Below are 57,671 nucleotides of genomic sequence, written 5' to 3'. Positions count from 1 at the left end.
GACGATCCGGAGTTCCTTCGACTCTCGGCGCTGCTGGTAGCCGGCCTCATGCAGCATCTCCGCCGCAGGGCCTGACAGGGAACCCTTGTTGGGGACGGCGATGCGCAGCATGAGGTCGGCTTCCTTCGTTCGTTCGTACGGTGCTGGGGTGCGAGGTGCGGCTCAGAGGTGGGCGTAGACGTCGTCCAGGGAGATCCCGCGGGCGACCATCATCACCTGGACGTGGTAGAGCAGCTGCGAGATCTCCTCGGCGGCCGCCTCCTTGCCCTCGTACTCGGCGGCCATCCAGACCTCGGCGGCCTCCTCGACGACCTTCTTGCCGATGGCATGGACGCCCTTGCCGACCAGCTCTGCGGTGCGGGAGGTGGCGGGATCGCCGTGGGCGGCCTTGTGCTGGAGCTCGGTGAAGAGCTCCTCGAACGTCTTCTTGGACATGGTGGTGCCCACCCTAGCCGTTGTGCCGCCCCGCCTAGTGCCACGGTTCAGATACTGAGCGGAGGGTGGCCGCGGTGGCCACCGCCGCCGTCACCGCCTCGTGTCCCTTGTCCTCGTTGGAGCCCTCCAGACCCGCGCGGTCCAGGGCCTGCTCCTCGGTGTCGCAGGTCAGCACGCCGAAGCCGACGGGGACGCCGGTCTCGACGGAGACCTGGGTGAGGCCCTGGGTGACGCCCTGGCACACGTAGTCGAAGTGGGGGGTGCCGCCGCGGATCACGACGCCGAGGGCGACGACCGCGTCGTACCCGCGGCCCGCGAGGACCTTGGCGGCCACCGGGAGCTCCCAGCTGCCGGGGACCCTGAGCAGGGTCGGCTCGTCGATACCGAGCTCGTGCAGGGCGCGCAGGGCGCCGTTCACCAGTCCGTCCATCACCGTCTCGTGCCACTGTGCCGCGATGACGGCGACCCGCAGGTCCCCGACATTGCGTACGGACAGTTCCGGTGCACCCTTGCCGCTCACGTCTCTCCTCGTTGTTCTCTTACTGGTTGCCGCAGGTGGACGCGGGGGCCGCGTCCAGCCAGGGCAGGTCGTGCCCCATCCGGTCCCGCTTGGTGCGCAGGTAGCGGAGGTTGTGCTCGCCCACGGTCACGGGCATCGGCTCGCGTCCGTTGACCTTGAGGCCGTGGCGCAGCAGCGCGTCGGTCTTCTCGGGGTTGTTCGTCATCAGACGCAGGCTGCGGACGCCGAGGTCCGCCAGGATCTGCGCGCCGGCGCCGTAGTCCCGGGCGTCGGCGGGCAGGCCGAGCTCCAGGTTGGCGTCGAGGGTGTCGCGGCCGCGCTCCTGGAGCTCGTACGCGCGCAGCTTGGACATCAGCCCGATGCCGCGTCCCTCGTGGCCGCGCAGATAGACGACCGCTCCCCGGCCCTCGGCCTGGATGCGGGCCAGGGAGGCGTCCAGCTGGGGTCCGCAGTCGCAGCGCAGGGAGCTGAAGACGTCACCGGTGAGGCATTCGGAGTGGACGCGCACGAGGACGTCCTCGCCGTCGCCGATCTCGCCGTGCACCAGGGCGACGTGCTCGACCCCGTCGACGGTGGAGCGGTAGCCGTACGCCGTGAACGCGCCGTGGGCGGTGGGCAGCCGCACCTCGGCCTCGCGGCGGACGGTGGGCTCGGCGGCCCGGCGGTAGGTGATCAGGTCCTCGATGGAGATGATCGTCAGGCCGTGCTTGCGGGCGAACGGGATCAGCTCGGGCAGGCGCAGCATCCGGCCGTCCTCGCCGGCGATCTCCACGATCGCGCCGGCCGGGCGCAGTCCGGCGAGGCGGGCGAGGTCGACGGCGGCCTCGGTGTGGCCGTTGCGGACGAGCACCCCGCCCGGCCTGGCGCGCAGCGGGAAGATGTGGCCGGGGCGGACGAAGTCGTCGGCCCCTGCGGTGCCGTCGGCGAGCAGCTGAAGCGTGGTGGCGCGGTCGGAGGCGGAGATCCCGGTGGTCACCCCGTGCGCGGCGGAGGCGTCCACGGTGACGGTGAACGCGGTCTTCATCGACTCGGTGTTGTCCTCGACCATCTGCGGGAGCTCGAGCCGGTCCAGCTCGTCGCCCTCCATGGGGGCGCAGATCAGTCCCCTGCACTCGCTCATCATGAAGGCGACGATCTCGGGGGTGGCCTTCTCGGCGGCGATGACGAGGTCGCCCTCGTTCTCCCGGTCCTCGTCGTCGACGACCACGACGGGGCGGCCGGCCGCGATGTCGGCGATGGCCTGCTCGACGGGGTCGAGGGACCAGTCCTCGATGTCGGTGCTGTAGAGGATGGGGGCCGTTGTCATGCGGGCACTCCTTCCAGGACGGGCCGCGAGTCCCTGCGGGAGCGCAGCCACCAGTCGCGCATGCCCCACAGGACGAGTGCGCCGTAGATGATGTAGACGAAGCCGGAGAAGGCGAAGCCGTTGGCGAAGTTGAGGGGCACGCCGACCAGGTCGACGAGCAGCCAGGCGAACCAGAACTCGACCATGCCGCGCGCCTGGGCGTACATGGCGACGATCGTGCCGACGAAGATGTAGGCGTCCGGCCAGGGGTCCCAGGACAGCGACGGGTACGCCTTGAAGAGCAGCGCCACGGCGACCGTGCCGAATGCGGCGGCACCGGCCAGGGCCGTGCGCTCGCGCCAGGTGGCGAACCGGACGGCGACGCCGCCGTCCTGCGCCTGGCCCTTGCCGCGGTTCCACTGCCACCAGCCGTACACCGCGACCGCCATCACGACGATCTGCTTGCCGGCGCTGCCGGAGAGGTGCGCGGTGGCGAAGGCCGCGAAGAGGACGACTCCCGAGACGAACTGGGCGGGCCAACTCCAGATGGAACGCCGCCAGCCGAGCGCGAGGGCGATCAGGCCGATCACGTTGCCGATCGTGTCCGACCACTTGATGTGCTGGTCGAACAGCGTGAACGCCTCGGAGTTGAGCCAGTTCACCGGGTGGCCCCCTGACTGCCCAGCAGCCGCTCGACGTACTTGGCGATGACGTCGACCTCGAGGTTGACGGGGTCGCCGGGCTGCTTGTGGCCGAGGGTGGTCAGCGCGAGGGTGGTGGGGATGAGGCTGACGGTGAAGTGGTCGGGGCCGGCGTCGACGACGGTGAGGCTGATGCCGTCGACGGTGATGGAGCCCTTCTCGACCACGTAGCGCGTGAGGTCCGCGGGGAGCGAGATCTTCACGATCTCCCAGTTGTCGGACGGCGTGCGCTCCAGGACCGTGCCGGTGCCGTCGACATGGCCCTGGACGATGTGCCCGCCGAGGCGCGCGCCCACGGCCATGGGGCGTTCGAGGTTGACGCGGGAGCCGACGGTGAGGGCGCCGAGGCTGGAGCGCTTGAGGGTCTCCGCCATGACGTCGGCGGTGAATTCGTCGCCCTCGTGCTCCACGATGGTGAGACAGACGCCGTTGACGGCGATCGAGTCGCCGTGCCGCGCGCCCTGGGTGACGACCGGTCCACGCAGACGGAAGCGGGAGGCGTCGTCGAGGATCTCGACGGCGGTGACTTCACCCAGCTCTTCGACGATTCCGGTGAACACTTCCCGGGTCCTCCTGCCTCATGGGGGCACGGACTCCGGGGCTGTCGATGACGACACAATGAACGAGCAGGGACACCGGGGGCGACGCCGGACGGAGCTCGCCTGATGGCGAACCGATACGGCGGCGCGCACGAATGCCCGCCCGCCGCGCACTGCCTCCCATCCGGACTTTAACCGTCGGTCCAGGAATTTCACCTGGTCAACCGGCCGCTGGAGGCGACCGGGTCGCGGACTGTAACCGCCGGTTCGGACTTTCACCGACCCCGGAGTGCGCTGCTTCTGGTACAGAGCCAGTGTGCCACGCCCGGTCGGCGTCCATACGGGCGAACCGTGTGGGGTCGATCACAAGGTTCGCGACTGGACTTCTCGGACGGGCCGGGCGACCCAACTCGCTCACGGGCGGGGCGGCTTGAGATTGGTCCATACCTATTGACCCGTATGGTCTAGTCCTTTTAGGGTCTGCCCGGGTGAGGGGCTTCCGCCCTCCCCGCGCCGACCGGCCCGGCGGCGGTGACGACGGCCCTTGCCCGTCGCCGGGTCACTCATCACCCCGCTCCCCCGCTCTGGCAGGGTGAACGCATGACGAGCGCGATCGCCGACGAGTTCGAACGCCACCGCCCCCGGCTGTTCGGCCTGGCCTACCGGATGACGGGCTCCGCCGACGAGGCCGAGGACACGGTCCAGGACGCGTATCTGCGGTTCAGCGGGGCCGACCGTGCGGCCATCGAGCACCCCGCGGCCTGGCTCGCGAAGGTCGTCACCAACCTCTGCCTCACCCGGCTGACCTCGGCCAGGGCCCGGCGCGAGCGGTATGTGGGGACCTGGCTGCCGGAGCCCGTGGTCACCTCGGACGGCACGCTCGGCCCCCTGGAGTCCGCCGAGCAGCGGGACGCCGTGTCCCTGGCGATGCTGATCCTGCTGGAACGGCTCACACCGACCGAACGGGCCGTGTACGTGCTGCGGGAGGCGTTCGGGTACGGGCACCGGGAGATCGCCGACGCGCTGGACCTGACCGAGGCCAACTCCCGCCAGCTGTACCGGCGGGCCGTCCATCGCATCGGTGAGCCGCGGTCCCGTTTCGAGCCCGCGTCGCCCGAGCGCCAGGAGGAACTGGTCACCACCTTTCTCACGGCGGCCCGCGAGGGCGATCTGGCCGGGCTGGAGAAGCTGCTCGCGGACGACGTCACCTGGTGGAGCGACGGCGGCGGCAAGGTCTCCGCCGCGCTGCGGCCGATCGAGGGGCGGGAGAAGGTCGTCCGGTTCCTGGTCGGCATCGCACAGAAGTTCACGGCGGACCTGCACTTCACGGTGGCCGAGGTCAACGGCATGAGCGGACTGGCCGCATGGGCCGGCGACTCGCTCGTCGGCGTCCTCGGATTCGAGCGGCGCGACGGGCTGATCGTGCGGGTGCGGGCCATAGTGAATCCGGACAAGCTGGAATACGCCGCCCGTCAGCTCACGCGCCCGTAGAAAGAAGCCCCGGGAGGTTGTCACATTTCCCGGCGGCTGTCCGGTCCCAGCTGACGAAGGGCACTCCACCCGGGGCGCCCGTGTCCGAAAGGGCGGAAACAACATGAGCACGATCCTGGTGACCGGCGGTACCGGAACCCTCGGCCGGCACGTCACCGAGCGACTGCGGGCGCAGGGGCACGAGGTGAGGGTGCTCAGCCGGCACACACCGCCGTACGCCGTCGATCTGCGCGAGGGCGGCAGCGGTCTGGACGCGGCCGTCGAGGGCGTGGACACGATCGTGCACTGCGCCACAACGCAGCGCGGCGGGGACGAGCAGTCGGCCGCGCACCTCATCGCGGCGGCGCGGCGGGCCGGGGTCGCCCATCTGGTGTACATCTCCATCGTCGGCGTCGACCGGGTGCCGTTGGGCTACTACAGGACGAAGCTGGCCGTGGAGAAGCTGATCGAGGAGTCGGGGCTCGGCTGGACCGTGCTGCGCACCACCCAGTTCCACGATCTGCTGGTCCGGCTGTTCCAGCAGATGGCCAAGGTGCCGGTCGTGCTGGTGCCGGCCGGGGTGCGCGACCAGCCGGTCGAGGTGACGGAAGTCGCGGACCGGCTGGCCGAGTTGGCGAGGGTGGGGCCGGCGGGCCGGGTCGACGACATGGGCGGGCCCGCGGTACGGACACTCCCGTCGCTGGCCCGTGCATATCTGAAGGCGACGGGGCGCCGGCGTGCGGTGCTGAGCGTCCCGCTGTGGGGCGCGGCGTACCGGGGGTTCCGCGAGGGCGGCCACCTCGCACCCGAACAGGCCGTCGGCAAGGGCACGTTCGAGGACCACCTGGCCACGCGCTTCGGGGTCGGCCGACGCCGCTGACCGAAGGGCGGGCGGACAGGGCCTGTTGGGGCATTAGGCCCTGTCGTCAAATGCCCGTCGTCCGCCCGGCAGGCAGGCGGGCATTTGACGACAGGCCCTAGCTCTGGGGAGGTGCGAACAGTTCCTCCTGGGCCCGGTCCCGTGCCCTCAGCAGCGCTCCCCGCAGGACCGCGCCGCCGCCCAGGCTCGTGGGGCGTACCTCCGTGTGCAGGGGCGACATCCGGGCGAGGCGGTGCTGGACCCGGGCGGCGAGGGAGTCGCCGCCCGCGCGGCCGATCTCGCCGGCCAGCACCAGGCAGCCCGGGTCCAGGACGGAGATCACGGCGGCGGCGCCGAGGGCCACGCGGTCGGCGAGGGCGTCGAGGAAACCGTCGGCGGCCGGGGCGGCGCCGACCCGGGCCACGGCCTCCCGGACGAACGCCGCCGCAAGCGGTTCGTGCGCGGCGGGCGACGCCGTCACGCCATACCGTGCCGCGAGGTCCGCGACCGCCGCCGCACCGGTCAGTGAGTGGAAGCCGCCGTCGCAGTCGGTGGCGGAGGGCAGGCCCTCGGTCCCCGGCAGCGGCATGAAGCCGATCTCGCCCGCGCCGCCGGAGGCTCCCCGGCGCACCGCCCCGTCGAGGACGACCGCGGCGCCGACCCCCATGCCGAGCCACAGCAGCACGAAAGTGTCCCGGTCCCGGGCGGCCCCGTCGCGCTGTTCGGCGACGGCAGCGAGGTTGGTCTCGTTCTCGACGCTGACGCGGGCGCCCGGGAAGCGCTCCCGCAGGGCGGTCATCAGCCGCCGGTGCCACTCCGGCAGGCCGCTGGAGTCACGGAGTTCGCCGCTCGCCGGGTCGATCAGGCCGGGCGCCCCGATCCCGACGGTGTGGAGCCGGTCGGCGCCGGCCTCCTTCGCCACACGTTCGACCAGCGTGACCGCCTGCTCCACGGCGGGGCCCGTGCCCGTGTCCCCGCCGATCGGCACGGACGCCTCGGCGAGCACGTGTCCGAGCAGGTCGGAGACGACCACGGCGACGCCCTCGGTGCGCACATCCAGGGCTGCGAGGTGGGCGCGGCCGGCGACGATCCCGTACAGCTTCGCGTTCGGGCCGCGCCGCTGCTCCCCCGACTCCCCGACCACCTCGATCAGTCCGGAGACCGTGAGGCGTTCGACGAGGTCGGCGACGGTCGGCCGGGACAGGCCGGTCAGCTGCTTCAGCTGCCCTGCCGTCAGCGGGCCCTCCTGCTGGAGCAGACGCAGGGCGAGCCGGTCGTTGATGGCCCGGGCGGTGCTCGGTGATGCGGGCATGCCGGGATCCTTCCAGATCGGCGGGGCGCCGGAGTCGGGCGACTGTCCCCTTTTTATCAGGCAGGGTTCCTGATAGTTTTCGCCGACGCAACGAAGGGGCCGGAAAGCCAAGGAGGGGCCGCACAATGAGTGCAGTGGTTCACGAGCAGCACGAGGTGAAGCGGGCACGGTACGCCGTGGCCGCCGTGTTCGCCGTGCACGGCGCCGTGACCGGCTCGTTCGCAACGCGGGTGCCGTGGATCCAGGACCATGCGTCGGTCAGCGCCGGACAGTTGGGGCTCGCCCTCGCCTTCCCCGCGCTCGGCGCGTCGCTGGCGATGCCGCTCGCGGGCGGCGTCAGCCACCGCTTCGGCGCCCGGAACGCGCTGCGCGGTCTGATCACCCTCTGGACGCTGTCGCTGATCCTGCCGTCCCTCGCGCCGAACCTGCTCACGCTCTGTCTGGCCCTGTTCACCTACGGCGCCACCGCGGGCATGGCGGACGTGGCGATGAACGCGCTCGGCGTCGAGGTGGAGAACCGTCTCGGGCGCTCGATCATGTCCGGCCTGCACGGCATGTGGAGCGCGGGCGCCCTGATCGGCTCGGCGGCCGGCACCCTCGCCGCGCATCTGGGCTCGGACGCCCGTCTGCACCACTTCCTGGCGGCCGCGGTCCTGACCGTGCTCGGAGTGACCGCGTGCAACTGGGTGCTCGATCTCCAGCCCGCCGAGGACGAGGAACCCCCGCCCCGGTTCGCGCTGCCGCCCAGGTCGGCTCTGCTGATCGGCGCGGTCGGATTCTGCGCGGTGTTCGCGGAGGGGGCGAGCCTGGACTGGTCGGCGGTCTATCTGCGCGACCAGCTCGGAACCTCCGCGGGTCTCGCGGCCGCGTGCACGACCGGCTTCATGCTGACCATGGCGCTGGCGCGGCTGGTGGGCGACGCGGTCGTGAACCGCTTCGGCCCGGTCCGCACCGTCCGGGTCGGCGGCGTGCTCGCCGCGGCCGGTGGTCTGCTCATCGTCGTCGCGGGTCATCCGGCCGTGGCGATGACCGGATTCGCGCTCATGGGCCTGGGCATAGCCGTGGTCGTCCCGCTCTGCTTCGCGGCGGCGGGCCGCAGCGGCCCCAACCCGAGCCAGGCCATCGCGGGCGTCGCGACCATCACGTACACCTCGGGCCTGGTCGCGCCGAGCGCCATCGGCGGAATCGCCGAGGCAACCAGCCTGACGGTGTCGTTCGGACTGGTGACCGTGCTGGCGTGCGGGCTCGTGGTCTTCGCGGGGGTGCTGCGCGCGGGCACCCGCGACCGGGCGAAGGTGGATCTGCGGGCCGCGGCGGTTCCCGACCCGCGGCCGTGAACCGGTCGCCCCGCGGCCCGGTGACCTCCAGGTCCGCGTTCCCCCGTTCCGGGGAAGCGCCGGGCCCGCTGGTACCCGGGCCGGCGTGCAGCTGGGACTCTGCCCCCATGGTGCGATGCCGGCAAGTCACCGCTCCCCTGGACGGGGTCGTCTCCCGGATGCGTGCGCTGGACACCGCCCTGCCGGAGCGGGACGGGGTCGCGGTCTTCAACCGCGTGTACCTCGCCGTCACCGAGGCGGTCGGCCGGTGCATCGACACGGGTCGGCTCGGGGACGCGCGGGCCGCGGTCACGCTGGACGTACGGTTCGCCGAGCGCTACCTGGCCGTCGTGGAGACGGCGGCCGACGACCGGCGCCCGCCCGCCTGTTGGCGGCCGCTGTTGCAGTTCCGCCGTCATCCCGGCGTACGACCGCTGCAGTTCGCGCTCGCGGGCATCAACGCGCACATCGGTCACGACCTGGTGCTCGCCGTGGTGGACACCAGTCGTGCGCTCGGCTGCGAACCCACGGATCTGGAGGACGAGTTCGACCGCGTGGGCGATCTCCTCGGCTCGCTGGAGGAACGCGTCCGCGAGGATCTGATGCCGGGACCCGACCTCCTCCAGGTCGCCGATCCGCTCACCCATCTCCTCGGCTCATGGAGCCTGGAGCGGGCCCGCGACGCCTCCTGGTCGGCGGCCCGCGCGCTGTGGGCGCTGCGCCGGCTGCCCGACCTCGCCGGGGAGTTCGCCGACCGCCTGGACGCGGCGGTCGGCCTGGCGGGCCGCATGCTGCTCACCCCGCTGCCGGGGTGAGCAGACTCAGTCCTCCGGAAGCTCCACCGGCGCGATCTCGTCGTAGACGTCCCCCGGGCCGGGGTTGGTCGCGTCGGTCTGCCCGCCGAGCTGGTGCATGACGCCCCAGACCGCGTTCAGCGCCGTCTGGACCGCGCCCTCGGCCCAGCCGGCCGTCCAGGAGATGTCGTCGCCGGCGAGGAAGACGCCCCGCTTGTCCTCGGGCAGCCGGTCCTGCATGAAGTGCGTGAACAGGCGCCGCTGGTAGCGGTAGTGGCCGGGCAGGTTGGCCTTGAACGCGCCCATGAAGTAGGGCTCGTTCTCCCAGGAGACGGTCACCGGGTTGCCGATGATGTGCTTCCGGATGTCGACGTTCGGGTAGATCTCGCCGAGCGACTTCAGCATGACCTCCATCCGCTCGTTCGCGGACAGCGGCAGCCACTTCAGGCTGTCGTCGCACCAGGTGTAGGAGAGGCAGATGACCGCGGGCTTGTCCGGACCGTCGTCCAGCAGGTAAGTACCGCGCGTCATACGGTCGGTGAGCGTCATCGACATGACGTCCCGGCCCGTCGGATTTCCCCTGTCGTCGACGGCCTTGTCCAGCCAGAAGGGCCGGTCGACCGGGACGAAGAGCTTCGAACTCTCCATGTAGTGGGTGCGCTCGATCGCCGTCCAGTGGTCGATCGGGAACAGCGAGTCGTCGCAGGCGATCTTAGACAGCAGCATCCAGGACTGGGCGGTGAAGATCGCCGCCTTGTAGGTGCGGATGTCGCCGTTCGCGTCCGTCACCGTGATCTGGTTGCCGGCGGTGCGGTGCAGCCGGGTCACGGCCGGGCGCGGCTCACCGTCGCTGTGCAGGGACCTCAGCGAGGTGCCGTACGGCCAGTGCACGATCTTCTCCGGCGTACGCTCCCACAGGCGGAGCGGCAGCTGCTGGGAGCCGCCGACGATGCCGCGGTGGTGGTCGTCGGCCTCGGTGTAGACGACGCGCAGGATCTCCAGGATGGAGTTGGGGAAGTCCGTGTCCCAGCCGCCGGTGCCGAAGCCGACCTGGCCGAAGATCTCGCGGTGGCGGAAGGACTTGAAGGCCTCGGAGTCGCAGAGGAAGCCGTAGAAGGTCTGGTTGTCGAGCTTCTCGACGAGCCGCGACCAGATCTCGCGGATGCGCGGGACGTCGCGCGCGCGCATGGCCCGGTTCATGTCGGAGAAGTCGGCGCCCTCTTCGAGGCACCTGTTCCAGGCGTCGGCGACGTCCCGGTAGACCTGCGGCAGGTCGTCGATCGTCTCGGCGTAGTGGGACTCGCCCTTGAGGTCGACGACCGTCGAGGGCGTGGCCTCCGCGAGGGGGTTGGGGAAGGGACTGGTCTCGAGCCCGACCAGGTCGATGTAGTGCTGGAGTGCCGTGGAGGACGGCGGGAAGCGCATCGCGCCCAGCTCGCAGGCCAGCGACTCCTCGCAGCCCTCGAAGCCGACGGTGCGCAGGCGGCCGCCGATCTGGTCGGCCTCGTAGACGACGGGCTTGAGGCCCATCTTCATCAGCTCGTAGGCGGCGACGATGCCGGACAGGCCGCCGCCGATCACCGCGATCTCGGTGCCGTGCTCGGTCGCGGGTACCTGGCCGAGGCCCGCGGGGTGGGCCAGGAAGTCGTCGTACGCGTACGGGAAGTCCGGGCCGAACATGGTGATCGGCAGTCGCTGCTCGTCAGCGTGCTCGACGGCGTTGGGCACGGTGGACGTCATGGGGTACGGACTCCTTGCGCGAAAAGAGCTGGGGGCTGGGCTGAGGGCGGGCTTGGCGGGTTTCAGACGAGGGACCCGTAGAGGCCGGGGCGGCGGTCCTTGAGATACGGGTTCGCCTCACGGGAGGCGGCGAGCAGGACGGGGTCCGCATCGGCGACGACCAGTTCCTCGTCGCGGCCTGCGCGGGTGCGGGCGACCCCGTCGGGGGCGGCGAGCGCGGAGAGCCCGACGAACTCGAACTCGCCCTCCTGGCCGACCCGGTTGACGTACGCGACGTACATCTGGTTCTCGAAGGCGCGCACCGGGACCAGGGACTCGGCGACGAACTGGAACGGGTGCATCTGCGCGGTCGGCACCAGCAGGAGGTCGGTGCCGGCGAGGGCGTGGGCGCGGACGTTCTCCGGGAACTCGACGTCGTAGCAGATCATCAGGCCGACGCGGAGACCGTTCAGCTCGGCCTGGACGACCGGCGTGTCGCCCGGGGTGAAGTGATCGTGCTCGAAGCAGCCGAAGAGGTGGGTCTTGCGGTAGTTCGCGAGCCGGGTGCCGTCGGCGGCGATCAGCTGGGCGGAGTTGAAGACACGGCCGGACGCTCGCTCCGGGTAGCCGTAGGCGATCGCGAGGCCGTGCCGGCCCGCGATCTCGGCGACCGCGTCGGCGGAGTCGCCGTCGGCGGGCTCGGCGAGACGGGCGATGTCGTCGCCGATCGCGTACCCCGTCAGGAACATCTCCGGCGCGACGATCAGCCCTGCGCCCGCGGCGGCGGCGCGGCCCGCGGCCTCGTCGAGAACCTTGAGGTTCGCGGCGACGGATCCGGGTCGGCCGGAGCTCTGGAGCAGGGCGGTGCGCATGCGGGTTCCTCACCGGTACGGACGGGTTTGGGGGGTCCTTTAGACGGTACGGTCGGCGGGCTCGGCCGGACAAGGAGGAGCCGTTGCGCGCTCGTGAGCGGATCGTTGCGCGCATCGGGGGTGGGGCGGCGATTCGTTGCGCGGCTTCCCGGCCACCGGCGGCCCCCCGGCCGGGCCTGCGAGGCGGTCGTACAGAGCCCCGATGCCGATCGCCCCGGCGGACTGCCCGAAGACCCACCTCCCGGGCACCGACGGCCCCCGACCGCCGCTCCGCAGCCCGGCGCGGCTCTCTGCCCCCCGGCGCGCCGCTCCCCAGCCCCGGCGCGGCTCCCTCCCCCCAGCGCACCGCTCCCTAGATCCGGCGCAGCAGCTCCACGATCTCCCGCAGCAGCTCCGGGTCGGCCACGGGCCACCCCTTCCCGCGGGCCGCGGCTCGCCGATGCACACCACGCCCGCGCCACCGACGCCCCCCCCCGCCGCACCGCACCCCCAGCCCCGCGCGGCTCCCTCCCCCCGACACGCACCGCTCCCTAGATCCGGCGCAGCAGCTCCACGATCTCCCTCAGCAGTTCCGGGTCGGCTGCCGGGCCGCCCGGTGTCGCGGGCCGCGGCTCGTCGATGCGGACCAGGCCCGCTTCGGCGAGGTCGCCCAGCAGGACGCGTACGACGGTCAGGGGCAGGTCGGCGTCCGCGGCGAGCTCGACGAGCGTGCGGGGGCCGCGGCGTACCAGGGCTAGCAGGGACGTCCGGGCGTGGTCGACGCCGACGGGCTGCTGATCCGTGTCCAGGGCCGTGACCCGGGACATCAGATCGAGGGTGTGCCCGGCGGCGGGCCGGGTGCGGCCCCGGGTCACGGTGTAGGGACGCACCATCGGCCCGGTCTCGTCCTCGTACCAGTGCTCGTCGGTCACAGGCGGTTCAGGAACCGTTCGGGTGGCTGTCCGACCGCGCGGTGGCGTCCAGGTGGCGGCCGACCCGGCGGACGAGCAGCGCCATCTCGTGGGCCAGCTGACCGACGTCGGTCTGCGCCTCGCTCAGCACGGCGAGGCGGCTGCCGGCGCCCGCCGGAGTGATGAACAGATACGCGTCGTCGAGCATCACCATGGTCTGCCGCACCTCGCCGACCTCGAACCGCTCCCCCGCGGACCGGGCCAGGGCGTGGAAGCCGGAGCAGACGGCGGCGAGGTGCTCGATGTCCTGGGTCCGCATCCCGTCCGAGGCGCTCAGCGGGAGGCCGTCCCCGGTCAGCAGGACGGCCTGGCGGACGTGCCCGGTCCTTGCCACGAGATCGTCGAGCAGCCAGCCGAGGTCCGTCCCGGGGTGCTCGGGGGCCCCTGCCTCCCGGCTCCCGTCGTCACTGCGCATCGTCGGCGTCCGTCCGTTCCTCGGTGTCGGTCGGCTGTGCGGGCCCGGTGCGCGCCGGCAGTCCCTTGCGCCCACGGTCGAGCCCCCGCTGAAAGGCCCCGAAGACGGCACGCATCTCGTCGGGGGTGATCTCACGCTCCGCTTGTTCAGCGGCGACCGGTGCATCGGCGCGCAGGGCGGGGGCGATCGAGGCCTGGCGGACGCGCGTGGGAAGGGCGGGGGCGACGTGCTCCGACGTGCGGTCCTCCGGGGCGATCACCGTGGTCGCCCTGGTCGCCCCGGTCGCCCCGGTCACGCCGGTCACTCCGCTCGCCCCGCTCACCGTGTGCCGCCCCAGGGCCTCCGGGGCCTCGTCCTCGGCCCCCGGCTCCGCCAGCACCCCCTCCGGCAGCAGCACCGTCGCCGTCGTTCCGCCGTACGGCGAATCGTGCAGGCTGACCGAGATGCCGTGGCGGGCGGCAAGGCGGCCCACGACATAGAGGCCGAGGCGGTCGTGGCGGGTCGGGTCGAAGTCGTCGGGGGCGGTGAGGGTGCGGTGGGCCTCCGCCCGGCGGTCGCCGTCGAGGCCGAGACCTCGGTCGTCGATCTCCACGACGAAGCCGCCGCGGTCCCGCCCGGTGCGCAGGGTGACCCTGGTGTGGGGCGGGGAGAACGAGGTGGCGTTCTCCAGGAGTTCCGCGATCAGATGGACGACGTCCGCGACCGCGTCCGCCGCGACACCCACCCGCTCCATCGGCGGCACTTCCACGCGCGCGTAGTCCTCGATCTCGCCCACCGCCGAGGAGACGACGTCGGCGATCGGCACCGGCCGCCGCCATCGGCGCCCGGGTGCCGCGCCGGAGAGGATGATCAGGCTCTCCGCGTGGCGTCGCATCCGGGTGGTGAGGTGGTCGATGCGGAACAGCTGGTGCAGCACGTCGGGGTCGTCCGTCTGCCGCTCCAGCCGGTCGACGAGCTTCAGCTGACGGTGCACCAGCGCCTGGTTGCGCCGGGCGATGTTGAGGAGGACCGCGAACAGCCCGCGGCGCAGGGTGGCCTGCTTGACGGCGGCCTCGACGGCCGCGAGCCGCGCGGTGTTGAAGGACCGGCCGACGTCCCCGATCTCGTCCGCGCCCGCCTCCCCGTCGGCCAGCGGCGGCGCCTCGGTGACGGCGTCCACCTCTTCGCCCGCGCTCAATCTCGCCATGACGTCCGGGAGTTGGCGGGTGCTGAGCAGATCCGCGGCGTCCCGCAGCGTCTCCAGACGGCGCGAGATACGACGGGCGCCGCGCACCGCGAACCACAGGGACACCCCCACGGCGAGGAGTCCGAGCACCCCCACGACGGCGGCCTTGGCCAGCTCCCGGTAGGCGAACTCCCGCCCGCGCTCGGCGGAGTTCATCGCCGAGCGTGTGCACAGCAGCATGTACCGCTTGACGGCCCGGTCGGTCGTGGCGCGCCAGATGTCCGCCGCGACCGCCTCGCCCGCCCGGCCGGCCCCCGCCCGCAGCAGGGCGTCCTCACCGCGCTGCAGCTCCCGGTGGAGCGGCCCGCGCCGGAACTCCTCGAAGAGAGACCGCGAGTCGGCGGGGAGGTCGGGAACGTAGGTCCGCTCGAAGACCCGACGGTCCTCGATGGTGGCGGTGAGCGTGTCGTACTGGCGGTCGGTGAGCGTACCGGCGGCCCGCGCCCCGGCGACGAGCGCGTCCTCGCGCGACACGAACTCCCGTACCCGCACCAGTTCGATGACGACCTGGGCCTCGCGCGCCAGCTGACCCGCCTGCAGTGCGGTGAGCGTCGACTGGACGTCGAAGCCCGGCTCGACGAGGGCGCCGTACTCGGTCACCGCCCGGTCCCAGGACAGGTCCCGGGACAGCACGCGCCGGCGCAGCCCCTCCAGCCCGTCGACCGTGTCGAGCATGGCGTCGAGGGCCTGTCGCTGCCGGTCCGAGAGCCGGTCACGGTCCCCGCCGCGGATCGCTTCGCGCAGGGCGTGCACGGCACGGTCGGTGCGGCGCTGCTGCTCCATCAGATCCGCGGCGCCCGCCGTGCCGTGTCCCGCCCCCAGGTACGCTGCGGCGAGCCGCCGTTCGATCTGGATCTGCCCGATCGCCGTGTCGACGGGGGTGCCGAAGTCCTCGTACACCCCCTGGAGCCGTACCAGCGCGCGCAGTTCGCCGGTGACGGACACCATGGCGAAGCTCCACAGCGCCATCAGGGCGATCGCCGGTGCGAGTGCGAGCGCCACGATCCGAGCGCGGACCGTGGTCGGACGGCCGATGGGCCAGGGCATGCTCTCCCCAGGGCGACGGGACGATCGGGCGTGGCGGGAATCCAGTCACCCCTCGGTGTTACCCGCCGGTAGAGATCGCCGCACAACCTACGGGATGCCCCACCGGGACCGCAATGGCCGTCCGGCCGCGAGCAGCAGCGCTGTCAGCAGATAGGGCACCGCGAACACCGCGAAGGCGGTGCCGTGCCCGGTTGTCGTGCCGATCGCCGCGTACCCGGTGTACACGAGGACCGTGGCCAGTTCTGTGCCCAGGCCGGCCACCGAGGTCAGGGTCGCCCGGCCCGTGGTGTCGATCCGCTGCTGGAGCCTGGCGTCGGCCAGCACCTCCGCGAGCTGGAAGCCGCCGAAGGCGACGGCCACCAGGGCGATGCCCGGCACGCTCCCGGCCGCGGCTCCTGTGGCCAGGGCGAGCGCGGCGACCGTGAGCAGCCCGGCGAGTCCGGCCGTGCCCAGGCGTTCGGCCGGACCGGCCAGCAGACTTCCCGCCGTGGCACCGACCCAGATCACCAGGAGCAGATAGGGAACCGTCTCGTCGGCCACGCCGGTGCCGCGCACCAGCAGCGGTGTGTACTCGTCGAGCGCGCCCCACACGGCGGCGACGGCCGGGACCAGCAGGAGCGCACCGCGAACGGACCGGTCACCGCGGGCATCGGCAAGTCCGGCCCGCAGCGTCGATGCCCATCCGTCGCTGCCCGCCGTCGGGGTCCGGTGCTCGGGGAACGCGGTCGCGGTCGCCGCCGCCAGCACACAGGCGAGCACACTCGCCGCGCCCACGGCCGGGTAGCCGCCCCAGGCGAACACCGGTCCGGCCAGCCCCGTCGCCGCCATCACGGCGACCAGTCCCGCGGCCCGTGCCCGGCCCATGATGCGCGCGTACCGGCCCGCCGCACCGAGCCGGTCCAGCTCGTCGTAGACCAGGGCCTCCAGTGCCCCGGAGCCGAGCGCTCCCCTGGCTCCCCACAGCACGAAGCCGAGCGCGAAGGCCCAGTACGACGGGACGAGTATCCACAGGGCGAAGCCGACGGCGGTGAGCAGGGGGCCGAGCCACAGCAGCAGTCGACGGGAGACGGCGTCGGCCCAGGCGCCGGAGGGGACCTCCAGGAGGACGCCGGTGATCGACCAGAGGGCGAAGAGGGTGGAGATCTGCCAGACGGACAGACCGGTGTCGCTGAAGAGGAGCGCGTACACCGGGTAGAGCAGGACGAAGTCGTCCAGGAACGCGTAACCGTACAGCGTGGCCGTCAGGCGCCGGACGCCGGTGGTGGGCACACGCGCAGGTGAGAGTGTCATGAGGCCTTCCCGCAGGGACGGATCGGATGCCGGGGATACGGCGTCCGAGGCGGCCCTCGGGAGGCACGGCTGGTGGATCAATGTCGCCAGGTCATGTGACCGATGGTAGGCGCAACCCGGCGCGCGGGGCAGTGGATTATGCGGGCGGACCACCCGGACCGCGACCGCGCTGCGCCCGGGCGCCGGCTGCGCTATGTGGGCGACCCCGACGAGAAGCGGCGCAGCAGCGGTGACAGCACCAGCACGGACTTGGTCCGCTCCACGAACGGCTCCCCCGCGATCCGCTCCAGGACCCGCTCGAAGTGCCGCATGTCGGAGGCGAAGACCTGGACGATCGCGTCCGCGTCACCGGTCACGGTGGAGGCGGCCACGACCTCCTGGTAGCGCTCCAGGCCCCGCTGGATGGTCTCCGGTGTGGTGTGCCGCCGGCAGTAGATCTCGACGAACCCCTCGGTCTCCCAGCCGAGCGCCGCCGGGTCGACCCGGACGGTGAAGCCGGTGATGGCGCCGGTGGCACGCAGCCGGTCCACGCGCCGCTTGACGGCGGGCGCGGACAGACCGACCAACTGCCCGATGTCCGCGTAGGAGCGGCGGGCGTCCTCGGCGAGGGCGTGCACGATGCGTTCGTCGAGATCGTTCAGCACTGCGGGTCGTTCACTTCATTTCGGACGGTGCGAGACGGGAACGGCGGTAGCCGTACACGAAGTAGAACACGAGCCCCACGGCCATCCAGACACCGAACACCACCCAGGTGACGGTGGACAGGCTCCCCATCATCCACACGCAGAAGGCGAGACCGAGGATGGGCAGGACCGGCGACAGCGGCACCCGGAAGGTGCGGGGCATGTCGGGACGGGTCCGGCGCAGCACCACCACGGCTATGTTGACCAGCCCGAAGGCGAAGAGCGTGCCGATGCTGGTGGCGTCGGCCAGTTGGCCCAGCGGGACGGCCGCGGCCAGCACACCGCAGAACAGCGAGACGATCAGGGTGTTGGCGCGGGGGGTGCCGGTCTTCGGGTCGACCTTGGCGAAGACCTTGGGCACGAGTCCGTCGCGGGACATCGCGAAGAGGATGCGGGTCTGGCCGTACAGCACGGTCAGCACGACGCTGGCGATGGCGACCACGGCGCAGGCGGCCAGCAGGGTGCCCCAGAAGGTCTGCCCGGTGACCTCGCGCATGATCTGGGCGAGCGCGGCCTCCGAGTCGCCGAACCTCTTCCAGGGCTTGGCGCCGACGGCGACGGCCGCGACCAGGACGTACAGCGCCGTCACGATGACCAGCGAGAGCATGATCGCCCGGGGCAGGTCGCGCTGTGCGTTCCTGGCCTCCTCGCCGGCGGTGGAGGCGGCGTCGAAGCCGATGTACGAGAAGAAGAGCGTCGCACCGGCCGCGCTGACGCCGGCCATGCCGAGCGGCATGAAGTGCTCGTAGTTGCCGGAGCGGAAGCCCTGGATGCCGATCGCGCAGAACAGGACGAGCGCGGCGATCTTCACGACCACCATGATCGTGTTGGCGCGGGCGGACTCGCGCGCCCCGCCGAGCAGGAAGGCCATCGCCAGGAGGACGACGATCAGCGCGGGGAGGTTGAAGACACCGCCGTCTCCCGGCGGGGCGGACAACGCGTCCGGGATGGTGACGCCGATGGTCCCGTCCAGCAGCTCGTTGAGGTATTCGCCCCAGCCGACGGCCACGGCGGCGACCGAGACGCCGTACTCCAGGACCAGACACCAGCCGCAGATCCAGGCGATGAGTTCGCCCATCGTCGCGTACGCATACGAGTACGAGGACCCGGCGACCGGAATGGTGCCCGCCAGCTCGGCGTAGGACAGGGCCGAGAAGAGCGCCGTCAGACCGGCGATCACGAAGGAGAGGGTGACGGCCGGGCCGGCCTTGGGGACGGCCTCGCCGAGGACCACGAAGATGCCGGTGCCGAGGGTGGCACCGATGCTGATCATGGTCAGCTGCCACAGGCCGAGGGAGCGGCGCAGGCTCCCTCCCTCGCCCTGGCCACCCTCGGCGACCAGGTGTTCCACGGGCTTGCGCCGCATGAGACGCGCACCCGGCCCCGGGGACGGTGGGGCTGTCTGGGTGCGGTGGTGCGGGGGTGCGCCTTGATCGAGCACGCGCTGACTCCTTCGTCGCTGCCTCTCGGGGCGGCGGGGAACGGCGGCACCCCTGTGCGAGCAGGGCCCCACCGAGCGGGGTCCCCGCCACGCCATGTACAGCGCATGACCCTATGAGCCGGGGCATCACGGTCGTAATGCAGCAACCTTGCGCGTCTCCGCAAGATCCTTGCGTTCATCGCATAGGGGGCGTGCGTTCGTTGCACAGGAGCTGCGGACCGTTGTGCACGCCCCCGTTCAGCCCTCTCGGGCTCCCCGGTTCAGCCTTCTCGGGCTCCCTCGCGACGGCCCTCGCCCCGGCCGCGTCCCGCGCGTCGTATCCCCTGTGGCCGGGTCAGCCGTGGCCGCGCAGGCAAAAGCCCCCATGGTCCCTGGCCGAGGGACAACGGGGGCCGTTCGCAAGGGAGTCGGGTCAGCTCCAGCTGGCGTGCAGCGGCTTGCCCTCCGCGTAGCCGGCGGCGCTCTGGATGCCGACGACGGCCTTCTGAGCGAACTCCTCCAGGGATCCGGCGCCCGCGTAGGTGCAGGAGGAGCGGACGCCCGCGATGATCGAGTCGATCAGGTCCTCGACACCCGGACGGTCCGGGTCGAGGAACATGCGGGAGGTCGAGATGCCCTCCTCGAACAGCGCCTTGCGGGCACGGTCGTACGCCGACTCCTCCGACGTACGGTTGCGCACGGCACGCGCGGACGCCATGCCGAACGACTCCTTGTAGGGCCGGCCGCTCGCGTCGTGCTGAAGGTCGCCAGGGGACTCGTAGGTCCCCGCGAACCACGACCCGACCATCACATTGGACGCACCGGCCGCCAGCGCCATGGCGACATCACGCGGATGGCGGACGCCCCCGTCGGCCCACACGTGCTTGCCGTACTTCCTCGCCTCGGCGGCACACTCCAGGACGGCGGAGAACTGCGGCCGGCCGACGCCGGTCATCATGCGGGTGGTGCACATGGCACCCGGTCCGACACCGACCTTGATGATGTCGGCTCCGGCCTCGACCAGGTCCCTGACCCCCTGCGCGGCGACGATGTTGCCCGCGACGAGCGGCACCTGCGGATCCAGCGCCCGCACCACCTTGACGGCGCTGATCATCGACTCCTGGTGGCCGTGGGCCGTGTCGATGACCAGCACGTCCACGCCCGCGTCGAGCAGCTGCTTGGCCTTGCCCGCGACATCGCCGTTGATGCCGACGGCGGCGGCGATGCGCAGCCCGCCCCGCGCGTCGGTGGCCGGCGTGTACAGGGTGGCGCGCAGGGCGCCCTTGCGGGTGAGGATGCCGGCGAGACGGCCGTCCCGGTCGACGGCGGGCGCGTAACGGCGGTTGGCCGCGTCGAGCCGGTTGAAGGCCTCGCGCGGGTCGATGTCCGCATCGAGCAGCAACAGGTCCTTGGACATGACCACTTCGAGCTGGGTGAAGCGGTCGACCCCGGTCAGGTCCCGGTCGGTGACGACGCCGACGGGCCGCTGCTCCTCGTCGACGACCACGCCGGCGTTGTGCGCGCGCTTGGGCAGCAGGGCCAGCGCGTCGGCGACGGTCTGGTGGGGGGCCAGCACGATCGGGGTGTCCAGCACATGGTGGCGGCTCTTGACCCAGGAGACGACCTCGGTGACGACGTCGATCGGGATGTCCTGCGGGATGACCGCGAGGCCGCCGCGCCGGGCCACGGTCTCGGCCATGCGGCGGCCGGCGATGGCGGTCATGTTGGCGACGACCAGCGGGATCGTGGTGCCCGAGCCGTCCCGGGAGCTGAGGTCCACGCCCTGACGGGAGCCGACCGCGGACCGGCTCGGCACCATGAACACGTCGTCGTACGTCAGGTCGTACGGGGGCTGGATGTCATTGAGGAAACGCACGTGCTGCACATCCCAGTCGATCAGAGGTGGCCCCCGGACAGGTCAGCCAGGGGGAAGGAGCACGTACTTCATTGTCCCATGACACCCCCCGTGCCCTGCCCCGACAGAACATCCAGGCTGGTCAGACGGGCTTAGGAGGAACCTCCAAGGGCCGCCTTGTCCGTGATCTGCCGAGGTCGGGCACCACGACTTGCCGGCCGGTCGGCTCGTCGCTCACCTCAGGGCCCGTCCGGGTCCGCCCGGTTGAGCGCGGGCTTCGGTGCCGAGCCGGCCGTCATCAGGTAGTCCGCGGCCGCCGTGTCCGTCACCAGGCTGGTGACGAGCCCGGACCGCAGCACCGCGTCGATCGCGGTCGCCTTGCGCTGCCCGCCCGCGATCGCGACGACCTCGGGGATACGGCGCAGTTGGTCGGCCTTGACGGTGATGCACCGCTCGCCCAGGTCCCGTCCGACCCGGCGTCCCTCGGCATCGAAGAGGTGCGCGGACATCTCGGCGGCGACACCCAGCGAGGCGTAGTGCGCCCGCTCCTCGTCGCTGAGCATGTCGTGCACCGTCGAGATGCCCGGCTCCCAGGACCCGATGGAGACACAGGCCACGGTGACCTTGTCGAAGTACTCGAAGGCCCGGGCGATCCCGGTCTGGTTGCGCAGCGCCGCCGCGGTGGCCGCGTCCGGCAGCAGCATCGGCGCGTAGATGGGGTGGGCGTCGCCGCCCGACACCTGCGCGGCGCGCCGCACCGCCTCCACGGAGCCGCGCTCGGCGGTTCCGGCGTCGTACACACCCGTCAACTGCACCACCGTGCACGGCGGCAGCCGGTCGAGGGCGGCCGCCATGTGGATGGTGGACCGGCCCCAGGCCAGACCGAGGATGTCGCCCTCGTTCACCAGCTCGCCGAGCAGGTCCGCGGCGACCTCCCCGAGGTTCTCGGGATCGGGCGACTCCTCGGCCTCGGCCGGGGACTCGACCACGACGGCGTGCCTGAGGCCGTACCGGGCGCGGAGCGCGTCCGAGCGCTCGGCGTCCAGTTCGGCAGGCACGCGGATCTCGATGCGTACGAGATCCCGTTCGAGGGCGGTCTCCAGGACCCGGGCCACCTTGAAGCGGCTGACGCCGAACTCCTCGGCGATCTGGATCTTGGACTTGCCCTCGAGGTAGAAGCGGCGGGCCATGGCCGCCGCCTGCACCAGCTCAGCGGGTCCCATCCGCATGGCTGACCGGCCCGCCGACATACCCGACACGGCCATCTCCTCACTGCTGTTCACATTCTGGATTCGCCGTTCATCCTTGCAGATCCGGCGGAGTCGATCAGACCTGACGAGAGCCGTTCATGTTCCTGTGGCTCAGTGGTCGCATGCCCAGGACGCTTTCGCGGTGGTCGCCTCGGCCTGGGTGCGCAGTGCACGTACCGCATCGGACGGGTCGGACGCGCCGTAGACCGCCGAACCCGCGACGAAGACGTCGGCTCCCGCTTCCGCGCAGCGCTCGATGGTCGCGGCCGAGACCCCGCCGTCGACCTGGAGCCACAGTTCGAGGCCGTGCTTGCTGATCAACTCGCGGGTGCGGCGAATCTTCGGGAGCATGATGTCGAGGAACGCCTGTCCCCCGAAACCCGGCTCGACGGTCATGATCAGCAGCATGTCGAGCTCGGGGAGCAGATCCTCGTACGGCTCGATGGGCGTCGCGGGCTTCAGTGCCATGGAGGCACGGGCACCCTTGGCCCGGATCTCCCGGGCGAGCCGCACGGGAGCGGCGGCCGCCTCGACGTGGAAGGTGACGGAACCGGCCCCCGCCTCGACGTACTGGGGCGCCCACCGATCGGGGGCCTCGATCATCAGATGGCAGTCCAGCGGGGTGTCCGTCGCACGGGCCAGGGACTCTACGACCGGCACACCGAGCGTGAGGTTCGGGACGAAATGGTTGTCCATCACGTCGACATGGAGCCAGTCGGCTCCTTCGACCGCCTTCGCCTCGTCCGCGAGGCGGGCGAAGTCGGCGGACAGGATGCTGGGGTTGATCTGCACGGCCATGACCCAAGCCTCCCATGCCCGCGCGCGTTTGTTCGCGCCGGTCCAGACCTAGGACGTCCGCCGGATGTGGCGACCGGGCCCGGCATGTCATGCTGGGCCGCCGACCGGCTCCAGATACGGCTGCAGGGGTGGCCATGACGGACGGAATCGACCACGGGCGCCATGTGCGCCAGGGACTCATCGGATTCATCACCGGGCACCGCAGCAAATGGCTGATCGTCGCCCTCTGGCTGATCGTGCTCGTGGTCGCCGCACCGCTGGCGCAGAAGCTCACCGACGCCCAGGACAACGACGCGGCCTCCTGGCTGCCGGGCTCCGCTGAGTCCACCCAGGTCCTCAACACCGCGAACAACTTCAGGCCGGAGCAGATCCCGGCCGTCGTCGTCTATGCGCGCGACGGCGGACTCACCGTCCAGGACAGGCGGGAGATCGCCGAGGACGTCGACCAGATCAGACAGCTCACCGACCACGGCATCCGCGGCGCCGAGACCCGCGGCCCCGTCTACAACGCCACGACGTCGCCCGAGGCCGCCCAGATCTACGTGCCGATCACGATGGACGAGAAGGGCTGGGAGCGGATCGCGCCCGCCGTCGACTCGATCCGTGACCAGACGGGAGAAGGCCGGGACGGGCTCGCCGTCCACATCACCGGGCCCGGCGGCACGTCGGCCGACTTCTCCAAGGCGTTCGAGGGCATCGACTCGACGCTGCTGTTCTCGGCGATGGCCGTCGTGATCGTGATGCTGCTGATCACCTACCGCAGTCCGACGCTGCTGCTCGTGCCGCTGTTCGGCGTGGTCGTCGCGCTGTTCACCGCTCAGGCGCTGATCTATCTGCTCGCCGAGCACGCGGGCCTGACGGTCAACGGCCAGAGCGCGGGCATCCTCACCGTCCTCGTCTTCGGCGCGGGGACCGACTATGCCCTTTTGCTGGTCGCCCGCTACCGCGAGGAACTGCGGCGTCACGAGGACCGCCACGAGGCGATGGCGCTCGCCCTGCACCGCGCGGGCCCGGCCGTCCTGGCCTCCGGGGCGACGGTCGTGCTGAGCATGCTGGTACTGCTGGCCGCCGAGATGAACTCCACCAGGGGCCTCGGCCCGGTCGCGGCGATCGGCGTGGCCGTCGCGCTGCTGGCCATGCTGACGCTCTTCCCGGCCCTGCTGCTGGTCTTCGGACGCTGGATCTTCTGGCCGGCGATCCCGCACCTCGGTACTCCGGACCCGACCGAGCGGGGCGTGTGGGCACGCATGGGCCGGCGTTTCGCGGTCCGGCCACGGGTCGTCTGGGGGGCCACGGTGGTCGCCCTGGCCGTGGTCTCCCTCGGACTGCTGCAACTGCGTGCCGCGGGCATCAGCAACGCGGACGCCTTCACCGGCAAACCGGACTCGATCACCGGCCAGGAGGTGTCCGAACGCTACTTCCCGGCGGGCAGCGGCGATCCGCTGGTCATCGTCTCCAACCAGGCGCAGGGCGTGCAGGTCGGCCGGGTCGTCGCGTCGACGGAGGGCGTGGTGCCCACCAGCCTCGGTGTCCCGCCGGGGACGAAACCGACGTACGACGGCAAGGTGCTGTTCGAGGCGACCATGACCGATCCGTCCGACAGCGAGGCCGCGAAGCAGACGGTGGAGCGCGTCCGGGACGCCGTGCACGACGTGCCCGGTGCCGACGCCCAGGTGGGGGGCGGCACCGCGGCCCTGCTCGACATGGACGCGGCAACGACGCACGACAACGTCGTGATCATCCCGGCGGTGCTGGCGGTCGTCCTGCTGATCCTGTCCGTGCTGCTGCGCGCCCTGGTGGCGCCGCTGCTGCTGATCGGCACGGTCGTGCTGTCCTTCGCGGCCGCGCTGGGCGCGAGCGCGCTGGCCTTCCGGCACATCTTCGACTACGCGGGCGAGACGACGGACTTCCCGTTGTTCGTCTTCGTCTTCCTGGTGGCGCTGGGCATCGACTACAACATCTTCCTGACCACCCGCATCCGCGAGGAGGCGGCCCGCCGGGGCACCCGCCCGGGCGTGGTGACGGGCCTGGCGGCCACCGGCGCGGTCATCACCTCCGCCGGCCTCGTCCTGGCCGGCACCTTCGCCGCCCTCGCCACGCTGCCGATGGTCGGCTTCGCCGAGATCGGCTTCGCGGTGGCGTTCGGCATCCTGCTGGACACGTTCATCGTGCGGTCGGTGCTGGTCACGGCGCTGTTCCTGGACGTCGGCCCGAAGGTGTGGTGGCCGCACCGGCTGGCCCGGGAGGACGGCGGGGCGCCCGCGGTCTCCCGGCCCGAGGAGCGGGTCAGCCAGTCCTCCGAATGAGCGCCAGGTACATGGCGTCGGTCCCGTGCAGATGCGGCCACAGCTGTACGTCGGGACCCTCGCCCAGGGCCGGTACGCCCGGCAGGAAGGGGCGGGCGTCGACGAGTTCGGCCGCCGGGTACTCCTTGAGCACGTCGTCGACGACGGCCCGGGTCTCCGCGAGGTGCGGCGAGCAGGTGGCGTAGCCGACGATCCCGCCGGCCCGGACGGAGTCGAGGGCCGTGCGCAGCAGGCCGCGCTGCAGCGGCGCGAACCCCTCCAGGTCGTCGGGGCGCCGCCGCCAGCGCGCCTCGGGACGCCGCCGCAGCGCGCCGAGCCCGGTGCACGGCACGTCCATCAGCACCCGGTCGAAGGAGCCGGGCCGCCAGGGCGGGCGGGTCCCGTCGGCGGCGATGACCTGATACGGCCCGGGGTTGCCGTCCAGGGCCCTGGCCACCAGTCCCGCCCGGTGCGGCTGCTTCTCGGAGGCGAGCAGCACGGCCCCGCGCTCCGCGGCGAGCGCCGCGAGCAGCGCGGCCTTGCCGCCGGGCCCCGCACAGCCGTCGAGCCACCGCTCGTCCCGGCCATCGAGGGTCGCGTTGGCCAGGGCCAGCGCGACGAGCTGGCTGCCCTCGTCCTGGACGCCCGCGCGGCCCTCCCGTACGGCCTCCACGGCGCCCGGTTCGCCGCCCTCGGTCAGCCGCACGGCATACGGCGACCAGCGCCCCGGCATCGCGGCCTCCTCGCCGAGCAGCTCCTCGGTCGTGGCCCGGCCGGGCCGGGCCACCAGGGTCACCTCGGGCCGCTCGTTGTCGGCCTCCAGCAGATCCTCGATACCGGCCCGTCCGCCACCGAGCGAGTCCCACAGCGCGGAGACGATCCACCGGGGGTGGGAGTGCACGACGGCGAGATGGTCCTCCGGGTCCTCGTCGTACGGCGGGGCGACCCGCTGCAGCCAGCCGTCCAGATCGTCCTGGGCGACCTTGCGCAGCACGGCGTTGACGAACTTGGCCCGTCCGTCCCCGAGCACGACCCGGGCGAGCTCGACCGAGGCGGAGACTGCGGCATGGGTGGGAATCCGCGTTCCGAGCAGCTGGTGCACGCCCAGGCTCAGCACATCGAGCACGGGCGGGTCGACGTCCCTGAGCGGCCGGTCGACGCAGGCGGCGATGACGGCGTCGTAGGTGCCCTGCCGGCGCAGCGTCCCGTACACCAGCTCGGTCGCGAGCGCGGCGTCCCGAGCGTCGAAGTCGCCGCTCTCACGCGCCTTGCGCAGCAGCGGAGGGAGCACGAGGTTGGCGTACGCGTCCCGCTCGTCCACGGCCCTCAGGGCCTCGAAGGCGAGGATGCGGACGGGGTCCTTCTTGGGCCGGCGGTACGGCTTGCCGGGCTTGCGGGGACGGGACTGGTCACTCACAGAAAAGGTGCTCCGGATGTCAGGGAGGGATACGCACCAAGCCTACGTCGCACCGGCTTGCCCGCCGCCGGCCACTCCCCGGGGTCTCCCCGTCGGCTACTGCCCGAGGGCTTCGCCGTCGGCGATCCGCACCCCGCGTGCCCAGTCCGCCGCCTTCATCGGCTTCTTGCCCTGGGCCTGCACCCACAGCAGCTCGACGGCGTACGAACCCGTGCCCACGTAGACGTTGTTCTTGCCCACGGACAGCTGCCCCGGGGCGAGTTCCGTCCGCTCGGGCACCGGCACGACGTGAATGAGCTTGAGCCGCTCGCCGCGGAAGGCGGTCCAGGAGCCGGGCGCGGGTGTGCATCCGCGCACCACCCGGTCGACGCGCAGGGCGGGGGCGGACCAGTCGACCCGGGCGTCGTCCACGGTGATCTTCGGTGCGACCGTGATGCCCTCGGCCGGCTGCGGTACGGCCTTCAGCGTGCCGTCCTCGACGCCGTCCATGGTCGCGGCGAGCAGCCCGGCGCCGGCGAAGGCGAGCCGGGTCAGCAGGTCGCCGCTGGTGTCGGTGGAGCGGATGACTTCGGTGACCGTGCCGTAGACGGGGCCGGAGTCGAGCCCCTCCTCGATCAGGAAGGTGGACGCCCCGGTGATCTCGTCCCCGGCCATGAGGGCGTGCTGCACGGGCGCCGCCCCGCGCCAGGCGGGCAGCAGCGAGAAGTGCAGGTTGACCCAGCCGTGGGCGGGGATGTCGAGGGCGACCCGGGGCAGCAGGGCTCCGTAGGCGACGACGGGACAGCAGTCCGGGGCGATCTCCCGCAGCCGCTCCAGAAACTCCGGATCCCGCGGCCTGGCAGGCTTCAGCACCTCGATGCCGGACTCCTCGGCCCGCTGGGCGACCGGGGAGGCGACCATCCGGCGGCCCCGCCCGGCCGGGGCGTCGGGGCGCGTGACGACGGCGGCCACCTCGTGCCGCCCGGAGGCGATGAGAGCGTCGAGGGAGGGGACGGCGACCTCGGGGGTACCGGCGAAGACGAGCTTCATGGGTGGGTTCGGGCCTCTCGGGCGGGGTCGGCTGCGGGCAACGCACAAGTCTATGGCGACATACGGCCGTCCAGGGCGACCTGGGGCCGCCGACCGCGGGCGGGCGGTGGTCAGGCAACCCCAAGGGCAGGCCTCGAGGGCGACGCCCACGGGGGCGTACGCACACACCGATACGCCCCCGGTGCGTGACCAGCGGAGCACACACGCGTTGGTCAAGAGAGAGTTGACCACTACGGGCCGCTATCGCGCGGCCCGATCCTTTTCAACGCCGGTTCGAGAGGCTTGTTCATGGCCGACCACGCAACCCACGACGCCCAGGCTCGGGCCAGCCTGCACTTGCTGGTGCGGGACATCGAGCGGGTCCGCCGGCAGGTGGACGCACTGCGCACGCTCACCGCCCAGCTGGGCAACGTCTACCGCCCGCGCCGCTCCGGCCCCTCCACGGGCTTCGTCGTCTACGGACGCGCCCCCGCCCCGACGGTCCGTCTCGCCCAGGAACTGCGGGACAGTGTCGAGACCCTGGTCACGGCCGCCGTGGACTTCGACCGCTCGCTCGGATTCTCCTGGGACGCGGTCGGCTCCGCCCTCGGCGTCACCAAGCAGGCGGTGCACCGCCGTTACGGCTCCCGCCGTGCCGCGGCCCCGTCGGCCACCGGCGAGGCCGAGCGCACCCCGGAGGCGCCGGGCCCCCGCACGATCGGCGTCACCACCGGCATCCCCACGGTGCCGACGGTCCCCGCGGCCCGCTCCATGCCGACCCAGCCGAGCCCGGCCCTCGGCGAAGAGCCCAGGCGCCCCACGTTCCGCGACGACCCGAGGCCCACCCCCTTCCCGGGCCCCCGCAACGGCTGACACCCCCACCCAGGCCCTCCCGGCCCCTCCGGGAGGGCACATCTGCACGCACCCACGCCCGGTGAACTGCGCGCCGCCGTGCCGCACGCCGAGCCTGCTCCCGGCGCCCACACCACTTCCGCTGCTCGGCGCCCAGCACCAACTCGATCTCACTGCCGGCGCCGCCCCCTCCGCGTACAGCGCTCAACCGCTGGCCGGAGTCCACGCCCCAGTTCTCGCAGTCCGCACCTCACATCACCCCGTCCCCGCGACCGCGACAACCCAAAGCCCCGCACCCGGCACCTCACCCGGCCTCCGGGCACACCGAACCCCCGCGGACCCCGCCCAGCCTGCTCCCGGCACCCACACCACTACCGTCGTCCGACGCACGCCCAATCTCCGGCACACAACACCGACTCGATCTCGGTGCCCGCGCCGCCCCCTCCGCGTACAGCGCTCGGCCGCTGGACAAAGTCCACGCTCCAGTTCTCGCAGTCCGCACCTCACATCACCCCGTCCCCGCGACCGCGACCGCACCAACCCGAAGCCCCGCACCCGGCACCTCACCCGGCCTCTGGGCACACCGAACCCCCGCGGACCCCGCCCAGCCTGCTCCCGGCACCCACACCACCACCGTCGTCCGACGCACAGCGCCCCGCCCAAATTCCTACGCACAGCACCAACGCAACCTCGGTGCCCGCGCCGCCCCGGCATCCGGCGGCCGCCCCTCACCCGACCGCCGCGAACCCTGCCCACCCGGTCCCCGGGCTCCGTGCCCGACAAGGCCGGGGCAGCCCGCCTCAGCCGATGTCCGGCGGGTCGATCCGCACCCGTACCGCCGCTTCTCCTCCCCCGCGTGCCATCCGTGACGCCTGGGTGGCTTTCAGGGCGGACGCCAGGGCCGCTCCGGTGCCCGGTGGGACGCGGATCAGGGCCCGTGCCCAGTGCTCCCCGGGTGGCGGTGCCCCCGGGCGCCGCGGGCGTCCCGGCATCGTGTCCGGCAGCGGAACCGGGCCCAACACCTCCGCCCCGGGCGGCAGTTCCACCGCGCGGAGAAAGTCCGCGACCGCCTCCTGCGGTCCCGCGACGGCCGCCATCCGCGACACCGGCGGAAACCCCAGCTCGGCCCGCTCGGCCAGCTCTCGCACGGCATGGCCGACGGGATCCCATCGCACCAGCGCCTGTACGGGCCGCAACGTCGGCTCGGCCACGACGACCACGGTCCCCCCGGCACCTTGCGGCCGTACCAGAGCCGAGGCCCCGATCCACCGCCGCAGGGCGTCCTCACCGGCGCGCAGATCGGGCCGCCCGAGCATGGCCCAGCCGTCCAGCAGCAGCGCAGCCGCGTAGCCGCCCTCGGCGACCGGTTCGGCCCCCGGAGTGCTCACCACCAGCGCGGGCGCCCCCGGCACGGTGTCCAGCACATGCTCGCGCCCGGAGGTCCGCACCGCAACGGCCGGAAACGCACGCCCCAGTTCCTCCGCGGTCCGCCTCGCCCCCACGATCTGGGCCCGCAGCCGGAACGACCCGCACTCCGGACAGTGCCAGGCACCCTCCTCGTGCCCGCACCACCCGCAGCGAAGCACCCCCGCGGCCTGGGCCTCCAAGGGCCCGGAGCAGTGCCGGCACCGCGCCGGTGCCCGGCAGTCGGCGCAGGCCATGCGCGGTACGTACCCCCGGCGGGGAACCTGGACCAGCACCGGTCCGTGCCGCAGCCCTTCCCGTACGACCTGCCACGCGAGGCTCGGCAGCCGGGCGGCACGGGCGGCCTCGTCCCGCGCGAGATCCCCGTCGCTCACGGTCCTGACGAGAGGAGCGGCACCGCGCACCTGGTCCCGCGAAGCGACCAGCGGCCGCGCCCAGCCGCTCTCCACGAGCTGCGCCGCCTCCACGGTGCAGCTCCAACTACCCAGCAGAAACGCGCACTTCTCCTGAGCCGCACGCAGCAACAGCACCTCACGCGCATGGGGCTGCGGCGCATGCTGCTCGCTGTGACTGTCGTCGCCGTCGTCCCACAGGGCCACCAGCCCGAGGTCCCGGACCGGAGCGAACATGGCGGCCCGCGTGCCCACAACGGCCCGCACGGACCCCCGTCGCACGGCGAGCCACTCCCGATAGCGCTTCTCGGGCCCGGCGTCCGCCGTGAGCACGGCGTGCCGCCCCTGCCCCAGCAGCGCGGTCAGCGCGGCGTCGATCCGCGCGACCGCCCGCCCGTCCGGCAGGACGACCAGCGCACCCCGGCCGGAGGCCAGCGTCGCCGCGACGGCCCTCGCCAGCTCCTCGCTCCACTCGGGCCCGGGCAGCGCGTTCCACACCGCTCGCGGCGCCCCGCCCGAGGCCAGCGACTCCACGAACGCGGCCCCGCGCTCGTACCGCGCCCAGGAGCCCGCATCGGGCGCCCCCGGCGGCGCAAGCGCCTCCGGCGACGGCCGCTGCTCCGCTCGCGCGCTGCGCGGCGGCACGGCGAGCTGCAGCACATCGGCGAGACTGCCGGCGTACCGGTCGGCGACGGCCCGTGCCAGCCCCAGCAGCTCCGCGCTGAGCACCCGCTCCGGCGACACGACCTGGGCGAGCGCCGCGAGCGGCCCGGAGTAGTCGGACTCGGCCAGCCGCTCGACGAGGAATCCGTCGATCAGCCCCCCGCCCTCACGTCGCCCGGCCCGCACCCGGTGCCGCCCGGCCCCGAACCGCACCCGGACCCGCACTCCGGGCTGCGCCTCGGCGTCCAGTTCCTCGGGCACGGCGTAGTCGAAGTACCGGTCGAGATGCAGCACGCCCTTGTCGACCAGCACCCGCGCGACGGGCAGCTCCTTGGCCAGCGCGGCACCCCGCCAGGTGCGCGGCTTGGCCCGGGGCACCTTGGCGCTCCGTACACTCTCCCGGATGAACGCGAGCTGCTCCGGCGGCGCCTCTTCGGCCCCACCGCCCCCCTGCCCGTTCTCGCTGCTCACGCTTGCATTCTTACCAAACGCCACTGACAACCGACGCCGCCCGGGATCAGCCCGGCGACCCTTTTGCCTTCCGGGAAACGCCGAGGTCCGGCCCCCCTCGGGAGGGCCGGACCTCGGTGGGAGACAGCTCGGGGCTTACAGCCCCGCAGCCTTGCGCAGCGCGTCCACGCGGTCCGTGCGCTCCCAGGTGAACTCGGGAAGCTCACGGCCGAAGTGGCCGTACGCGGCGGTCTGGGCGTAGATCGGACGCAGCAGGTCGAGGTCGCGGATGATGGCGGCCGGACGCAGGTCGAAGACCTGCTCGATCGCCTGCTCGATCCGCTCGGCCTCGATCTTGGCGGTGCCGAAGGTCTCGACGAACAGGCCGACCGGCTCGGCCTTGCCGATGGCGTAGGCGACCTGGACCTCGCAGCGGGAGGCCAGACCCGCGGCGACGACGTTCTTGGCGACCCAGCGCATCGCGTACGCCGCCGAGCGGTCCACCTTGGACGGGTCCTTGCCGGAGAAGGCGCCGCCGCCGTGGCGGGCCATGCCGCCGTAGGTGTCGATGATGATCTTGCGGCCGGTGAGGCCGGCGTCGCCCATCGGGCCGCCGATCTCGAAGCGGCCGGTCGGGTTCACCAGCAGGCGGTAGCCCTCGGTGTCGAGCTTGATGCCCTCGTCGAGGAGCGCCTTCAGCTCCGCCTCGACGACGAACTCGCGGATGTCGGGCGCCAGCAGCGACTCGAGGTCGATGTCGCTCGCGTGCTGGGAGGAGACGACGACCGTGTCCAGACGGACCGCCTTGTCGCCGTCGTACTCGATGGTGACCTGCGTCTTGCCGTCCGGGCGCAGGTAGGGGATCGTGCCGTTCTTGCGGACCTCGGACAGGCGATTCGACAGGCGGTGCGCCAGGAAGATCGGCAGCGGCATCAGCGTCGGCGTCTCGTCCGTCGCGTAGCCGAACATCAGGCCCTGATCGCCTGCGCCCTGGCGGTCCAGCTCGTCCTCGTCGCCCTCGACACGGTTCTCGTACGCCGTGTCGACACCCTGGGCGATGTCCGGGGACTGCGCGCCGATGGACACCGAGACGCCGCAGGAGGCCCCGTCGAAGCCCTTCTTGGAGGAGTCGTAGCCGATCTCGAGGATCTTGTTGCGGACCAGGGTCGCGATGTCCGCGTAGGTCTTGGTCGTGACCTCGCCGGCCACATGCACCAGGCCGGTGGTGATCAGGGTCTCGACGGCGACCCGGGAGGTCGGGTCCTCACGCAGAAGCGCGTCGAGAATGGTGTCGCTGATCTGGTCAGCGATCTTGTCGGGGTGACCCTCGGTCACGGACTCCGAGGTGAACAGGCGACGGGACACAACGCTCCCTGGGGTTGCAGCGGCTGCTGGCTGATCATTGGCGGACGGCCGGGGGCTGCGCCCGGCGTCGTCCGAGAACAGTTTATCGGTCGCACCCGGCCACCGGCCCCCGTGTCTCGCCTCTCGGGAGCCCTGTGACCTGCGGCACGGGCATTCTGCCCAATCGCGGGCGGCGTTGGCCAGGGCCGCCACGCCCCAATGTGGGTGGTTCCAGCGCGCCCCGAGGTGAAGGCAAGCTTCACACCAGGCGTTCGGCCACCAGGTCCCACACGGTTTCGGCCAGGGCTTCCTTCGGGCCGTACGGGACGATCGTCTCGCTTCCGTCGGCGCCCAGCACCACGGCCTCGTTCTCCTCCGACCCGAAGGTCTTGCGCTCCCCCACCTCGTTGACGACGAGCAGGTCGCAGCCCTTGCGCCGGAGCTTGGACAGGCCGTTGGCCAGCACGTCGTCCGTCTCCGCGGCGAAGCCGACGATCACCTGTCCGGGGCGGGCGCGGTCGGCCGAGATCTCCGCGAGGACGTCCGGATTGCGTACGAGGACGACGGGCTCGGGGTCCTGGCCGTCCTTCTTCTTGATCTTTCCGGCGGCGTACGTCTCCGGGCGGAAGTCGGCGACCGCCGCGGCCATGACGACCGCGTCGGCGTCGGCGGCCGCCTTCAGCACCGCCTCGCGCAGCTGCACCGCCGTGCCGACCGGGACGACATCCACTCCCGCCGGGTCCGGCAGTCCGGTGTTCGCCGAGATCAGCGTGACGCGGGCGCCGCGCGCGGCGGCGGTGCGGGCGAGGGCGTAGCCCTGTTTGCCCGAGGAGCGGTTGCCGAGGAAGCGGACCGGGTCGAGGGGTTCGCGGGTGCCTCCGGCGCTGACGACGACGTGCCGCCCCGTGAGGTCCGGTCCGGCCACCCCGCGGGCCAGCACACGGCGACAGACCTCGAAGATCTCGGCGGGGTCGGGCAGCCGGCCCTTGCCCGTGTCGACCCCGGTGAGCCGGCCCACGGCCGGCTCGATCACGACGGCTCCCCGGCGGCGCAGCGTCGCCACGTTCTCCTGGGTGGCCGGGTGCTCCCACATCTCGGTGTGCATGGCGGGGGCGAAGACAACGGGACAACGGGCGGTGAGCAGGGTGTTGGTGAGCAGATCGTCGGCGAGGCCGTGGGCGGCCCTGGCGAGCGTGTCCGCGGTGGCCGGGGCGACGACCACCAGGTCGGCGTGCTGGCCGATGCGGACGTGCGGGACCTCGTGGACGTCGTCCCAGACCTCGGTGGAGACGGGGTTGCCGGAGAGCGCGGACCAGGTGGCGGCGCCGACGAAGTGCAGGGCGGAGGCCGTGGGGACGACACGGACGTCGTGGCCCGACTCCGTGAGTCTGCGCAGCAGCTCACAGGCCTTGTAGGCGGCGATGCCGCCGCTGACCCCCAGAACGACCTTCGGCTTGTCCACCGTCTCTCCCCGGACTAGGAAACGTACAACCCCCATGACACACCACGGGCCCGGCAGTCGCGCTGCCGGGCCTGTGGAAAACCAAACTGCAAGCAGAAAAAACTACTGCGCCGGACCCTCGATGGCCTCGGACGTCAGCAGCCCCGCGTTGATCTCGCGAAGAGCGATCGAGAGCGGCTTCTCGTGGACATGGGTGTCGACGAGCGGACCGACGTACTCGAGGAGGCCCTCGCCGAGCTGCGAGTAGTACGCGTTGATCTGGCGGGCCCGCTTGGCCGCGTAGATCACGAGGCTGTACTTCGAGTCGGTGGCCTCGAGGAGCTCGTCGATCGGCGGGTTGATGATGCCCTCGGGCGCGGAGATGGAAGAGGACACGCTCTACCTTCCGATGGATGGGAAAGATTCAGTCGGCGTGATCAGACAGTCGGCGGAAGCAGACCCGTCACGATCACACAACGTCCATCAAGGCTAGCAGCTCGCGAGCCACGTCCTCGACGGAGGTGTTGACCAGGGTCGCATCGAACTCCGGCTCGGCCGCCAGCTCGACCTTGGCCGCGTCCAGACGGCGCTCGATCACCTCGGGCGGCTCGGTCCCCCGGCCGGTGAGTCTGCGCACCAGCTCCTCCCAGGAGGGAGGGGCCAGGAACACCAGCTGGGCCTCGGGCATGGACTCGCGGACCTGCCGGGCGCCCTGGAGGTCGATCTCCAGGAGAACCGGCACCCCGGTCTCCAGGTGCTCCAGTACGGCCGCACGCGGCGTGCCGTAGCGGTTGCCGGCGAATTCCGCCCACTCCAGCAGCTCGCCGTTGGCGATCAGCTTGTCCATCTCCTCGTCGGTGACGAAGAAGTAGTGGACCCCATGCCGCTCGCCGGGGCGGGGCCCCCGGGTCGTCGCCGACACCGAGAGCCAGACCTCGGAATGTTCCTTGCGCATATGGGCGACGACCGTGCTCTTACCGACCCCTGAGGGGCCGGAGAGCACGGTCAGCCGCGGACGTTCACTCATGCAGCGATTATTCCAGCAATCCCGGAGTGCCCGGGACTCCTTGCCCGGAGGACCGGGATCAGGAGCCGGTGCTGCCGAACTCACGCTCCAGGGAGGCGATCTGGTTGGAACCGAGGCCGCGCACGCGGCGGCTCTCGGAGATGCCCAGTCGCTCCATGATCTGCTTGGCGCGGACCTTGCCCACGCCCGGCAGGGACTCAAGGAGGGCGGAGACCTTCATCTTGCCGATGACGTCGTTCTCCTGGCCCTGCTTGATGACCTCGTGCAGGGAGGCGCCGGAGTGCTTGAGTCGATTCTTGACCTCGGCCCGCTCCCGGCGAGCCGCGGCGGCCTTTTCGAGCGCGGCTGCGCGCTGTTCAGGGGTAAGGGGCGGAAGAGCCACGCCTACGTCACCTCGGATGTTGAACTGTCGGATACGGACCGGTGAGGAACCTAGTCGCCCCACACCTGGGGAGCCACGAGCAACACGCTGCCCGTTCTCCCCCACTGCCTTGAGGGCGTGGGAGGTGCCCTCACTCGTCGGAGACTAGCGGCCAAGTCCGCCAGAGTCAGCGAGAACAGCGGAAAAGTCCTGGTCAGCCTCCGTCAGGACGGACATTTCAGACATACTGCCCTGGATTTGAGGATGTATCCAGACTCAAGTAGGCCCCGAATCACTCATCGGCGGACTCCGGCGGGCACCCAGGACGGCTCAGGCGGCTGCCACGGCGGCCCGGATCTCCTCCGCGAAGCGCTCAGCGGCCCTGCGCAGCGCTCCTACGTCGGGACCGTGCCGCAGCACCCCCCGGCTGACGTTCGGGACGACATTGCGCACCGCCGTACCGAAGACCCCGGGAAGATCGGCCGGGGTCGCCCCCTGGGCGCCGATGCCGGGCGCGAGAAGCGGCCCGTTGATGTCCAGGTCGTAGGACGACAGGTCGCCGAGCGTGGCGCCGACGACCGCACCGAAGGAGCCCATGGGCTCCTCCCCCAGGTTTTCGGCGGCCAGGTGGGCCAGCATCGTCGCGCCCACGGTCCGGCCGTCCGCGCGGACCGCGTGCTGGACCTCCCCGCCCTCCGGGTTGGAGGTCAGCGCGAGGACGAACAGGCCGGCGCCGCTCTCCCGCGCGAGGGCGACGGCGGGAGACAGCGATCCGTAGCCGAGGTACGGCGAGACGGTGAGGGCGTCCGAGAACAGCGGGGAGTCCTTGTGCAGGAAGGACTCGGCGTACGCGGCCATCGTCGAGCCGATGTCGCCCCGCTTGGCGTCCATCACGACCAGCGCACCGGCCGCCCGCGCCTCCTCGACCGACTTCTCCAGGACGGCGACCCCGCGCGACCCGAACCGCTCGAAGAAGGCGCTCTGCGGCTTCAGGACGGCGATCCGGTCGGCCATCGCCTCGACGACGGTGCGGCTGAACCGCTCCAGCCCCGCGATGTCGTCCTTCAGGCCCCACTCGGCGAGCAGGGAGGCATGCGGATCGATCCCGACGCACAGCGGGCCGCGCTCGTCCATGGCCCGGCGCAGACGCGCGCCGAAGGGTTCCAGATGCGTCATGCCGTCTTCCTTACGTCGGCGCCGACCGCGTCGGCAAGCGTGGCGTACGGGCTCGTGCGGAGGCGGGCGGCGAGCCCCTTGTGCAGGGCGCGGTTCCAGAAGGGCCCCTCGTAGATGAAGGCGCTGTACCCCTGTACCAGCGTGGCGCCCGCCAGGATGCGCTGCCAGGCGTCCTCCGCGTTCTCGACGCCGCCGACGCCCACGAGGGTGATCCGGTCGCCCACGCGCGCGTAGAGGCGGCGCAGCACCTCCAGGGAGCGCGCCTTGAGGGGGGCGCCGGACAGTCCGCCGGCCTCCTTGACCAGGGAGGGTTTGGATTCCAGACCGAGTCCGTCGCGCGCGATGGTGGTGTTCGTGGCGATGATCCCGTCCAGGCCCAGCTCGACGGCCAGGTCGGCGACGGCATCGACGTCCTCGTCCGCGAGGTCCGGGGCGATCTTCACCAGGAGCGGGACGCGGCGCGTCCCGACCGTACGGTCGGCGGCCTCGCGCACCGCGGTCAGCAGCGGGCGCAGCGCCTCGGTCGCCTGGAGGTTGCGCAGTCCGGGCGTATTCGGGGAGGAGACATTCACGACCAGGTAGTCGGCGTACGGCGCCAGCCGCTCGGCCGACTTCACATAGTCGGCCACGGCCTCCGCCTCCGGTACGACCTTGGTCTTGCCGATGTTGACGCCGACCACGGTCCGGAACACGGGAGTACGGGAGGCCAGGCGGGCGGCCACGGCCAGGGAGCCGTCGTTGTTGAAGCCCATCCGGTTGATCAGCGCCCGGTCGGCGACGAGGCGGAACAGCCGCTTCTTGGGGTTGCCCGGCTGCGGCTCCCCCGTCACCGTGCCGATCTCGACATGGTCGAAGCCGAGCATCGACATGCCGTCGATGGCGACGGCGTTCTTGTCGAAGCCGGCGGCGAGCCCGAAGGGCCCGTGCATGCGCAGCCCGAACGCCTCGGTGCGCAGTTCTTTGTAGCGGGGCGCGAGCGCGGCCGCGACGAACGTACGCAGCACCGGGACGCGGGCGGCGAGCCGGATCCAGCGGAAGGCGAGGTGGTGCGCCCGCTCGGGATCCATCCGCTTGAAGACGAGGGTGAAGAAGAACTTGTACATGGTGTCCTCACGAAGACGGGGTGTCCTCACGAAGAGGGGGACACCGTTTCCGATGTCCCCCTCAGGGCTGCTAGTCGCGGGCCGCGGTCAGGTGTTCCGCGTGTTCCTGCAGTGAACGCACGCCTACGTCACCGTGGTTGAGGGCGTCGATGCCCTGGACGGCGGCGGCGAGTGCCTGGACAGTGGTCAGGCAGGGCACGGAGCGGGCGACGGCGGCCGTGCGGATCTCGTAGCCGTCGAGGCGGCCGCCGGTGCCGTAGGGGGTGTTGACGATGAGGTCGACCTCGCCGTCGTGGATGAGCTGCACGATGGTCCGCTCGCCGTTCGGGCCGGTGCCCTCGGACTGCTTGCGCACGACCGCCGCGTTGATGCCGTTGCGCTTGAGGACCTCGGCCGTGCCGGAGGTGGCCAGCAGTTCGAAGCCGTGGGCGACCAGCTCACGCGCCGGGAAGATCATCGAGCGCTTGTCGCGGTTGGCGACCGAGATGAAGGCCCGGCCCTTGGTGGGCAGCGGGCCGTAGGCGCCGGCCTGGGACTTGGCGTACGCCGTGCCGAAGACCGAGTCGATGCCCATGACCTCGCCGGTGGAACGCATCTCCGGGCCGAGCACGGTGTCGACGCCGCGCCCGTGGATGTCGCGGAACCGCGACCACGGCATCACGGCCTCCTTGACGGAGATCGGCGCGTCCAGCGGCAGCGTGCCGCCGTCCCCGTTCGCCGGCAGCAGGCCCTCCGCGCGCAGCTCGGCGATGGTCGCGCCCAGGGAGATCCGGGCGGCTGCCTTCGCCAGAGGCACCGCGGTGGCCTTGGAGGTGAAGGGGACGGTGCGCGAGGCACGCGGGTTGGCCTCCAGCACGTAGAGGATGTCCCCGGCCATCGCGAACTGGATGTTGATCAGACCGCGGACCCCGACACCCTTCGCGATGGCCTCGGTCGAGGCCCGCAGGCGCTTGATGTCGAAGCCGCCCAGCGTGATCGGGGGCAGGGCGCAGGCCGAGTCGCCGGAGTGGATGCCGGCCTCCTCGATGTGTTCCATCACGCCGCCGAGGTAGAGCTCGGTGCCGTCGTAGAGGGCGTCGACGTCGATCTCGATGGCGTCGTCGAGGAAGCGGTCCACCAGGACCGGCCGCGAGGGGCTGATCTCGGTGGACTCGGCGATGTACGAGGACAGCCGGGCCTCGTCGTAGACGATCTCCATGCCGCGCCCGCCGAGCACGTACGACGGCCGGACCAGAACCGGGTAGCCGATCTCGTCGGCGATGGCCTTGGCGGCGGCGAAGGTGGTGGCGGTGCCGTGCTTGGGGGCGGGCAGACCCGCCTCGGCCAGCACCCGGCCGAAGGCGCCGCGGTCCTCGGCCGCATGGATCGCCTCCGGGGAGGTGCCCACGATCGGCACCCCGTTGTCCTTCAGCGCCTGCGCCAGACCCAGCGGGGTCTGCCCGCCCAGCTGCACCACCACCCCGGCGACCGGGCCCGCCTGCCGCTCGGCGTGGACGATCTCCAGCACGTCCTCCAGGGTCAGCGGCTCGAAGTACAGCCGGTCGGAGGTGTCGTAGTCCGTCGACACGGTCTCCGGGTTGCAGTTGACCATCACCGTCTCGAAGCCGGCGTCGCTCAGCGCGAAGGAGGCGTGCACGCAGGAGTAGTCGAACTCGATGCCCTGGCCGATGCGGTTCGGGCCGGAGCCCAGGATGATGACGGCGGGCTTCTCGCGTGACGCGACCTCGGTCTCCTCGTCGTAGGAGGAGTAGAAGTACGGCGTATTCGCCGCGAACTCGGCGGCGCAGGTGTCGACCGTCTTGTAGACCGGGCGGATGCCCAGGGCGTGCCGCACCTCGCGGACCACGTCCTCGCGCAGCCCGCGGATCGCGCCGATCTGCTGGTCGGAGAACCCGTGCCGCTTGGCCTCGGCCAGCAGCTCGGTGTCCAGAAGGTCGGCTGCGGCCAGCTCGTCCGCGATCTCCTTGATCAGGAAGAGCTGGTCCACGAACCACGGGTCGATCTTCGTCGCTTCGAAGACCTCCTCGGGCGTGGCGCCCGCGCGGATGGCCTGCATCACGGAGTTGATCCGGCCGTCGGTCGGGCGGACGGCGTCACGCAGGAGTTCGGCCTTGTCGCCGGGCTCGCCCACGAACGTGAACTGCGAGCCCTTCTTCTCCAGCGACCTGAGAGCCTTCTGCAGCGCCTCGGTGAAGTTCCGGCCGATCGCCATCGCCTCGCCGACCGACTTCATGGTCGTCGTCAGCGTGGAGTCGGCCTGCGGGAACTTCTCGAAGGCGAATCGGGGAGCCTTGACGACGACGTAGTCGAGGGTCGGCTCGAAGGAGGCCGGGGTCTGCTCGGTGATGTCGTTCGGGATCTCGTCGAGGGTGTAGCCGACGGCGAGCTTGGCCGCGATCTTGGCGATCGGGAAACCGGTCGCCTTCGACGCCAGCGCCGAGGAGCGCGACACGCGCGGGTTCATCTCGATGACGATCACCCGGCCGTCGTCCGGGTTGACCGCGAACTGGATGTTGCAGCCGCCGGTGTCCACCCCGACCTCGCGGATCACCGCGATGCCGATGTCGCGCAGGATCTGGTACTCCCGGTCGGTCAGCGTCATCGCCGGCGCCACCGTGATCGAGTCGCCGGTGTGCACGCCCATCGGGTCGAAGTTCTCGATGGAGCAGACGACCACGACGTTGTCGTGCTTGTCGCGCATCAGCTCCAGCTCGTACTCCTTCCAGCCGAGGATGGACTCCTCCAGGAGCACCTCGGTGGTCGGCGACAGGGTCAGCCCCTGCCCGGCGATCCGCCGCAGCTCGTCCTCGTCGTGCGCGAACCCGGAACCCGCCCCGCCCATCGTGAAGGAGGGGCGGACGACGACCGGGTAGCCGCCGAGGGTCTCGACGCCCGCGAGCACGTCGTCCATCGAGTGGCAGATCACCGAGCGGGCGGACTCGCCGTGCCCGGTCTTCGCGCGGACCGCCTCGACGACCTCCTTGAAGAGGTCGCGGTCCTCGCCCTTGTTGATCGCCTCGACGTTGGCGCCGATCAGCTCGACCCCGTGCTTGGCCAGCACGCCGTTCTCGTGCAGCGAGATCGCCGTGTTCAGGGCCGTCTGCCCGCCCAGGGTGGGCAGCAGCGCATCCGGCCGCTCCTTGGCGATGATCTTCTCGACGAACTCCGGGGTGATCGGCTCGACATAGGTCGCGTCGGCGATCTCCGGGTCGGTCATGATCGTGGCCGGGTTGGAGTTGACCAGGATCACCCGCAGGCCCTCGGCCCTCAGCACCCGGCACGCCTGGGTGCCGGAGTAGTCGAACTCGGCGGCCTGGCCGATGACGATCGGGCCGGAGCCGATGACCAGGACGGACTGGATATCGGTGCGCTTAGGCACGCTGGCCCTCCATCAGGACAGTGTTCATCAAAGATGTGAAGCGGTCGAACAGGTAGGCGGCGTCGTGCGGGCCCGCTGCCGCTTCGGGGTGGTACTGGACGCTGAAGGCCGGCCGGTCGAGGAGCTGGAGCCCCTCCACCACGTTGTCGTTGAGGCAGACGTGGGAGACCTCGGCGCGGCCGTAGGGGGTCTCGGAGACCTTGTCGAGCGGGGCGTCGACGGCGAAGCCGTGGTTGTGCGCGGTGACCTCGACCTTGCCGGTCGTACGGTCCTGCACCGGCTGGTTGATGCCGCGGTGGCCGTACTTCAGCTTGTAGGTGCCGAAGCCGAGGGCGCGGCCGAGGATCTGGTTGCCGAAGCAGATGCCGAACAGTGGCGTGCCGCGCTCCAGCACCGCCTGCATCACGGAGACCGGGTGATCGGCTGTGGCCGGGTCGCCCGGACCGTTGGAGAAGAACACGCCGTCGGGCTGCACCGCGTACACGTCCTCGACGCTCGCGGTGGCCGGCAGCACATGCACCTCGATGCCGCGCTCGGCCATGCGGTGCGGGGTCATGCCCTTGATACCGAGGTCGACGGCGGCGACGGTGAACTTCTTCTCGCCGATGGCCGGAACGACGTAGGGCTCCTTGGTGGCGACCTCCGCCGACAGGTCGGCGCCCTTCATCTCGGGGGCCTGGCGCACCTCGGCGAGCATGGTGCCCTCGTCGGGCAGCGCGTTGCCGGAGAAGATGCCGACGCGCATGGCGCCGCGCTCGCGCAGGTGCCGGGTCAGCGCACGGGTGTCGATCCCGCTGATACCGACGACGCCCTGGTGGCGCAGCTCCTCGTCCAGCGACCGCTTGGCGCGCCAGTTGGAGGGCACGCGCGCGGGGTCGCGCACCACGTATCCGGACACCCAGATCCGCTGCGACTCGGGGTCGTCGTCGTTGACGCCGGTGTTGCCGACGTGCGGGGCGGTCATCACGACGACCTGGCGGTGGTACGACGGGTCGGTGAGGGTCTCCTGGTAGCCGGTCATGCCCGTCGAGAACACGGCCTCGCCGAAGGTCACCCCCACGGCCCCGTAGGCACGGCCGTGGAAGATCCGGCCGTCCTCCAGGACGAGTACCGCGGGAACCTTCGAGGCTCCCCTTGTGGAGGTCGTCATCGTGCGCCTTCCGTTTCCGTCTTGTTGATCATGGAGTTGATGGCGTCGGCCCACGCGTGGTGCTCGGCCGCGCGGTCGGAGCGGAACCCGGAGTCGATCAGCCTCTCGCCGTGCTCCCAGGTCACGACGAGGAGGCCGCCCTCGGTCAGGACCTTGCCGGCGATGCCCTTGTCGAGCCGGGCCTCGCGCAGCGCGGCGGCGGGCACGAAGAAGTCGGTCGCGCCGGGGCGTACGACATCCAGTCCCGCGCCGGTCAGCGTGAGCTCGACGCGGCTGCGGGTGCCGAGGCCGTGCGCCACGATGCGGTCCAGCCACTGACCGGCGGTGGTGGAGCCGTGGTAGCGGCCGCTCATGCTCAGTTTCACCGGGCCGGTGTTCTCCGGCGCGGTGGGCAGCTCGGGCAGGTCGCCCTGGAGCGTGCCGCGCCACTTCCAGCCCTCGCGCATCAGCCAGTACACGAGCGCGACGAAGAGGGCGAGTCCGACGAGCCAGCCGATACGGCCGGCCCAGTCGGTGACCTGAGCCGATTCCTTCTCGGCGGCCAGCAGGAGTACAGGTGTCACGTGAGCTTCCCGTCGACGAGCGTGGCCTTGCCCCGGAGCCAAGTGTGGGTGACCCGGCCCGGCAGCTCGCGGCCCGCGTACGGGGTGTTGCGGCTGCGCGAGGCGAAGCCCGCGGGGTCCACCGACCCACGGTATGCCGTGTCGACGAGGGTGAGGTTGGCGGGCTCACCTGCCGAGACGGGACGGCCGTGGCCCTTCGCCCCGCCGATCCGCGCGGGCGTGAAGGACATGCGGTCGGCGACACCCGCCCAGTCGAGCAGTCCGGTGTCGACCATCGTCTCCTGGACCACCGACAGCGCGGTCTCCAGCCCGACCATGCCCATGGCGGCCGCGGCCCACTCGCAGTCCTTGTCCTCGTGCGGGTGCGGGGCGTGGTCGGTGGCGACGATGTCGATCGTGCCGTCGGCGAGCGCCTCGCGCAGGGCGAGCACATCACGCTCGGTGCGCAGCGGCGGGTTGACCTTGTAGACCGGGTTGTACGTCCGCACCAGCTCGTCGGTGAGCAGGAGGTGATGCGGGGTGACCTCGGCGGTGACGTCGATGCCGCGGGACTTGGCCCAGCGCACGATCTCGACGGAGCCGGCGGTCGACAGGTGGCAGATGTGGACGCGGGAGCCGACGTGCTCGGCGAGCAGCACGTCCCGGGCGATGATCGACTCCTCGGCCACCGCGGGCCAGCCCCCGAGCCCCAGCTCGGCGGAGACGATGCCCTCGTTCATCTGGGCGCCCTCGGTCAGCCGCGGCTCCTGCGCGTGCTGGGCGACGACACCGCCGAAGGCCTTCACGTACTCCAGCGCCCGCCGCATGATCACCGCGTCGTCGACGCACTTGCCGTCGTCGGAGAAGACGGTGACTCCGGCCGCCGACTCGTGCATGGCGCCCAGCTCGGCGAGCTTCCTGCCCTCCAGGCCGACGGTGACGGCACCGATCGGCTGCACATCGCAGTAGCCGTGCTGCTGGCCGAGCCGGTAGACCTGCTCGACGACACCGGCGGTGTCGGCGACCGGGAAGGTGTTGGCCATGGCGAAGACGGCCGTGTAGCCGCCGGAGGCGGCCGCGCGCGTGCCGGTGAGGACGGTCTCGGAGTCCTCGCGGCCGGGCTCGCGCAGATGGGTGTGCAGATCGACCAGGCCCGGCAGGAGCAGCTTGCCGCCGGCCTCGACGACCTCGGCGCCCTCGGCGGACAGACCGGCGCCCACCTCGGCGATGGTGGTGCCGTCGATCAGGACGTCCTGCGGCTCGCCGCCGAGCACCTTCGCACCGCGGATCAGGATCTTGCTCATCTGTCTTACTTCTCCTCGGTACGGGTGTGGGCGACGGCCGGCTCGTTTCCACCGAGCAGCAGATACAGGACGGCCATCCGGATGGAGACTCCGTTTGCGACCTGCTCGACGACGGTGCAGCGCTCGGAGTCGGCGACCTCGGCGGTGATCTCCATGCCGCGGACCATCGGGCCGGGGTGCATCACGATGGCGTGCTCGGGCATCTTCGCCATGCGGTCGCCGTCGAGGCCGTAGCGCCGCGAGTACTCGCGCTCGGTCGGGAAGAACGCCGCGTTCATCCGCTCGCGCTGGACCCGCAGCATCATCACCGCGTCGGTCTTCGGCAGCGTGCTGTCGAGGTCGTACGACACCTCGCACGGCCAGGTCTCGACGCCGACCGGCACCAGGGTCGGCGGCGCGACGAGGGTGACCTCGGCGCCGAGGGTGTGCAGCAGGTCGACGTTGGAGCGCGCGACCCGGCTGTGCAGGACGTCGCCGACGATCGTGATGCGCCTGCCCGCGAGGTCCTGCCCTATGCCGGCGTCGCGTCCGACCAGCCGGCGGCGCATTGTGAAGGCGTCGAGCAGGGCCTGCGTGGGGTGCTGGTGGGTGCCGTCGCCGGCGTTGATGACGGCGGCGTCGATCCAGCCGGAGTTGGCGAGCCGGTAGGGGGCTCCGGAGGCGCCGTGCCGGATGACGACGGCGTCGACGCCCATGGCCTCCAGGGTCTGGGCCGTGTCCTTGAGGGACTCGCCCTTGGACACGCTCGAACCCTTGGCGGAGAAGTTGATGACATCCGCGGAGAGCCGCTTCTCGGCGGCTTCGAAGGAGATCCGGGTGCGGGTCGAGTCCTCGAAGAAGAGGTTGACGACGGTGCGGCCGCGCAGGGTCGGCAGTTTCTTGATCGGCCGGTCGGCGACCCGGGCCATCTCCTCGGCGGTGTCGAGGATCAGGACGGCGTCGTCACGGGTGAGGTCGGCGGCCGAGATGAGATGACGCTGCATCTTTCAGGCTCCGTAAGGCAGTTCGTGTTCGGGAGATTCCGGGCAGGCGCAGGCGTGCCGATGCGGCGTACGACAGCGTCGTACGCGATCCGTCTGCTACTGGGTCGGCTTCACACCGAGCAGCACGGTGTCGCGACCGTCCTCCTCGGCGAGCTGGACCTTGACCGTCTCCCGCAGCGACGTGGGGAGGTTCTTGCCGACGTAGTCGGCGCGGATGGGCAGTTCGCGGTGGCCGCGGTCGACGAGGACCGCGAGCTGCACCGCGCGGGGCCGGCCGATGTCGCCCAGGGCGTCGAGGGCGGCGCGGATGGTGCGGCCGGAGAAGAGCACGTCGTCGACGAGGACGACCAGTCTGCCGTCGACGCCGTCACCGGGGATCTCGGTGCGGGCCAGCGCACGCGGCGGCTGCATGCGCAGGTCGTCGCGGTACATGGTGATGTCGAGGGAGCCGACCGGGATCTTGCGGTCGGTGATCTGCTCGAGCTTGGCGGCGAGCCGCTGGGCGAGGAAGACGCCCCGGGTCGGAATGCCGAGGAGCACCACGTCGTCGGCGCCCTTGGCGCGCTCGACGATCTCGTGGGCGATGCGGGTCAGCACGCGCGCGATGTCGGGGCCTTCGAGAACGGGCCGCGCATCGGAGTGCTGCGTGTCCTGCTTGTCCATACGAAACGGACCTCCTTCTCCGCCTCACGGGACGGACCTTAAAGGACGTCGAAATTGCGCCACCAACGGTAGCAGGTCCGGGCGAGAGCCCTGATCACCCCCTTGGCGTAATCGGCCACCACCGGTCACGGAAGCGTCGGTGCGGACCATTCGGCTTGACGCAGCAGAGTAACGCTGCGTAACCTCACAGTGAGTTACCAGCCGCGCGGCCTGGCCGCGTTCGCACAGTGTCCGGGGAGCTATATGTCCAGCGAATACGCCAAACAGCTCGGGGCCAAGCTCCGGGCCATCCGCACCCAGCAGGGCCTTTCCCTTCACGGTGTCGAGGAGAAGTCCCAGGGACGCTGGAAGGCGGTCGTGGTCGGGTCGTACGAGCGCGGTGACCGCGCCGTGACCGTACAGCGCCTTGCCGAACTGGCGGATTTCTACGGTGTCCCCGTGCAGGAGCTGCTTCCGGGCACCACGCCGGGCGGGGCCGCCGAGCCTCCGCCGAAGCTGGTCCTGGACCTGGAGCGGCTGGCCCATGTGCCGGCCGAGAAGGCCGGTCCCCTCCAGCGGTACGCGGCGACGATCCAGTCCCAGCGCGGTGACTACAACGGCAAGGTGCTGTCGATCCGCCAGGACGACCTGCGCACACTCGCCGTCATCTACGACCAGTCGCCGTCGGTCCTCACCGAGCAGCTGATCAGCTGGGGCGTGCTGGATGCGGACGCCCGCCGCGCGGTCTCCCACGAGGAGGGCTGACCGACACAGCAGAAACGTGCCGCCGGGGTGGCCGGAACTTCACGGTTCCGGCCATCCCGGCGGCTTTCTGCGGCCTTCCCGGGCCTCGGAGGTACAGGAACGCCCGAGGGCCCGCAGCAGTCACGCTGCGGGCCCTCGGGCGTTTCGTGCCTCTGGCGTCTTGTTATGCCTCGTCCCGGCGCAGCGAGGGCTTCAGGTCCTTCAGACGGCCGAGCAGGCCGTTGACGAACGAGGGCGACTCGTCCGTGGAGAACTCCTTCGCCAGCTGCACCATCTCGTCGAGCACGACGGCGTCCGGGGTCTCGTCCGCCCAGATCAGCTCGTAGGCACCCAGCCGCAGGATGTTGCGGTCGACGACCGGCATCCGGTCGAGCGTCCAGCCGACCGAGTACTGCGCGATCAGCTCGTCGATGCGCCTCGCGTGCTGCGCGTAGCCCTCGACCAGCTGCATCGTGTACTCGCTCACCGGCGGCTGCCGGGTGTCGGTCCGGGAGAGCCGGATCCAGTCCGCGAGGACCGTCAGGACGTCGGCGCCGCGCTGGTCGCCCTCGAAGAGGATCTGGAAGGCGCGCTTGCGGGCCGTGTTGCGGGCAGCCACGGTTAGCTGTTCACCCGGCCGAGGTAGTCGCTGGTGCGGGTGTCGACCTTGATCTTCTCACCGGTGGTGATGAACAGCGGAACCTGGATCTGGTGGCCGGTCTCCAGGGTGGCGGGCTTGGTGCCGCCCGTGGAGCGGTCGCCCTGGACGCCCGGCTCGGTCTCGGCGATCGTCAGCTCGACCGCGGCCGGGAGCTCGACGAAGAGCACCTCGCCCTCGTGCTGCGCGACGGTGGCCGTGAAGCCCTCGATGAGGAAGTTGGCGGCGTCCGCGACCGTCTTGCGGTCGATGTGCAGCTGGTCGTAGGTCTGCATGTCCATGAAGACGAAGTAGTCGCCGTCCATGTACGAGAACTGCATGTCGCGCTTGTCGACAGTGGCCGTCTCGACCTTGACACCGGCGTTGAACGTCTTGTCGACGACCTTGCCGGAGAGCACGTTCTTGAGCTTGGTGCGCACGAAGGCCGGGCCCTTGCCGGGCTTGACGTGCTGGAACTCGACGACGGACCACAGCTGGCCGCCATCGAGCTTGAGCACCATGCCGTTCTTGAGGTCGTTCGTGGAAGCCACGGTTGCGGAATCTCCTGGACTGACGTGGACGACCCCGGCGCACGCACCTTCCTAGAGGGCGAGCAGCTCCTTGGTCGTGATGGTGAGTAGCTCCGGTCCGCCGTCCGCCTCTGGGCGGACGACGAGCGTGTCATCGATCCGGACACCGCCCCGGCCCGGGAGGTGGACCCCCGGTTCGACGGTGACCGGCACGCAAGCGTCCAGTTTACCCATGGCCGACGGGGCCAGTTGCGGGTCCTCATCGATTTCGAGTCCGACGCCGTGCCCCGTCAGGGCCGGAAGGCCCTCCGTGTGCCCCGCTGAATCCAGCACCTGACGTGCGGCTCGGTCCACGTCGCGGTAGGCGGCGCCGGGGGCCAGCGACTCCCGTCCGGCCCGCTGGGCTGCGAAGACGAGGTCGTACAGCTCGATCTGCCAGTCCGCCGGGGACGTGCCGATGACGAAGGTGCGACCGATCTCGCAGCGGTAGCCGCGGTAGGTCGCGCCGAGGCAGACGGAGAGGAAGTCGCCCTCCTCGACGCGGCGGTCGGTGGGCCGGTGGCCGCGCCGTCCGGCGTTCGGGCCGGTGGCGACGGAGGTCGCGAAGGCGGGGCCGTCGGCGCCGTGGTCCACGAGCCGCCGCTCCAGTTCCAGGGCGAGGTGCCGCTCGGTACGGCCGACGAGGATGGACTCGAGCAGTTCCCCGAGCGCCTGGTCGGCGATCTCGGCGCCGATGCGCAGGCAGGAGATCTCCTCCTCGTCCTTGACGACCCTGAGCTGCTCGACCGCGCCGCCCAGGTCGGACAGGCGCAGCCGGGGCACCACCGAGCGGATGGCGCGATGCCGGGCCACCGTGAGGTGGTGCTCCTCGACGGCGAGGGAGTCGGCGCGCTGGCCCTCGGCGAGATCGGCGGCGGCGACGGCGGGGTCGCCGCCGAGTGAGGGCAGCGCCTGGACCCGCAGCGCCTCGTCGAGGCGGCCCTGGCTCGGGCGGTCGTCGGGCGGGCCGGTGCACACCAGCAGGTCCTCGTGCTTGCCGAGCAGCAGGACGGCGCCCTGCGGGGCCGCTCCCGCGAGGTAGCGCACGTTGGCGGGGCGGGTCACGAGCGCGGCGGCGCTGCCGCTTGCGTTGCAGCGTTCCCTCAGCCTTGTTCGGCGGGTCCTGTACACCTCTGACATGACTTGAGCGTAGGAGTCGTGGCTGGATATCGCCGGTTGAGAGGGCCGAGTGGGTTTTCGGGGGGCGGCTCTTGACGCGAGGTGCGGCGTTTTCTGGCTGCCGGCCGGTGGGGGATTGGTCGCGCAGTCTCCGCGCCCGGGTTGGCCCAGTCCCCTGCCGGGTTGGCCCAGTCCCCTGCGATCACCACTGGGGTGGGCTTGCCATCGACCTTGCCAGGACGTCGTCCAGGAGCTGGGCCGTCTGAGGAATGTCCAGCTGGGAGTTGTCGATGATCGGGAGTCCCGAGCCGTACCAGCCGGCCATGCGGCCGTGGATGCGGGCGACCTCCTCGTCGGTGAGACGGCGGTTGCCGGAGCGTTCGGCGTTGCGCTCCAGGACGATCTCCAGGCCCGGCAGCAGGACGACCGGCAGCAGGCCCGGGCCCACATGTCGCTTCCAGCCGCCCAGGCCGACGACCGGACGGTCCGGGAAGACCGCGTCGTCGAGGATGCACGAGATGCCGTTGGCGAGAAAGTTGCGCGCGGCGAAGCCGCATGTGCGACGGGCGAGGCGGTACTGCGCCTCGGAGTGGTCGTTCCACCCCGACTGCGGGTCGGCGAAGCCCGAGCGGACCCATTCACGGACGTCGTCGAGGCTGATGTGCGCGGTGGGGACCCGGCGATGGTCCGCCCAGTACTTGGCGACGCTCGTCTTCCCTGCGCCCGCGGGCCCTATGAGCAGCACCGCGAGGGTCGTGCCGGCCGGGTCCGGGGCCACGGCCGTGGCGGGCGGGACGCTGGGCATGGCCACCGGGCCACCGGGCGGCAGCGGCACATGGCCGGTGGTGTCGGGAGCGGGCGGCGGCTGGGTGTGCTGCGGCCCGGGCGGAGGGGGCGCGTGGTGCGGGACGGGCGGCACCGGGCCGCCGGGGGCCTGGGTGAAGCCGGGTGCCGGGGTGAAGCCGGGGGCGGGCGGCGGTGGCACGGGGTCGGAACCCTGGTGCGGGCCCGGGTGATGCTGACCCGGGTGCTGTGCGGCCGGCGACCAGCCGGCGGCCGGTCCGTGCCCCGGCTGGTGGGGCGGCGGCAGCGGAGAATCCACTGCGTCCTGCATCCGGTGCCACTCCGTCTCGTTCATGTCGGGCTCGGTTCACCTCCGGCGCACCGCTCACCGCAGGCGATCGGCGCAGGCAGTGGGGTACGAACCCCGCTCCGCACCGAACGGTACCGCCCCCGGTCGTCATTTGGTGAACGGCCGGGGGCGGCCCGAAGTGCCCATTCCCACATGACATTTCGGACGGATGACGCTCGGGCGGACTTACTCGCCCACTTCGCCGTAGGCGGCGAGCAGCACGGCCGGGTCGGGTCCCTCCAGCACGGTGGGCTTGGCCAGGCCGTCCAGGACGATGAAGCGGAGCAGGTCGCCGCGGGACTTCTTGTCGACCCTCATGTTCTCCAGCAGCTTGGGCCACTGGTCGTGACGGTAGTGCAGCGGCAGCCCCACCGACTCCAGGATCGTGCGGTGGCGGTCGGCCGTGGCATCGTCCAACCGGCCCGCGAGGCGCCCGAGTTCGGCCGCGAAGTGCATGCCGACGGAAACCGCCGCGCCGTGGCGCCACTTGTAGCGCTCGTTCTTCTCGATGGCGTGGCCGAGGGTGTGCCCGTAATTGAGGATCTCCCTGAGGCCGGACTCCTTGAGGTCGGACGAGACGACCTCGGCCTTGACCCGGATGGAACGCTCGATGAGCTCGGCGGTGTGCGGTCCCGCGGGGGTGCGGGCGGCCTCGGGGTCGGACTCGATGAGGTCCAGGATCGCCGGGTCTGCGATGAAGCCTGCCTTGATGATCTCGGCCAGTCCGGAGACGTAGTCGTTGACGGGCAGGGAGTCCAGCGCGGCAAGATCGCAGAGCACTCCGGCCGGCGGGTGGAAGGCTCCGACGAGGTTCTTGCCTTCCGCGGTGTTGATGCCGGTCTTTCCGCCGACGGCCGCGTCCACCATGGCGAGGACCGTGGTCGGAATGGCGATCCAGCGCACTCCACGCAGCCAGGTCGCGGCCACGAAGCCGGCGAGGTCCGTGGTGGCGCCGCCACCGACGCCGACGATGACGTCACTGCGGGTGAACCCCGACTGCCCTAGCGCCTTCCAGCAGTAGGCGGCGACCTCCGCGGTCTTGGCCTCCTCCGCGTTGGGCACCTGGATGGCGACGGCCTCGTAACCCTGCCCGGCCAGGTCGGTGCGCAGCGCGTCGCCCGTCCCGGCGAGCGCCTCGGGGTGGATCACGGCGACCCGCTTGGCCCTGTCGCCGATCAACCCGGCGAGTTCACCGAGGAGTTGACGGCCCACCAGGACCTCGTACGGCTCGCTCCCTGCCGTGCCGCCGACCTGGATTCTTGTCATCTGGCTGGGCATGACGTCCTCCGGCCGGGGGCCCGAGGGTTGTCCCCCGGGAAACGCTGTCCTCAACTCCAGTGCGTCCAGGGCTGCTTGGGCGACCTCTTCCGGCGTGCGGCCGTCCGTGGGCACCACGGCGGTGGCGACCTCCTCGTACAAGTGCCGCCGCGCCTCCATCAGTTCGCGCCACTGCTTGCGCGGGTTGACGGCGAGCAGCGGGCGGGCCACGTTCAGGCCGGTGCGCTTGACCGCCTCCTCGACGTCCATCGAGAGGTAGACGACCCGCTGCCCGCCGAGCAGCGCCCGGGTGTCTTCGTCGAGGATCGCGCCGCCACCGAGCGCGAGGACGCCGTCGTGTTCCGTGAGCGCCCTGTGCACCGCCTGCTTCTCGATCGCGCGGAAGACCGGCTCGCCCTCGTCGACGAAGATCTCGGCGATGGTGCGGCCCTGCCCGGCCTCGATGTCGTCGTCGGTGTCCCGGTGGCCGACGCCGAGCCGCTCGGCCAGCAGCTGTCCGACCGTGGACTTGCCGACGCCCATCGGTCCGACCAGGACGACCAGCGGCCCGCTCATCGGATCTGCAGGTTGTCGAGGTACGACGTGACGTTGCGGTGGGTCTCGGCCACGCTGTCGCCGCCGAACTTCTCCGCGACGGCGTCGGCGAGGACGAGCGCGACCATCGCCTCCGCGACGATGCCGGCCGCCGGGACCGCACACACGTCGGAGCGCTGGTGGTGCGCCGCCGCCTGCTCACCCGTGACCACGTCCACGGTCTTCAGGGCCCGGGGCACGGTGGCGATGGGCTTCATCGCGGCGCGCACCCGCAGCAGCTCACCGGTGGACAGTCCGCCCTCGGTGCCGCCGGAGCGGCCCGACGTCCGCTTGATGCCCTGGTCGGTGGCCACGATCTCGTCGTGCGCCTTCGAGCCCGGCACCCGCGCCAGGTCGAAGCCGTCGCCGAGCTCCACGCCCTTGATCGCCTGGATGCCCATCAGCGCACCCGCGAGCCGGGCGTCCAGCTTGCGGTCCCAGTGCACATGCGAGCCGAGGCCCACCGGCACGCCGTAGGCCAGGATCTCGACCACGCCGCCGAGGGTGTCGCCGTCCTTGTGGGCCTGGTCGATCTCCGCGACCATCGCCTTCGACGCGTCGGCGTCCAGGCAGCGCACCGGGTCGGCGTCCAGCTTCTCGACATCGGCGGGGGTCGGGTAGACGCCGTAGGGCGCCTTCGCGGCGGCCAGTTCGACGACGTGCGAGACGATCTCGATGCCGGCCGTCTCCTTCAGGTAGGACCGGGCCACCGCGCCGAGTGCCACGCGGGCCGCCGTCTCACGGGCGGAGGCGCGCTCCAGGATCGGCCGGGCCTCGTCGAAGCCGTACTTCTGCATGCCCGCGAGGTCCGCGTGACCGGGACGCGGCCGGGTCAGCGGGGCGTTGCGGGCGAGGCTCGCCAGGATCTCCGGGTCGACCGGGTCGGCGGCCATGACCTGTTCCCACTTCGGCCACTCGGTGTTTCCCACCATGACCGCGACCGGGGAGCCGAGGGTGAGGCCGTGCCGGACGCCGCCGAGGAAGGTGACCTCGTCCCGCTCGAACTTCATCCGCGCACCGCGCCCATAGCCCAGCCGCCGCCTCGCCAGGTGGTCCGCCACCATCTCCGTGGTGATCGGCACGCCGGCGGGAAGTCCCTCCAGCGTCGCCACGAGTGCGGGACCGTGGGACTCCCCCGCGGTCAGCCAGCGCAACCTGCTCAACGGTGCTCCTCAGTCCTCGCGCCCCGGTACTGCCTGCGTACACGCTTCCTCGCGTACGGCGACGGCGCGGCCGGGTGCGCGGCCCTGGCCCGCCACCCCCGATCCTCCCACGTCCGGGTCCCGAATCCGGTGCCGGTCCAGCAGCCGGACGGAACGCGGGACGGCGAGGCGGCGGAAAAGGCGGGCCGTGATCAGTGCGCCCGGCGGTCGGCGAGCGCGTGCTCGCCTGCCTTTCGCATGGCGTCCAGCGGGGCCGGGATGCGGCCCGTCATCCGCTCGACCTGGAGGACCGCCTGGTGCACGAGGAGGTCGAGGCCGCTGACCACGGCCCCGCCGTACGCGGACCAGCGGGCGGCGAGCTCGGTCGGCCACGGGTCGTAGAGCACGTCGAAGAGGGTGGCGGGCCGTTCGGGCACGGCCGAGCCCAGCGCGTCGGTCGTACCGGCCGGGGTGGTGGCGACGACCAGCGGGAAACGCAGCGCCTCGGCCGCGTCCGCCCAGTCGGCCGTACGGATCTCCACATCGAGCCGCTCGCCCCACTGCCGCATCTCGGCGGCGCGGGCCTCGCTGCGCACGTAGGCGACGACCTCGCCGGTGCAGATCCGGGCCAGCGCGGCCAGCGCGGAGGAGGCGGTGGCGCCGGCGCCGAGGATCGCCGCGGTGCCGACCTGCTCGATGCCGCGTTCGCGCAGGGCGGCGACCATGCCGGGGATGTCGGTGTTGTCGCCCACGCGGCGGCCGTCCTCGGTGAACACGACCGTGTTGACCGCCTCGACGGAGGCCGCCGTCTCGCTGATCTGGTCGAGCAGGGGGATGACGGCCCGCTTGAGCGGCATGGTCAGCGACAGCCCCGCCCACTCGGGCCCGAGCTGCTCGAAGAACCCGGGCAGCGCCGCCTCGTCGATCTCGAACCGGTCGTACGACCAGTCTCTGAGCCCCAGTTCCGCATAGGCCGCGCGGTGCAGCACCGGCGAGAGGGAGTGCGCGATGGGCGAGCCGAGCACGGCGGCCCGGCGGGGAGCTGTCATCTGTCCTAGTTCCTCGACGCGTTCCACTCGTTGACCAGCTTCTGGTGCTCCTTGAGCGTCTTCGTGAACTTGCTGGTCTTCCCGTCCATCGAGATGAAGTAGTACCACCCGTCGTCCGTCGGGTTGAGCGCGCCCCTGAGCGCGTCCTCGCCGGGGTTGTCGATGGGGCCGGGCGGCAGACCCTTGTGGAAGTACGTGTTGTACGGGTTGTCGTACTTCCGTAGCTCGGAGATGCTCAGGTCGATCTTGCTCTGGTTCTTCACATAGTTGTACGTGGAGTCGAACTCGAGCGCGCCGTAGGTCTCCGGATTCCCGGGCTTGAGGCGGTTGTAGACGACCTCGGCCATCTTGCGGAAGTCGTCGTGACTGGTGCCCTCGGCCTGTACCAGGCTCGCGACGGTCAGAAGCTGCCAAGGGCCGTCGAGCCCGAGGCTCTTGGCCTTCTTCTCCAACCCGAGCTTTTCGTAGGTGTCGTTGGCGCGGGCGACCATGGATTTCAGGACGGCCTCGGGCTTCTGGCCCTTGGTGGCCGCGTAGCTGGACGGGTAGAGGAACCCTTCCAGCGGATCCTTGAGGTTCGCGTGGCCCAGCGCCCAGTCGGGCAGGCCGAGGCTCTTGTACTCGTTCTTCGCGAGCTTCGCCGTGGTGCCGTCCGCCACACCGAGGCGTTTGTCGATCAGTGCGTAGACGGCCGCGTTGCGCGAGCCCTCGGCGATGATCAGGTTGCTGCGGCTATTGGGGCTGAGCATCAGTTCGACCGCGCTTGCGGCCGACATCTGTTTCTGAAGCGTGTAGACGCCGTCCTGGATCGACATGCCGTCGGGGTTCGACGCCTGCGCGGACACGAACGCGCCGACGCTCTCGACGACGCCCGCCTCCTTCAGCTTCTGCCCGATCACAGAGCCGACCGCACCCTTGGGGATGACGACCGTGACCTGCTCGCCGTTTCCGTCGCCCGCGAAGTCGGGCGCCGGGCCGAAACGGTCCTGGTAGAACTGGTAGCCGAAGTAGCCGACCCCGCCGACACCGCCGGCAAGGATCACCGTGAGCACCAGACAGGCGCATCCGCCGCGTCGTTTCTTCGGCTTCTGACCACCGCGGCCCTTGCGGTTGCCGCGGTCTCCGCGGCCCTCGCGCGGGTCGTCCAGGTCGTCGTCGGCGTCGTCGTCACGACCGGAGAAGAAGGCATGCTCGCCCTGGTCGGGGCCCGGATCCCAGTCGGGCTCCGGTTCCGGTTCGGCGCGCCTGCGACCGGGCGGCTGCGGCGGCGGGTACGCGTCCGGGGTGCCGTAGTAGTCCGACTGCCGTCCGCCGTAGGCGGGGGACTGCTGCCCGTACGGGTCCGAGGGGTCGGTGTACTGGACCTGGGTGTGCGTGCCCGTGGCCCAGCCACTGTTGTCGTACGGCTGCTGCCCCTGACCTGCGTAGAACTGCTGCTGTCCGTACTGGTTCGGGTACTGCTGCTGTGCCTGGCCGTACGCGGCCTGCTGGTCACCGCCCCAGTCGCCGTACTGCTGCTGCGGCTGCTGCGGATACTGCTGCTGGCCGTCGTAGGCCGGCTGCTGGCCCGTGTGGGCCTGCTGGCCGCGCCATCCGCCGTCCCCGTACAACGGGTCCTCCGGATGCCACGGTTCGGAGCCTTGGCCCCGGCCATACTCAGTCATCTATCCCCTAGAGCCGCGAGACGGGCGGTTGCGCGGCCTGCAGGCCCGGCTTCCGTTCCGCCTCTCGTTGCGCGGCGGCTGTTCGAACACCACCGCATCGCGCGCGGAACGTTACCGTATCGCGATCAGATGACCACTTCGACGCCCTCGCCGGGTGCTTTACCTGACACTCGTTCGGATTCGAGCGCCTGCTGAAGGATGATCACAGCGGCTGCCTGGTCGACGACCGACCGGCCCTTCTTCGACTTCACCCCCGCCGCGCGCAGTCCCTGACTGGCCGTCACCGTGGTCATCCGCTCGTCCACGAGCCTGACCGGGACGGGTGCGATGCCCTTCGCGAGCTCCTGGGCGAAGCCGCGAACCTTTACGGCGGCCGGGCCCTCGCCCCCCTTGAGGGAGCGAGGGAGACCCACGACGACCTCGATCGGCTCGTACTCCTCGACGATCTGCCGGAGCCGGCGGTGCGCGGCCGGAATGTCCCGGCCCGGCACCGTTTCCACCGGAGTGGCGAGGATCCCGTCGGGGTCGCACGAGGCGACCCCGATCCGGGCGTCCCCGACATCGATCGCGAGCCGGCGTCCTCTGCGCATCGCTGCTGCCTTACTTCGCCGTCTCGGCCACGAGCCGCTCGACGGCATCGACGGCCTCGCCGACGGCGCCCGGGTTCTGGCCGCCGCCCTGGGCGACGTCCGGCTTGCCGCCACCGCCGCCGCCGAGCGTCTTGGCGGCGGTGCGGACCAGGTCACCGGCCTTGAGTCCGCGCTCGCGGGCGGCCTCGTTGGTGGCGATGACCGTCAGCGGCTTGCCGTTGCTGACGGTGAACAGGGCCACCACGGCGGCGCGTCCGCCCTGGATGCGGCCCCGCACGTCGAGGACCAGCTTGCGCAGGTCGTCGGCGGTCGTGCCGTCCGGGACCTGGCCGGTGACGACGGCGACACCGTTGACGTCCTTGGCGGACTCGGCGAGACCGGCGGCGGCCTGGAGCACCTTCTCGGCGCGGAACTTCTCGATCTCCTTCTCGGCGTCCTTCAGCTTGCCGAGCATCGCGGAGACCTTCTCCGGAAGCTCCTCCGGGCGGCCCTTGATCAGCTCCTGGAGCTGGGCGACGACCGTGTGCTCACGGGCGAGGAAGTTGTAAGCGTCGACACCGACGAGGGCCTCGATACGGCGTACGCCGGAACCGATGGACGACTCGCCGAGCAGCTTCACCAGGCCGAGCTGGGCGGTGTTGTGCACATGCGTGCCGCCGCACAGCTCCTTGGAGAAGTCGCCGATGGTGACGACCCTCACCCGCTCGCCGTACTTCTCGCCGAACTCGGCGATGGCGCCCTGCTTCCTGGCCTCGTCGATGCCCATGACGTCGGCGCGCACGTCGAGGTCACGGGCGAGCACCTCGTTGATCTTCTGCTCGACGTCGGTCATCACGGCCGTCGGAACGGCGGACGGCGAACCGAAGTCGAAGCGGAAGCGGCCGGGCTGGTTCTCGGAACCGGCCTGGGCGGCCGTCGGGCCGAGGGCGTCACGCAACGCCTGGTGGGTGAGGTGGGTGGCCGAGTGGGCGCGGGCGATGGCCTTGCGGCGACGATTGTCGATGGAGGCGTGCGCCTTGGCACCGACAGTGACCTCGCCGACCTGGACGACACCCTTGTGGACGTAGACGCCGGGGACCGGCTTCTGGGTGTCGCGGACCTCGATGACGGCACCGGAGTCGGCCTTGATGCGGCCGGTGTCGCCGATCTGGCCGCCGCCCTCCGCGTAGAAGGGGGTGCGGTCGAGGACGATCTCGACCTCGTCGCCCTCGGTGGCGGCCGGGGAGGACACACCGTCGACGAGGATGCCGACGATGGTCGACTCGCCCTCGGTGTCCGCGTAGCCGATGAAGTCGGTCTCGCCCGCGGTGTCGGCGATCGAGCGGTAGGCGCCGAGGTCGGCATGGCCGGTCTTCTTGGCCTGGGCGTCGGCCTTGGCGCGCTCCCGCTGCTCCTTCATCAGGCGGCGGAAGCCGTCCTCGTCCACGGACAGCCCCTGCTCGGCGGCCATCTCGAGGGTGAGGTCGATCGGGAAG

At 71.4% G+C, this 57,671-nt stretch carries 51 protein-coding genes and 1 riboswitch (2 of these 52 cut by a window edge); of the genes, 7 read left to right on the top strand and 44 right to left on the bottom strand.

The features are described 5' to 3' along the window. The 6 genes in view from hisG to F7R91_RS02100 are tightly spaced (at most 51 nt apart) and all read right to left on the bottom strand, a layout consistent with a single transcriptional unit that may run on beyond the window. Window positions 1–111, bottom strand: partial view of an ATP phosphoribosyltransferase gene (hisG, locus tag F7R91_RS02125; RefSeq protein WP_150943779.1) — the beginning only. 738 nt of this gene lie to the left of the window's left edge; the window shows 111 of its 849 coding nt (coding positions 1–111); it begins with the start codon at window positions 109–111; its stop codon lies beyond the left edge, outside the window. Window positions 112–162: 51 nt separating this feature from the next. Next, entirely contained in the window at window positions 163–435 is a 273-nt protein-coding gene (locus F7R91_RS02120) for a phosphoribosyl-ATP diphosphatase (RefSeq protein ID WP_007491392.1), read from the bottom strand. 34 nt (window positions 436–469) lie between these two features. After that, entirely contained in the window at window positions 470–955 is a 486-nt protein-coding gene (gene ribH, locus F7R91_RS02115) for a 6,7-dimethyl-8-ribityllumazine synthase (RefSeq protein ID WP_150943777.1), read from the bottom strand. Between the two features lie 19 nt (window positions 956–974). Beyond that, a complete protein-coding gene (locus tag F7R91_RS02110) occupies window positions 975–2,261 on the bottom strand; it encodes a bifunctional 3,4-dihydroxy-2-butanone-4-phosphate synthase/GTP cyclohydrolase II (RefSeq protein ID WP_150943775.1) in 1,287 nt (428 codons plus the stop codon). Beyond that, window positions 2,258–2,902, bottom strand: a complete 645-nt coding sequence (locus F7R91_RS02105) for a nicotinamide mononucleotide transporter family protein (RefSeq protein WP_150943773.1) — start codon at window positions 2,900–2,902, stop codon at window positions 2,258–2,260. Before F7R91_RS02105 ends, F7R91_RS02110 begins: the two co-directional genes overlap by 4 nt. Beyond that, entirely contained in the window at window positions 2,899–3,501 is a 603-nt protein-coding gene (locus tag F7R91_RS02100; protein WP_150943771.1) for a riboflavin synthase, read from the bottom strand. Before F7R91_RS02100 ends, F7R91_RS02105 begins: the two co-directional genes overlap by 4 nt. A gap of 145 nt (window positions 3,502–3,646) precedes the next feature. After that, window positions 3,647–3,777, bottom strand: a riboswitch (FMN riboswitch). 303 nt (window positions 3,778–4,080) lie between these two features. On the opposite strand from F7R91_RS02100, the gene F7R91_RS02095 reads away from it, so the two are divergent. Together F7R91_RS02095 and F7R91_RS02090 are read left to right on the top strand one after the other, a co-directional pair. After that, window positions 4,081–4,971: an RNA polymerase sigma-70 factor gene (locus F7R91_RS02095; protein WP_150943769.1), complete on the top strand. Its 891-nt coding sequence runs from the start codon at window positions 4,081–4,083 to the stop codon at window positions 4,969–4,971. A 103-nt stretch (window positions 4,972–5,074) separates the two neighbouring features. Continuing rightward, on the top strand, window positions 5,075–5,830 hold the full coding sequence (locus F7R91_RS02090) for an SDR family oxidoreductase (protein WP_150943767.1): 756 nt from the start codon (window positions 5,075–5,077) through the stop codon (window positions 5,828–5,830). A gap of 97 nt (window positions 5,831–5,927) precedes the next feature. Here the strand turns inward: F7R91_RS02090 and F7R91_RS02085 are convergent, their stop codons facing one another. Further along, on the bottom strand, window positions 5,928–7,121 hold the full coding sequence (locus tag F7R91_RS02085; RefSeq protein ID WP_150943765.1) for an ROK family transcriptional regulator: 1,194 nt from the start codon (window positions 7,119–7,121) through the stop codon (window positions 5,928–5,930). A 125-nt stretch (window positions 7,122–7,246) separates the two neighbouring features. Here F7R91_RS02085 and F7R91_RS02080 point away from each other — a divergent pair, with 125 nt between their 5' ends. After that, window positions 7,247–8,458, top strand: a complete 1,212-nt coding sequence (locus F7R91_RS02080; protein ID WP_150943763.1) for an MFS transporter — start codon at window positions 7,247–7,249, stop codon at window positions 8,456–8,458. A gap of 107 nt (window positions 8,459–8,565) precedes the next feature. Then, window positions 8,566–9,252, top strand: coding sequence for a DUF5995 family protein (locus F7R91_RS02075; protein WP_150943761.1), 687 nt, complete (start codon window positions 8,566–8,568; stop codon window positions 9,250–9,252). A gap of 6 nt (window positions 9,253–9,258) precedes the next feature. Here the strand turns inward: F7R91_RS02075 and F7R91_RS02070 are convergent, their stop codons facing one another. The 11 genes from F7R91_RS02070 to rpe all read right to left on the bottom strand — a co-directional run bounded on the left by F7R91_RS02070 (window position 9,259) and on the right by rpe (window position 22,755). After that, a complete protein-coding gene (locus F7R91_RS02070) occupies window positions 9,259–10,971 on the bottom strand; it encodes a flavin monoamine oxidase family protein (protein ID WP_150943759.1) in 1,713 nt (570 codons plus the stop codon). Window positions 10,972–11,033: 62 nt separating this feature from the next. After that, complete coding sequence (locus F7R91_RS02065) at window positions 11,034–11,822, bottom strand: carbon-nitrogen hydrolase family protein (protein ID WP_150943757.1); 789 nt, start codon at window positions 11,820–11,822, stop codon at window positions 11,034–11,036. Window positions 11,823–12,352: 530 nt separating this feature from the next. After that, entirely contained in the window at window positions 12,353–12,733 is a 381-nt protein-coding gene (locus F7R91_RS02060) for a DUF742 domain-containing protein (RefSeq protein ID WP_225320492.1), read from the bottom strand. Window positions 12,734–12,740: 7 nt separating this feature from the next. Then, window positions 12,741–13,187 (bottom strand): roadblock/LC7 domain-containing protein, encoded by a 447-nt coding sequence (locus F7R91_RS02055; RefSeq protein ID WP_150943756.1) that lies wholly within the window; start codon window positions 13,185–13,187, stop codon window positions 12,741–12,743. Continuing rightward, window positions 13,177–15,459, bottom strand: coding sequence for a sensor histidine kinase (locus tag F7R91_RS02050; protein ID WP_150943754.1), 2,283 nt, complete (start codon window positions 15,457–15,459; stop codon window positions 13,177–13,179). Before F7R91_RS02050 ends, F7R91_RS02055 begins: the two co-directional genes overlap by 11 nt. 87 nt (window positions 15,460–15,546) lie before the next feature. Beyond that, a complete protein-coding gene (locus tag F7R91_RS02045) occupies window positions 15,547–16,749 on the bottom strand; it encodes an MFS transporter (RefSeq protein WP_150943751.1) in 1,203 nt (400 codons plus the stop codon). Between the two features lie 191 nt (window positions 16,750–16,940). Further along, window positions 16,941–17,393, bottom strand: coding sequence for an Lrp/AsnC family transcriptional regulator (locus tag F7R91_RS02040; RefSeq protein ID WP_150943749.1), 453 nt, complete (start codon window positions 17,391–17,393; stop codon window positions 16,941–16,943). Window positions 17,394–17,403: 10 nt separating this feature from the next. Continuing rightward, the gene (locus tag F7R91_RS02035; protein ID WP_150943747.1) at window positions 17,404–18,873 is read right to left on the bottom strand and encodes an amino acid permease; all 1,470 of its coding nucleotides are present in this window, start codon (window positions 18,871–18,873) and stop codon (window positions 17,404–17,406) included. Window positions 18,874–19,285: 412 nt separating this feature from the next. Continuing rightward, the gene (locus tag F7R91_RS02030) at window positions 19,286–20,728 is read right to left on the bottom strand and encodes a GuaB1 family IMP dehydrogenase-related protein (protein WP_161069019.1); all 1,443 of its coding nucleotides are present in this window, start codon (window positions 20,726–20,728) and stop codon (window positions 19,286–19,288) included. Window positions 20,729–20,946: 218 nt separating this feature from the next. Next, on the bottom strand, window positions 20,947–21,990 hold the full coding sequence (locus F7R91_RS02025) for a sugar-binding transcriptional regulator (RefSeq protein ID WP_191971308.1): 1,044 nt from the start codon (window positions 21,988–21,990) through the stop codon (window positions 20,947–20,949). 78 nt (window positions 21,991–22,068) lie between these two features. Next, window positions 22,069–22,755 (bottom strand): ribulose-phosphate 3-epimerase, encoded by a 687-nt coding sequence (gene rpe, locus F7R91_RS02020; protein ID WP_150943743.1) that lies wholly within the window; start codon window positions 22,753–22,755, stop codon window positions 22,069–22,071. A 134-nt stretch (window positions 22,756–22,889) separates the two neighbouring features. Here rpe and F7R91_RS02015 point away from each other — a divergent pair, with 134 nt between their 5' ends. Next, window positions 22,890–25,061 (top strand): MMPL family transporter, encoded by a 2,172-nt coding sequence (locus tag F7R91_RS02015; RefSeq protein ID WP_150943741.1) that lies wholly within the window; start codon window positions 22,890–22,892, stop codon window positions 25,059–25,061. Here F7R91_RS02015 and F7R91_RS02010 read toward each other — a convergent pair. Then, a complete protein-coding gene (locus F7R91_RS02010) occupies window positions 25,042–26,457 on the bottom strand; it encodes an RsmB/NOP family class I SAM-dependent RNA methyltransferase (RefSeq protein ID WP_150943739.1) in 1,416 nt (471 codons plus the stop codon). The genes F7R91_RS02015 and F7R91_RS02010 overlap by 20 nt on opposite strands. A gap of 96 nt (window positions 26,458–26,553) precedes the next feature. Then, on the bottom strand, window positions 26,554–27,486 hold the full coding sequence (gene fmt / locus F7R91_RS02005; protein ID WP_150943737.1) for a methionyl-tRNA formyltransferase: 933 nt from the start codon (window positions 27,484–27,486) through the stop codon (window positions 26,554–26,556). Window positions 27,487–27,774: 288 nt separating this feature from the next. Between fmt and F7R91_RS02000 the strand changes: the two genes are divergently transcribed. Continuing rightward, window positions 27,775–28,338, top strand: a complete 564-nt coding sequence (locus F7R91_RS02000) for a hypothetical protein (protein WP_150943735.1) — start codon at window positions 27,775–27,777, stop codon at window positions 28,336–28,338. A 779-nt stretch (window positions 28,339–29,117) separates the two neighbouring features. On the opposite strand, the gene F7R91_RS01995 is transcribed toward F7R91_RS02000, so the two are convergent. From F7R91_RS01995 to pyrR, 14 genes are all read right to left on the bottom strand, one after another. After that, on the bottom strand, window positions 29,118–31,268 hold the full coding sequence (locus tag F7R91_RS01995; RefSeq protein WP_150943733.1) for a primosomal protein N': 2,151 nt from the start codon (window positions 31,266–31,268) through the stop codon (window positions 29,118–29,120). 135 nt (window positions 31,269–31,403) lie between these two features. Beyond that, window positions 31,404–32,612, bottom strand: coding sequence for a methionine adenosyltransferase (metK, locus tag F7R91_RS01990; protein ID WP_150943731.1), 1,209 nt, complete (start codon window positions 32,610–32,612; stop codon window positions 31,404–31,406). A gap of 238 nt (window positions 32,613–32,850) precedes the next feature. Continuing rightward, on the bottom strand, window positions 32,851–34,053 hold the full coding sequence (coaBC, locus tag F7R91_RS01985; protein WP_150943729.1) for a bifunctional phosphopantothenoylcysteine decarboxylase/phosphopantothenate--cysteine ligase CoaBC: 1,203 nt from the start codon (window positions 34,051–34,053) through the stop codon (window positions 32,851–32,853). A 102-nt stretch (window positions 34,054–34,155) separates the two neighbouring features. Beyond that, entirely contained in the window at window positions 34,156–34,428 is a 273-nt protein-coding gene (gene rpoZ / locus F7R91_RS01980; RefSeq protein WP_003977348.1) for a DNA-directed RNA polymerase subunit omega, read from the bottom strand. Window positions 34,429–34,501: 73 nt separating this feature from the next. Continuing rightward, the gene (gene gmk / locus F7R91_RS01975; protein WP_150943727.1) at window positions 34,502–35,059 is read right to left on the bottom strand and encodes a guanylate kinase; all 558 of its coding nucleotides are present in this window, start codon (window positions 35,057–35,059) and stop codon (window positions 34,502–34,504) included. Window positions 35,060–35,117: 58 nt separating this feature from the next. Continuing rightward, window positions 35,118–35,441 (bottom strand): integration host factor, encoded by a 324-nt coding sequence (locus F7R91_RS01970; protein ID WP_003977346.1) that lies wholly within the window; start codon window positions 35,439–35,441, stop codon window positions 35,118–35,120. Between the two features lie 309 nt (window positions 35,442–35,750). Then, window positions 35,751–36,596, bottom strand: a complete 846-nt coding sequence (pyrF, locus tag F7R91_RS01965; RefSeq protein ID WP_150943726.1) for an orotidine-5'-phosphate decarboxylase — start codon at window positions 36,594–36,596, stop codon at window positions 35,751–35,753. Further along, entirely contained in the window at window positions 36,593–37,699 is a 1,107-nt protein-coding gene (locus F7R91_RS01960) for a quinone-dependent dihydroorotate dehydrogenase (RefSeq protein ID WP_150943957.1), read from the bottom strand. Before F7R91_RS01960 ends, pyrF begins: the two co-directional genes overlap by 4 nt. Before the next feature lie 70 nt (window positions 37,700–37,769). After that, on the bottom strand, window positions 37,770–41,078 hold the full coding sequence (carB, locus tag F7R91_RS01955; protein ID WP_150943724.1) for a carbamoyl-phosphate synthase large subunit: 3,309 nt from the start codon (window positions 41,076–41,078) through the stop codon (window positions 37,770–37,772). Continuing rightward, entirely contained in the window at window positions 41,071–42,228 is a 1,158-nt protein-coding gene (gene carA, locus F7R91_RS01950) for a glutamine-hydrolyzing carbamoyl-phosphate synthase small subunit (protein WP_150943722.1), read from the bottom strand. Before carA ends, carB begins: the two co-directional genes overlap by 8 nt. Next, window positions 42,225–42,791, bottom strand: a complete 567-nt coding sequence (locus tag F7R91_RS01945) for a PH-like domain-containing protein (protein ID WP_150943720.1) — start codon at window positions 42,789–42,791, stop codon at window positions 42,225–42,227. Before F7R91_RS01945 ends, carA begins: the two co-directional genes overlap by 4 nt. Continuing rightward, window positions 42,788–44,074 (bottom strand): dihydroorotase, encoded by a 1,287-nt coding sequence (locus tag F7R91_RS01940; protein ID WP_150943718.1) that lies wholly within the window; start codon window positions 44,072–44,074, stop codon window positions 42,788–42,790. Before F7R91_RS01940 ends, F7R91_RS01945 begins: the two co-directional genes overlap by 4 nt. Window positions 44,075–44,079: 5 nt before the next feature. Next, window positions 44,080–45,057 carry an aspartate carbamoyltransferase catalytic subunit gene (locus F7R91_RS01935; protein WP_150943716.1) on the bottom strand — a complete coding sequence of 326 codons (978 nt, stop codon included), beginning with the start codon at window positions 45,055–45,057 and terminating at the stop codon, window positions 44,080–44,082. Window positions 45,058–45,153: 96 nt separating this feature from the next. Continuing rightward, the gene (gene pyrR, locus F7R91_RS01930) at window positions 45,154–45,720 is read right to left on the bottom strand and encodes a bifunctional pyr operon transcriptional regulator/uracil phosphoribosyltransferase PyrR (RefSeq protein ID WP_150943714.1); all 567 of its coding nucleotides are present in this window, start codon (window positions 45,718–45,720) and stop codon (window positions 45,154–45,156) included. Between the two features lie 243 nt (window positions 45,721–45,963). Here pyrR and bldD point away from each other — a divergent pair, with 243 nt between their 5' ends. Continuing rightward, complete coding sequence (gene bldD, locus F7R91_RS01925; RefSeq protein ID WP_006379429.1) at window positions 45,964–46,464, top strand: transcriptional regulator BldD; 501 nt, start codon at window positions 45,964–45,966, stop codon at window positions 46,462–46,464. A 163-nt stretch (window positions 46,465–46,627) separates the two neighbouring features. Here the strand turns inward: bldD and nusB are convergent, their stop codons facing one another. The 10 genes from nusB to alaS form a co-directional block, all read right to left on the bottom strand. Next, on the bottom strand, window positions 46,628–47,062 hold the full coding sequence (nusB, locus tag F7R91_RS01920) for a transcription antitermination factor NusB (RefSeq protein WP_150943712.1): 435 nt from the start codon (window positions 47,060–47,062) through the stop codon (window positions 46,628–46,630). Window positions 47,063–47,064: 2 nt separating this feature from the next. Beyond that, the gene (efp, locus tag F7R91_RS01915) at window positions 47,065–47,631 is read right to left on the bottom strand and encodes an elongation factor P (RefSeq protein WP_150943710.1); all 567 of its coding nucleotides are present in this window, start codon (window positions 47,629–47,631) and stop codon (window positions 47,065–47,067) included. Between the two features lie 51 nt (window positions 47,632–47,682). Continuing rightward, window positions 47,683–48,789, bottom strand: a complete 1,107-nt coding sequence (locus F7R91_RS01910) for an aminopeptidase P family protein (protein WP_150943707.1) — start codon at window positions 48,787–48,789, stop codon at window positions 47,683–47,685. 181 nt (window positions 48,790–48,970) lie between these two features. Beyond that, window positions 48,971–49,882, bottom strand: coding sequence for a Pro-rich N-terminal domain-containing protein (locus F7R91_RS01905; RefSeq protein WP_150943955.1), 912 nt, complete (start codon window positions 49,880–49,882; stop codon window positions 48,971–48,973). Window positions 49,883–50,086: 204 nt separating this feature from the next. Continuing rightward, entirely contained in the window at window positions 50,087–51,733 is a 1,647-nt protein-coding gene (aroB, locus tag F7R91_RS01900; RefSeq protein WP_150943705.1) for a 3-dehydroquinate synthase, read from the bottom strand. After that, the gene (gene aroC, locus F7R91_RS01895) at window positions 51,730–52,914 is read right to left on the bottom strand and encodes a chorismate synthase (RefSeq protein ID WP_150943703.1); all 1,185 of its coding nucleotides are present in this window, start codon (window positions 52,912–52,914) and stop codon (window positions 51,730–51,732) included. Before aroC ends, aroB begins: the two co-directional genes overlap by 4 nt. A gap of 191 nt (window positions 52,915–53,105) precedes the next feature. Next, a complete protein-coding gene (locus F7R91_RS01890) occupies window positions 53,106–53,942 on the bottom strand; it encodes a shikimate dehydrogenase (protein WP_150943701.1) in 837 nt (278 codons plus the stop codon). A 5-nt stretch (window positions 53,943–53,947) separates the two neighbouring features. Then, window positions 53,948–55,606 carry an endolytic transglycosylase MltG gene (mltG, locus tag F7R91_RS01885; protein WP_150943699.1) on the bottom strand — a complete coding sequence of 553 codons (1,659 nt, stop codon included), beginning with the start codon at window positions 55,604–55,606 and terminating at the stop codon, window positions 53,948–53,950. A 125-nt stretch (window positions 55,607–55,731) separates the two neighbouring features. Further along, entirely contained in the window at window positions 55,732–56,196 is a 465-nt protein-coding gene (gene ruvX, locus F7R91_RS01880; RefSeq protein ID WP_150943697.1) for a Holliday junction resolvase RuvX, read from the bottom strand. Between the two features lie 10 nt (window positions 56,197–56,206). Next, window positions 56,207–57,671: the 3' portion of an alanine--tRNA ligase gene (gene alaS / locus F7R91_RS01875; RefSeq protein ID WP_150943696.1), read on the bottom strand. The gene runs 1,208 nt beyond the window's last position; the window shows 1,465 of its 2,673 coding nt (coding positions 1,209–2,673); its start codon lies off the right edge, out of view — the gene reads right to left on this strand; it ends in the stop codon at window positions 56,207–56,209.

Origin of the sequence: Streptomyces luteolifulvus (assembly GCF_008806595.1) — a bacterium.
Lineage (GTDB): Bacteria > Actinomycetota > Actinomycetes > Streptomycetales > Streptomycetaceae > Streptomyces > Streptomyces luteolifulvus.
This window is presented reverse-complemented; position numbering and strand designations above follow the sequence as displayed.

What these genes read in the sequence shown, in the direction of transcription:
- rpe (WP_150943743.1), bottom strand. Translation starts at nt 22,755, where the DNA reads ATGGCCGTGCAGATCAACCCCAGCATCCTGTCCGCCGACTTCGCCCGC.
- F7R91_RS02055 (WP_150943756.1), bottom strand. Translation starts at nt 13,187, where the DNA reads ATGCGCAGTGACGACGGGAGCCGGGAGGCAGGGGCCCCCGAGCACCCC.
- F7R91_RS02065 (WP_150943757.1), bottom strand. Translation starts at nt 11,822, where the DNA reads ATGCGCACCGCCCTGCTCCAGAGCTCCGGCCGACCCGGATCCGTCGCC.
- gmk (WP_150943727.1), bottom strand. Translation starts at nt 35,059, where the DNA reads ATGAGTGAACGTCCGCGGCTGACCGTGCTCTCCGGCCCCTCAGGGGTC.
- F7R91_RS02075 (WP_150943761.1), top strand. Translation starts at nt 8,566, where the DNA reads ATGGTGCGATGCCGGCAAGTCACCGCTCCCCTGGACGGGGTCGTCTCC.
- F7R91_RS02050 (WP_150943754.1), bottom strand. Translation starts at nt 15,459, where the DNA reads ATGCCCTGGCCCATCGGCCGTCCGACCACGGTCCGCGCTCGGATCGTG.
- F7R91_RS02080 (WP_150943763.1), top strand. Translation starts at nt 7,247, where the DNA reads ATGAGTGCAGTGGTTCACGAGCAGCACGAGGTGAAGCGGGCACGGTAC.
- F7R91_RS01890 (WP_150943701.1), bottom strand. Translation starts at nt 53,942, where the DNA reads ATGACAGCTCCCCGCCGGGCCGCCGTGCTCGGCTCGCCCATCGCGCAC.
- F7R91_RS02120 (WP_007491392.1), bottom strand. Translation starts at nt 435, where the DNA reads ATGTCCAAGAAGACGTTCGAGGAGCTCTTCACCGAGCTCCAGCACAAG.
- F7R91_RS02070 (WP_150943759.1), bottom strand. Translation starts at nt 10,971, where the DNA reads ATGACGTCCACCGTGCCCAACGCCGTCGAGCACGCTGACGAGCAGCGA.
- F7R91_RS02085 (WP_150943765.1), bottom strand. Translation starts at nt 7,121, where the DNA reads ATGCCCGCATCACCGAGCACCGCCCGGGCCATCAACGACCGGCTCGCC.
- F7R91_RS02110 (WP_150943775.1), bottom strand. Translation starts at nt 2,261, where the DNA reads ATGACAACGGCCCCCATCCTCTACAGCACCGACATCGAGGACTGGTCC.
- F7R91_RS01935 (WP_150943716.1), bottom strand. Translation starts at nt 45,057, where the DNA reads ATGCAGCGTCATCTCATCTCGGCCGCCGACCTCACCCGTGACGACGCC.
- F7R91_RS01940 (WP_150943718.1), bottom strand. Translation starts at nt 44,074, where the DNA reads ATGAGCAAGATCCTGATCCGCGGTGCGAAGGTGCTCGGCGGCGAGCCG.
- F7R91_RS01910 (WP_150943707.1), bottom strand. Translation starts at nt 48,789, where the DNA reads ATGTCAGAGGTGTACAGGACCCGCCGAACAAGGCTGAGGGAACGCTGC.
- ruvX (WP_150943697.1), bottom strand. Translation starts at nt 56,196, where the DNA reads ATGCGCAGAGGACGCCGGCTCGCGATCGATGTCGGGGACGCCCGGATC.
- carA (WP_150943722.1), bottom strand. Translation starts at nt 42,228, where the DNA reads ATGACGACCTCCACAAGGGGAGCCTCGAAGGTTCCCGCGGTACTCGTC.
- aroB (WP_150943705.1), bottom strand. Translation starts at nt 51,733, where the DNA reads ATGAGCGGGCCGCTGGTCGTCCTGGTCGGACCGATGGGCGTCGGCAAG.
- fmt (WP_150943737.1), bottom strand. Translation starts at nt 27,486, where the DNA reads ATGAAGCTCGTCTTCGCCGGTACCCCCGAGGTCGCCGTCCCCTCCCTC.
- F7R91_RS02000 (WP_150943735.1), top strand. Translation starts at nt 27,775, where the DNA reads ATGGCCGACCACGCAACCCACGACGCCCAGGCTCGGGCCAGCCTGCAC.
- mltG (WP_150943699.1), bottom strand. Translation starts at nt 55,606, where the DNA reads ATGACTGAGTATGGCCGGGGCCAAGGCTCCGAACCGTGGCATCCGGAG.
- F7R91_RS02045 (WP_150943751.1), bottom strand. Translation starts at nt 16,749, where the DNA reads ATGACACTCTCACCTGCGCGTGTGCCCACCACCGGCGTCCGGCGCCTG.
- F7R91_RS02095 (WP_150943769.1), top strand. Translation starts at nt 4,081, where the DNA reads ATGACGAGCGCGATCGCCGACGAGTTCGAACGCCACCGCCCCCGGCTG.
- F7R91_RS01960 (WP_150943957.1), bottom strand. Translation starts at nt 37,699, where the DNA reads ATGTACAAGTTCTTCTTCACCCTCGTCTTCAAGCGGATGGATCCCGAG.
- F7R91_RS02015 (WP_150943741.1), top strand. Translation starts at nt 22,890, where the DNA reads ATGACGGACGGAATCGACCACGGGCGCCATGTGCGCCAGGGACTCATC.
- F7R91_RS01905 (WP_150943955.1), bottom strand. Translation starts at nt 49,882, where the DNA reads ATGCAGGACGCAGTGGATTCTCCGCTGCCGCCGCCCCACCAGCCGGGG.
- pyrF (WP_150943726.1), bottom strand. Translation starts at nt 36,596, where the DNA reads ATGACGCATCTGGAACCCTTCGGCGCGCGTCTGCGCCGGGCCATGGAC.
- pyrR (WP_150943714.1), bottom strand. Translation starts at nt 45,720, where the DNA reads ATGGACAAGCAGGACACGCAGCACTCCGATGCGCGGCCCGTTCTCGAA.
- bldD (WP_006379429.1), top strand. Translation starts at nt 45,964, where the DNA reads ATGTCCAGCGAATACGCCAAACAGCTCGGGGCCAAGCTCCGGGCCATC.
- F7R91_RS02090 (WP_150943767.1), top strand. Translation starts at nt 5,075, where the DNA reads ATGAGCACGATCCTGGTGACCGGCGGTACCGGAACCCTCGGCCGGCAC.